Source organism: Cellulosimicrobium sp. Marseille-Q4280 (assembly GCF_943181405.1).
Lineage (GTDB): Bacteria > Actinomycetota > Actinomycetes > Actinomycetales > Cellulomonadaceae > Cellulosimicrobium.
On sequence record NZ_CALPBY010000005.1, the window covers coordinates 114,679 to 171,424 of the forward strand.

Annotated in this window: 49 protein-coding genes, 1 tRNA gene and 1 pseudogene (2 of these 51 running past the window's edge); 26 read left to right on the forward strand and 25 right to left on the reverse strand. The window is 74.0% G+C overall.

Going from position 1 to position 56,746, the window contains the following annotated elements; translation table 11 throughout:
* The 3 genes from NFS20_RS13835 to NFS20_RS13845 form a co-directional block, all read right to left on the reverse strand.
* Positions 1 to 119, reverse strand: partial view of an ABC transporter permease gene (locus tag NFS20_RS13835; RefSeq protein ID WP_502800819.1) — the beginning only. It extends 742 nt beyond the left edge of the window; 119 of the gene's 861 nt are visible here — the first part of the coding sequence; it begins with the start codon at positions 117 to 119; the stop codon falls past the left edge of the window.
* Positions 116 to 1,246 carry an ABC transporter substrate-binding protein gene (locus tag NFS20_RS13840; RefSeq protein WP_251152381.1) on the reverse strand — a complete coding sequence of 377 codons (1,131 nt, stop codon included), beginning with the start codon at positions 1,244 to 1,246 and terminating at the stop codon, positions 116 to 118. The genes NFS20_RS13835 and NFS20_RS13840 overlap by 4 nt, the downstream gene beginning before the upstream one ends.
* A gap of 307 nt (positions 1,247 to 1,553) precedes the next feature.
* On the reverse strand, positions 1,554 to 4,121 hold the full coding sequence (locus NFS20_RS13845) for an ATP-dependent Clp protease ATP-binding subunit (protein ID WP_251152382.1): 2,568 nt from the start codon (positions 4,119 to 4,121) through the stop codon (positions 1,554 to 1,556).
* Positions 4,122 to 4,424: 303 nt separating this feature from the next.
* Between NFS20_RS13845 and NFS20_RS13850 the strand changes: the two genes are divergently transcribed.
* Positions 4,425 to 5,072, forward strand: coding sequence for a hypothetical protein (locus tag NFS20_RS13850; protein ID WP_251152383.1), 648 nt, complete (start codon positions 4,425 to 4,427; stop codon positions 5,070 to 5,072).
* 27 nt (positions 5,073 to 5,099) lie between these two features.
* Positions 5,100 to 6,089, forward strand: a complete 990-nt coding sequence (locus NFS20_RS13855; protein WP_251152384.1) for a universal stress protein — start codon at positions 5,100 to 5,102, stop codon at positions 6,087 to 6,089.
* A 142-nt stretch (positions 6,090 to 6,231) separates the two neighbouring features.
* On the opposite strand, the gene NFS20_RS22285 is transcribed toward NFS20_RS13855, so the two are convergent.
* Both NFS20_RS22285 and NFS20_RS22290 read right to left on the reverse strand, forming a co-directional pair.
* Positions 6,232 to 6,861, reverse strand: a complete 630-nt coding sequence (locus tag NFS20_RS22285) for a PDDEXK nuclease domain-containing protein (RefSeq protein WP_353050467.1) — start codon at positions 6,859 to 6,861, stop codon at positions 6,232 to 6,234.
* A gap of 30 nt (positions 6,862 to 6,891) precedes the next feature.
* Positions 6,892 to 7,298 (reverse strand): annotated as a pseudogene (locus NFS20_RS22290) (DUF1016 N-terminal domain-containing protein); the annotation flags it as partial.
* A 167-nt stretch (positions 7,299 to 7,465) separates the two neighbouring features.
* Here NFS20_RS22290 and NFS20_RS13865 point away from each other — a divergent pair.
* Positions 7,466 to 8,233 (forward strand): immunity protein CdiI family protein, encoded by a 768-nt coding sequence (locus NFS20_RS13865; RefSeq protein ID WP_251152385.1) that lies wholly within the window; start codon positions 7,466 to 7,468, stop codon positions 8,231 to 8,233.
* 47 nt (positions 8,234 to 8,280) lie between these two features.
* On the opposite strand, the gene NFS20_RS13870 is transcribed toward NFS20_RS13865, so the two are convergent.
* Positions 8,281 to 8,922: a hypothetical protein gene (locus tag NFS20_RS13870; RefSeq protein WP_251152386.1), complete on the reverse strand. Its 642-nt coding sequence runs from the start codon at positions 8,920 to 8,922 to the stop codon at positions 8,281 to 8,283.
* 245 nt (positions 8,923 to 9,167) lie between these two features.
* Between NFS20_RS13870 and arr the strand changes: the two genes are divergently transcribed.
* Complete coding sequence (gene arr, locus NFS20_RS13875; protein WP_251152657.1) at positions 9,168 to 9,575, forward strand: NAD(+)--rifampin ADP-ribosyltransferase; 408 nt, start codon at positions 9,168 to 9,170, stop codon at positions 9,573 to 9,575.
* Between the two features lie 327 nt (positions 9,576 to 9,902).
* On the opposite strand, the gene NFS20_RS13880 is transcribed toward arr, so the two are convergent.
* Both NFS20_RS13880 and NFS20_RS13885 read right to left on the reverse strand, forming a co-directional pair.
* A complete protein-coding gene (locus tag NFS20_RS13880; protein WP_251152387.1) occupies positions 9,903 to 10,868 on the reverse strand; it encodes a COX15/CtaA family protein in 966 nt (321 codons plus the stop codon).
* A 298-nt stretch (positions 10,869 to 11,166) separates the two neighbouring features.
* Complete coding sequence (locus NFS20_RS13885) at positions 11,167 to 11,742, reverse strand: PadR family transcriptional regulator (protein WP_251152388.1); 576 nt, start codon at positions 11,740 to 11,742, stop codon at positions 11,167 to 11,169.
* 128 nt (positions 11,743 to 11,870) lie between these two features.
* Between NFS20_RS13885 and NFS20_RS13890 the strand changes: the two genes are divergently transcribed.
* Both NFS20_RS13890 and NFS20_RS13895 read left to right on the forward strand, forming a co-directional pair.
* Positions 11,871 to 12,548 carry an NAD(P)-dependent oxidoreductase gene (locus tag NFS20_RS13890; RefSeq protein ID WP_251152389.1) on the forward strand — a complete coding sequence of 226 codons (678 nt, stop codon included), beginning with the start codon at positions 11,871 to 11,873 and terminating at the stop codon, positions 12,546 to 12,548.
* Positions 12,545 to 12,934, forward strand: a complete 390-nt coding sequence (locus tag NFS20_RS13895) for a hypothetical protein (protein WP_251152390.1) — start codon at positions 12,545 to 12,547, stop codon at positions 12,932 to 12,934. Before NFS20_RS13890 ends, NFS20_RS13895 begins: the two co-directional genes overlap by 4 nt.
* A 165-nt stretch (positions 12,935 to 13,099) precedes the next feature.
* Here NFS20_RS13895 and NFS20_RS13900 read toward each other — a convergent pair whose 3' ends face one another.
* The gene (locus NFS20_RS13900) at positions 13,100 to 15,154 is read right to left on the reverse strand and encodes an ABC1 kinase family protein (protein ID WP_251152391.1); all 2,055 of its coding nucleotides are present in this window, start codon (positions 15,152 to 15,154) and stop codon (positions 13,100 to 13,102) included.
* Positions 15,155 to 15,237: 83 nt separating this feature from the next.
* Here NFS20_RS13900 and NFS20_RS13905 point away from each other — a divergent pair, with 83 nt between their 5' ends.
* Positions 15,238 to 15,570, forward strand: coding sequence for a cupin domain-containing protein (locus NFS20_RS13905; protein ID WP_251152392.1), 333 nt, complete (start codon positions 15,238 to 15,240; stop codon positions 15,568 to 15,570).
* An 85-nt stretch (positions 15,571 to 15,655) separates the two neighbouring features.
* On the opposite strand, the gene NFS20_RS13910 is transcribed toward NFS20_RS13905, so the two are convergent.
* Positions 15,656 to 16,138: a hypothetical protein gene (locus NFS20_RS13910; protein WP_251152393.1), complete on the reverse strand. Its 483-nt coding sequence runs from the start codon at positions 16,136 to 16,138 to the stop codon at positions 15,656 to 15,658.
* 102 nt (positions 16,139 to 16,240) lie between these two features.
* Between NFS20_RS13910 and NFS20_RS13915 the strand changes: the two genes are divergently transcribed.
* The 8 genes from NFS20_RS13915 (at position 16,241) to NFS20_RS13950 (ending at position 25,279) form a co-directional block, all read left to right on the forward strand.
* Positions 16,241 to 17,311: a LacI family DNA-binding transcriptional regulator gene (locus NFS20_RS13915; protein ID WP_251152394.1), complete on the forward strand. Its 1,071-nt coding sequence runs from the start codon at positions 16,241 to 16,243 to the stop codon at positions 17,309 to 17,311.
* Between the two features lie 137 nt (positions 17,312 to 17,448).
* Entirely contained in the window at positions 17,449 to 18,615 is a 1,167-nt protein-coding gene (locus tag NFS20_RS13920; RefSeq protein ID WP_251152395.1) for a Gfo/Idh/MocA family protein, read from the forward strand.
* A gap of 71 nt (positions 18,616 to 18,686) precedes the next feature.
* On the forward strand, positions 18,687 to 19,907 hold the full coding sequence (locus NFS20_RS13925; protein ID WP_502800825.1) for a dihydrodipicolinate synthase family protein: 1,221 nt from the start codon (positions 18,687 to 18,689) through the stop codon (positions 19,905 to 19,907).
* A complete protein-coding gene (locus NFS20_RS13930; RefSeq protein ID WP_251152396.1) occupies positions 19,904 to 20,839 on the forward strand; it encodes a sugar phosphate isomerase/epimerase family protein in 936 nt (311 codons plus the stop codon). The genes NFS20_RS13925 and NFS20_RS13930 overlap by 4 nt, the downstream gene beginning before the upstream one ends.
* 198 nt (positions 20,840 to 21,037) lie before the next feature.
* Positions 21,038 to 23,308: a heavy metal translocating P-type ATPase gene (locus NFS20_RS13935; RefSeq protein WP_502800820.1), complete on the forward strand. Its 2,271-nt coding sequence runs from the start codon at positions 21,038 to 21,040 to the stop codon at positions 23,306 to 23,308.
* Positions 23,309 to 23,523: 215 nt separating this feature from the next.
* Positions 23,524 to 24,147, forward strand: a complete 624-nt coding sequence (locus NFS20_RS13940; protein ID WP_251152397.1) for an alpha/beta hydrolase family protein — start codon at positions 23,524 to 23,526, stop codon at positions 24,145 to 24,147.
* 100 nt (positions 24,148 to 24,247) lie between these two features.
* Positions 24,248 to 25,033 (forward strand): hypothetical protein, encoded by a 786-nt coding sequence (locus tag NFS20_RS13945; protein ID WP_251152398.1) that lies wholly within the window; start codon positions 24,248 to 24,250, stop codon positions 25,031 to 25,033.
* 24 nt (positions 25,034 to 25,057) lie between these two features.
* Positions 25,058 to 25,279, forward strand: a complete 222-nt coding sequence (locus NFS20_RS13950; protein ID WP_251152399.1) for a hypothetical protein — start codon at positions 25,058 to 25,060, stop codon at positions 25,277 to 25,279.
* A gap of 42 nt (positions 25,280 to 25,321) precedes the next feature.
* On the opposite strand, the gene NFS20_RS13955 is transcribed toward NFS20_RS13950, so the two are convergent.
* From NFS20_RS13955 to NFS20_RS13965, 3 genes are all read right to left on the reverse strand, one after another.
* Positions 25,322 to 25,394: transfer RNA gene (locus NFS20_RS13955), tRNA-Thr, on the reverse strand.
* A 145-nt stretch (positions 25,395 to 25,539) separates the two neighbouring features.
* Entirely contained in the window at positions 25,540 to 27,081 is a 1,542-nt protein-coding gene (locus NFS20_RS13960; RefSeq protein WP_251152400.1) for an alpha/beta hydrolase, read from the reverse strand.
* Positions 27,082 to 27,190: 109 nt separating this feature from the next.
* A complete protein-coding gene (locus NFS20_RS13965; RefSeq protein WP_251152401.1) occupies positions 27,191 to 27,787 on the reverse strand; it encodes a hypothetical protein in 597 nt (198 codons plus the stop codon).
* A gap of 219 nt (positions 27,788 to 28,006) precedes the next feature.
* On the opposite strand from NFS20_RS13965, the gene NFS20_RS13970 reads away from it, so the two are divergent.
* Complete coding sequence (locus tag NFS20_RS13970) at positions 28,007 to 28,411, forward strand: SHOCT domain-containing protein (protein ID WP_502800821.1); 405 nt, start codon at positions 28,007 to 28,009, stop codon at positions 28,409 to 28,411.
* A gap of 81 nt (positions 28,412 to 28,492) precedes the next feature.
* Positions 28,493 to 29,482, forward strand: a complete 990-nt coding sequence (locus tag NFS20_RS13975) for a TIGR03557 family F420-dependent LLM class oxidoreductase (RefSeq protein ID WP_251152403.1) — start codon at positions 28,493 to 28,495, stop codon at positions 29,480 to 29,482.
* A 78-nt stretch (positions 29,483 to 29,560) separates the two neighbouring features.
* Here the strand turns inward: NFS20_RS13975 and NFS20_RS13980 are convergent, their stop codons facing one another.
* Together NFS20_RS13980 and tmk are read right to left on the reverse strand one after the other, a co-directional pair.
* On the reverse strand, positions 29,561 to 30,697 hold the full coding sequence (locus tag NFS20_RS13980) for a DNA polymerase III subunit delta' (RefSeq protein ID WP_251152404.1): 1,137 nt from the start codon (positions 30,695 to 30,697) through the stop codon (positions 29,561 to 29,563).
* Positions 30,694 to 31,449 carry a dTMP kinase gene (gene tmk / locus NFS20_RS13985; RefSeq protein ID WP_353050462.1) on the reverse strand — a complete coding sequence of 252 codons (756 nt, stop codon included), beginning with the start codon at positions 31,447 to 31,449 and terminating at the stop codon, positions 30,694 to 30,696. Before tmk ends, NFS20_RS13980 begins: the two co-directional genes overlap by 4 nt.
* Before the next feature lie 70 nt (positions 31,450 to 31,519).
* Between tmk and NFS20_RS13990 the strand changes: the two genes are divergently transcribed.
* Complete coding sequence (locus NFS20_RS13990; protein WP_251152405.1) at positions 31,520 to 32,209, forward strand: HAD-IA family hydrolase; 690 nt, start codon at positions 31,520 to 31,522, stop codon at positions 32,207 to 32,209.
* Between the two features lie 43 nt (positions 32,210 to 32,252).
* Here the strand turns inward: NFS20_RS13990 and NFS20_RS13995 are convergent, their stop codons facing one another.
* Complete coding sequence (locus NFS20_RS13995) at positions 32,253 to 32,738, reverse strand: MarR family winged helix-turn-helix transcriptional regulator (RefSeq protein WP_251152406.1); 486 nt, start codon at positions 32,736 to 32,738, stop codon at positions 32,253 to 32,255.
* 132 nt (positions 32,739 to 32,870) lie between these two features.
* On the opposite strand from NFS20_RS13995, the gene NFS20_RS14000 reads away from it, so the two are divergent.
* On the forward strand, positions 32,871 to 33,047 hold the full coding sequence (locus NFS20_RS14000; RefSeq protein WP_251152407.1) for a hypothetical protein: 177 nt from the start codon (positions 32,871 to 32,873) through the stop codon (positions 33,045 to 33,047).
* Positions 33,048 to 33,051: 4 nt separating this feature from the next.
* On the opposite strand, the gene NFS20_RS14005 is transcribed toward NFS20_RS14000, so the two are convergent.
* A complete protein-coding gene (locus NFS20_RS14005; protein ID WP_251152408.1) occupies positions 33,052 to 34,125 on the reverse strand; it encodes a Gfo/Idh/MocA family protein in 1,074 nt (357 codons plus the stop codon).
* 128 nt (positions 34,126 to 34,253) lie between these two features.
* On the opposite strand from NFS20_RS14005, the gene NFS20_RS14010 reads away from it, so the two are divergent.
* Together NFS20_RS14010 and NFS20_RS14015 are read left to right on the forward strand one after the other, a co-directional pair.
* Positions 34,254 to 35,141, forward strand: a complete 888-nt coding sequence (locus NFS20_RS14010; RefSeq protein ID WP_251152409.1) for an ABC transporter ATP-binding protein — start codon at positions 34,254 to 34,256, stop codon at positions 35,139 to 35,141.
* Entirely contained in the window at positions 35,141 to 37,924 is a 2,784-nt protein-coding gene (locus tag NFS20_RS14015; RefSeq protein ID WP_251152410.1) for an ABC transporter permease, read from the forward strand. Before NFS20_RS14010 ends, NFS20_RS14015 begins: the two co-directional genes overlap by 1 nt.
* Positions 37,925 to 38,062: 138 nt before the next feature.
* Here the strand turns inward: NFS20_RS14015 and topA are convergent, their stop codons facing one another.
* Positions 38,063 to 40,879, reverse strand: coding sequence for a type I DNA topoisomerase (gene topA, locus NFS20_RS14020; RefSeq protein ID WP_251152411.1), 2,817 nt, complete (start codon positions 40,877 to 40,879; stop codon positions 38,063 to 38,065).
* A gap of 136 nt (positions 40,880 to 41,015) precedes the next feature.
* The gene (locus NFS20_RS14025; protein ID WP_251152412.1) at positions 41,016 to 42,095 is read right to left on the reverse strand and encodes a phosphatase PAP2 family protein; all 1,080 of its coding nucleotides are present in this window, start codon (positions 42,093 to 42,095) and stop codon (positions 41,016 to 41,018) included.
* A gap of 138 nt (positions 42,096 to 42,233) precedes the next feature.
* On the opposite strand from NFS20_RS14025, the gene NFS20_RS14030 reads away from it, so the two are divergent.
* Positions 42,234 to 42,938, forward strand: coding sequence for a TetR/AcrR family transcriptional regulator (locus tag NFS20_RS14030; protein ID WP_251152413.1), 705 nt, complete (start codon positions 42,234 to 42,236; stop codon positions 42,936 to 42,938).
* Positions 42,939 to 43,147: 209 nt separating this feature from the next.
* On the opposite strand, the gene NFS20_RS14035 is transcribed toward NFS20_RS14030, so the two are convergent.
* The 3 genes from NFS20_RS14035 to NFS20_RS14045 are packed head-to-tail and all read right to left on the reverse strand — an operon-like array spanning position 43,148 to position 49,226.
* Entirely contained in the window at positions 43,148 to 46,816 is a 3,669-nt protein-coding gene (locus tag NFS20_RS14035; RefSeq protein WP_251152414.1) for an ATP-binding protein, read from the reverse strand.
* A complete protein-coding gene (locus tag NFS20_RS14040; RefSeq protein ID WP_251152415.1) occupies positions 46,816 to 47,562 on the reverse strand; it encodes a DUF4194 domain-containing protein in 747 nt (248 codons plus the stop codon). The genes NFS20_RS14035 and NFS20_RS14040 overlap by 1 nt, the downstream gene beginning before the upstream one ends.
* Positions 47,559 to 49,226: a DUF3375 domain-containing protein gene (locus NFS20_RS14045; RefSeq protein WP_251152416.1), complete on the reverse strand. Its 1,668-nt coding sequence runs from the start codon at positions 49,224 to 49,226 to the stop codon at positions 47,559 to 47,561. The genes NFS20_RS14040 and NFS20_RS14045 overlap by 4 nt, the downstream gene beginning before the upstream one ends.
* A gap of 323 nt (positions 49,227 to 49,549) precedes the next feature.
* Between NFS20_RS14045 and NFS20_RS14050 the strand changes: the two genes are divergently transcribed.
* Positions 49,550 to 50,299, forward strand: coding sequence for a vitamin K epoxide reductase family protein (locus NFS20_RS14050; RefSeq protein WP_251152417.1), 750 nt, complete (start codon positions 49,550 to 49,552; stop codon positions 50,297 to 50,299).
* Between the two features lie 92 nt (positions 50,300 to 50,391).
* The gene (locus NFS20_RS14055; RefSeq protein WP_251152418.1) at positions 50,392 to 51,825 is read left to right on the forward strand and encodes a serine hydrolase domain-containing protein; all 1,434 of its coding nucleotides are present in this window, start codon (positions 50,392 to 50,394) and stop codon (positions 51,823 to 51,825) included.
* Here the strand turns inward: NFS20_RS14055 and NFS20_RS14060 are convergent.
* The 3 genes from NFS20_RS14060 to NFS20_RS14070 form a co-directional block, all read right to left on the reverse strand.
* Entirely contained in the window at positions 51,822 to 53,492 is a 1,671-nt protein-coding gene (locus NFS20_RS14060) for a DUF7059 domain-containing protein (RefSeq protein ID WP_251152419.1), read from the reverse strand. The two genes, NFS20_RS14055 and NFS20_RS14060, sit on opposite strands and share 4 nt — an antisense overlap.
* Positions 53,493 to 53,644: 152 nt before the next feature.
* The gene (locus NFS20_RS14065; protein ID WP_251152420.1) at positions 53,645 to 54,175 is read right to left on the reverse strand and encodes a hypothetical protein; all 531 of its coding nucleotides are present in this window, start codon (positions 54,173 to 54,175) and stop codon (positions 53,645 to 53,647) included.
* Positions 54,176 to 54,283: 108 nt separating this feature from the next.
* Positions 54,284 to 54,934, reverse strand: coding sequence for a hypothetical protein (locus tag NFS20_RS14070; protein WP_251152421.1), 651 nt, complete (start codon positions 54,932 to 54,934; stop codon positions 54,284 to 54,286).
* Between the two features lie 117 nt (positions 54,935 to 55,051).
* Between NFS20_RS14070 and NFS20_RS14075 the strand changes: the two genes are divergently transcribed.
* Positions 55,052 to 55,684 (forward strand): TetR/AcrR family transcriptional regulator, encoded by a 633-nt coding sequence (locus NFS20_RS14075; protein WP_251152422.1) that lies wholly within the window; start codon positions 55,052 to 55,054, stop codon positions 55,682 to 55,684.
* 89 nt (positions 55,685 to 55,773) lie between these two features.
* Positions 55,774 to 56,746 carry the 5' end (the start) of an exo-beta-d-1,3/1,6-glucosidase gene (locus tag NFS20_RS14080; protein WP_251152423.1) on the forward strand. It continues 1,316 nt past the right edge of the window, so only the first 973 of its 2,289 coding nucleotides appear in the window; the start codon lies at positions 55,774 to 55,776; its stop codon lies beyond the right edge, outside the window.

Genomic DNA, 56,746 nt, shown 5'->3' on the forward strand with positions numbered 1-56,746 from the left:
AGCGGGATCGGACGGCCGAGCCCGAGGCGCGTGCCGCGCGGGCGCACGTCCGTCACGACCGGTGGTGCGTCGACCTTCGGGACCAGCAGGTCCGCCCGGTCGACGACGGTGGCGCTCACCGGTCGCCCCCGCCGTCCGCCGTCGCGGCGGCGGCGGCCTCGCCCGCGACGGGCCCGAAGCGCTCGTCGAACAGGTCGGCCGCGGGGAAGGGCTCGCGGTCGAGCTCGGTCGCGAGCAGGTCGATCGTCGCCTGCGTCCGCTCGATGCCCTCGGTGAGGTCCTCGGGGACGTCCGGCACCGGCGCGTTGTCGATGAGGTACTGCGCGTCCTCCTCGCTCAGGCCCTGGTCCTCGACGTAGTACCCCTGCTTCCACTCCTCGGGGTGCTCGAAGACCCAGACCTTCGCCGCCGCCCACGTCTCGACGTACTCGCGCAGCGCCGCGGCCTTCGCCGGGTCCTGGACGACCTCCGTCGGCCCGTAGAGGTGGGACGCGTCGTCGCGCAGGTGGTGCTTGACGGACGTCGCGCCGTCGGCCTCGTACGTCTCCAGGTAGCGGTAGAGCTGCGTCCCGCCAAGCGGGGCGATGTCCACCTCGCCCGCGGCCAGAGCCGTCGAGTACACGTCGCCCGTGCTCGGCAGCTCGACGAGCTCGACGTCGTCCTGGGTCAGACCCGCCTCCTGCAGGGCCTTGAGGACGATGGCCCCCTGCGCCTGGCCCGGGCTGAAGGCGATGCGGTGGCCGCGGAAGTCCTCGAGCGCGTCGAGCTCGACGCCGGGCGCGCCCGCGAACTCGTAGATCGGCACGTCCTCCCAGTTGTCGCGGTAGACCGAGGCGTAGATCTGCACGTCCAGCCCGGTCCACGTCGCGTGGATCGGCGGGATCTCGGCGACGGCGCCGATGTCGAGCGAGTCGGCCCGGAACGCCTCGGTCGTCGCGGGGCCTCCGGAGATGTTGGCCCACTCGACCTCGAACGAGAAGTCGCCGTCGAGCTCGTCGCCCGCGAGCTCGATCGCCTTCTGGGTGGTCGGGTCGCCGATGCGCAGGACCGTCCCCTCCGGGACCTCGGTCGGCAGCTCGGCGTCCGGGGCGAGCGCGCCGGCAGGGGCGTCGCCGGACGCCTGGGCGGCGCTGCACGCGCCGGTCGCGAGGACGGCGGCCAGCGAGAGCGCGGCGAGGGCGGCGGTGCGCGACGAGGTGCTCGGGCGGTCGGCGTGCGGCGGGACGGTGCGGTGGTGCTGGGTCATGTCAGGTCCTCTCGGGGCGGGTCTGCGGACGCGGCGGTACGCGGGTCGTGGGAGCGCTCGAGAGGGCGACAGCGGAGGGGTGCGACAGTCGGCGTGGTCGTCGTCATGGAGCACGACGCTAGAGAAAGCCGACTAGATCAGTCCAGTTTGTTCTGAGGGATGGGCCGTTGTAACGCTGCGTGAACGCGACGGGCGCGACGACGGCCCCGGCCCTCCCGCAGGAGGTCCGGGGCCGTCGTGGTCAGGCTGTGCCGGTCGAGCCGGTCGAGCCGGTCAGGCGTCGCGCGTCAGGCGCGGCGGGAGCGTGTCACTCCGCGCCGGCCTGCAGCTCGCCGGTCGGGGGCAGGTCCCGCACCGAGACGCCGGTCGGCGCGTCGAGCGCGGCGGCCGCGCCCACGCTCACCGGGCCGCGGTCGTGCTCGCCCTTGGAGACACCCTGGAAAGTGAACTCCCCGAGCAGGCCCTCGCCCTCGGCGTCGACCAGGACGATCTCGCCGGCCTTGAGCTCGCCGAACAGGATCTTCTCGGACAGGACGTCCTCGATGTCGCGCTGGATCGCGCGGCGCAGCGGACGAGCGCCCAGGACCGGGTCGTAGCCCTTCTCGGCCAGCAGACGCTTCGCGGCCGGGGTGAGCTCGATGCCCATGTCCTTGTCGCGCAGACGACCGTCGAGACGGGCGATCATCAGGTCGACGATCTGGATGATCTCGTCCTGCGAGAGCTGCGGGAACACCACCACGTCGTCGACGCGGTTGAGGAACTCGGGCCGGAAGTGCTGCTTGAGCTCGTCGTTGACCTTCGCCTTCATGCGCTCGTACGACGTCACCAGGTCGCCGCCGGCGTTGAAGCCGGTCTGGACGCCCTTGGCGATGTCCCGCGTGCCGAGGTTCGTGGTCATGATGATGACGGTGTTCTTGAAGTCCACGACCCGGCCCTGCGAGTCGGTCAGGCGACCGTCCTCGAGGATCTGCAGGAGCGAGTTGAAGATGTCCGCGTGGGCCTTCTCCACCTCGTCGAACAGGACGACCGAGAACGGCTTGCGCCGCACCTTCTCGGTGAGCTGGCCACCCTCGTCGTACCCGACGTAGCCGGGGGGCGAGCCGAACAGCCGCGAGACCGTGTGCTTCTCGGAGAACTCCGACATGTCGAGCTGGATCAGCGCGTCCTCGTCCCCGAAGAGGAACTCGGCGAGCGCCTTGGCCAGCTCGGTCTTCCCGACGCCCGTGGGGCCGGCGAAGATGAACGACCCACCGGGGCGCTTCGGGTCCTTGAGGCCGGCACGCGTACGGCGGATGGCCTGCGACAGCGCCTTGATCGCGGCCTCCTGGCCGACGACGCGCTTGTGCAGCTCGTCCTCCATGTGGAGCAGCCGGCTGGACTCCTCCTCGGTGAGCTTGAAGACCGGGATGCCCGTGGCCATGGCCAGGACCTCGGCGATCAGCTCCTCGTCGACCTCTGCGACCGTGTCGAGGTCGCCCGACTTCCAGGCCTTCTCCTTGTCGGCGCGCTTCGCGGTGAGCTGCTTCTCCGTGTCGCGCAGGCCCGCGGCCTTCTCGAAGTCCTGCGCGTCGATCGCGGACTCCTTCTCGCGCCGCGCCTCGGCGATCTCCTCGTCGAGCTCCTTGAGCTCCGGCGGGGCCGTCATGCGGCGGATGCGCAGGCGCGCGCCCGCCTCGTCGATCAGGTCGATCGCCTTGTCGGGCAGGAAGCGGTCGTTGATGTAGCGGTCGGCGAGCGTGGCCGCGGAGACGAGCGCGGAGTCCGTGATGGACACGCGGTGGTGCGCCTCGTAGCGGTCGCGCAGGCCCTTGAGGATCTCGATCGCGTGCGTGAGCGACGGCTCGGCGACCTGGATCGGCTGGAAGCGACGCTCCAGGGCCGGGTCCTTCTCGACGTGCTTGCGGTACTCGTCGAGCGTCGTCGCGCCGATGGTCTGCAGCTCTCCGCGCGCGAGCATCGGCTTGAGGATGCTCGCGGCGTCGATCGCGCCCTCGGCGGCACCGGCACCGACGAGCGTGTGGATCTCGTCGATGAACAGGATGATGTCGCCGCGCGTGCGGATCTCCTTGAGCACCTTCTTCAGGCGCTCCTCGAAGTCGCCGCGGTAGCGCGAGCCGGCCACGAGGGCGCCCAGGTCCAGCGTGTAGAGCTGCTTGTCCTTGAGCGTCTCCGGGACGTCGCCACGGACGATGTCCTGCGCGAGGCCCTCGACGACGGCGGTCTTGCCGACGCCGGGCTCGCCGATGAGGACGGGGTTGTTCTTGGTGCGGCGCGACAGCACCTGCATGACGCGCTCGATCTCCAGCGCGCGCCCGATCACCGGGTCGAGCTTGCCCTCGCGCGCAGCCTGGGTCAGGTTGCGACCGAACTGGTCGAGCACGGCGGAACCGGACGGCTGGCCCTCGGTGGGGCCGCCTGCGGCGACGGGCTCCTTGCCCTGGTAGCCCGACAGCAGCTGGATGACCTGCTGGCGCACCTTGTTGAGGTCGGCACCCATCTTGGTGAGCACCTGGGCTGCGACACCCTCGCCCTCGCGGATGAGGCCGAGCAGGATGTGCTCGGTGCCGATGTAGTTGTGGCCGAGCTGCAGCGCCTCGCGCAGCGACAGCTCCAGCACCTTCTTGGCACGCGGCGTGAACGGGATGTGCCCGCTCGGGGCCTGCTGGCCCTCGCCGATGATCTCGGTCACCTGGGTGCGGACGCCGTCCAGGGAGATCCCGAGGGACTCCAAGGCCTTGGCCGCGACGCCCTCGCCCTCGTGGATGAGGCCGAGGAGGATGTGCTCGGTGCCGATGTAGTTGTGGTTGAGCATCCGCGCCTCTTCTTGGGCGAGGACGACGACCCGACGGGCTCGGTCTGTGAATCTCTCGAACATGTGCTGCTCCTCACGAGCGGCCTACACCTGCGCACCGACGTCCCTGGCCTCCAGGAATCGCCGAGTACAGCCTGACCGCATTGACTCTATGCGGTCCGAACGAGGCACACCCCCTCCGTATGCCGTTGTTCGCCAGGGGCGTGATTGAGGGGTCACGCCGTGACCTGCGGGTGCTCGCGCCGCGGGTCCGGCGCGTCTCCTCGACGCCCGGCAGGGACGACACGCGCCCCGGGCGTTGACCCGGCCCCTCCGCGGCGGCAGGCTCGGGGTGCGGCCCCCGCACCGGCAGAAGGGTGGGCGATCATGACGCACGGACCGGACCAGCAGCCCGAGGAGCCGACCGCGCGCCGCGAGCACGGCGCCGTCGGACGTCCCGACGGGACCCCGGCGACGTGGGAGCAGGTGGTCGACCGGTTCCACGGCGTCGTCGCCGAGGTCGCCGACCCGCTCACGTGGGGCCTCGACCTCGACGAGGAGACCATCACCGGTGTCGGCGACGGCACCCACGACCTCACGGACGAGCGGTTCCTGCGCTCCTACGTCTCGTTCTCCGGGGAGACGCTCGACGTCGAGACGCTGCGCGTCGTCGCGGCCGACGACGAGCAGTCCGCGGAGATCCTGCGGACCGCGCTGAGCAGCGCGCTCGCCGCGCCGCTGCACGCCGACTCCGCGGACGACGACTTCCTCGACTCCTACCAGGAGTACCGCGCGGCCATGCGCTCTATCGTCGAGGAGGTCGACGCCGCATCGCTCTCCCGCGCGCCGTTCGTCGTGGACGGCGCCGAGGTCGCCGGGCTGCACGCGCGGGTGCGCGACAGCGCCGCGGTGTACGTGGTGGTGGAGGACCGGGCGGTCGTGATCGCCGGGCCGGGCGACCTGCTGGAGCGGGTCGACGTCGTGACCGCGCCGTTGCGCGCGATCCTCCACGGCGAGGACCACGGCGAGCTCTGACCGGTTACGGGACACGGAGGTGGCGCGGTGCGCGGGGTGATCGTCGGTGTGGACGGGTCCGAGGGGTCGGACGAGGCGCTCGACTGGGCGCTGCACGAGGCCGCGTCGCGCGGGACGCGCCTCACGGCCGTGCTCGCGTGGGACCCGGGACGTCACGCCGGCCGCGAGGACACCGGTGACGAGGACGCTCGGGGCGCCCGTCGGCGTGACGCGGTCGCCGGCTGGGTCGAGGCGGCGCGCGAGCGCACGGGGCTCGGCGCGGCGGACGTGGACGTCGTCGCGACGGAGGTCCGCGGCAACGCCGCGACGTCCCTGCTCGCGCTCGCCGAGGGCGAGGGTGCGGCCAAGGCCAAGGTCGAGGTAGAGATCGACGGCGGCAGCGACGGTGACGGTGACGGTGACAGCAGGGCCGAGGGCGGCCCCGCCGACCTGCTCGTGGTCGGTCGCTGCGGCCGCGGCCGGGTCAGCCGCATGGTGCTCGGCTCGGTGCCGTCGGCCGTCCTGCAGCACGCGACGGTGCCCGTGACGGTCGTCCGCGGCACGACCGCGAACCGGGTGGGGCCCGTCGTCGTCGGGGTCGACGGCTCCGCGACGTCGGTGCACGCGCTGCGGCACGGGGCGGACGTCGCCCGCCGCACGGGCGCGACCCTCGAGGCGCTGTTCTGCTGGCAGATCGTCACGCTCGCCCCGCTGCCCGACTCGTGGGGCTGGGCCCCGCCGATCGACGACTACGAGGCCTTCGCCGCCGCGACGCTCGACACCGCGCTCGAGACAGCGGGCGTCGACCTGCCCGACGACCGCGTGGTCCGCACGGTCCGGCACGTACAGGCCGCGAAGGGCGTCATCGAGGCGTCGTCGCATGCGTCGCGACTGGTGCTCGGCAACCGCGGCGTGGGCGGGTTCGACCGCCTCCTCCTCGGCTCGGTGAGCCGGCACGCGACGGAGTACGCGCACTGCCCCGTCACGGTCGTACGCCCGCCCGAGGCGACGCACCCCTCGGGCTCCACGGAACTCTGAACCCGGCCAGGGCTCTCGCTGCTCTCTCGCCTCGCCGAACCACCTGACGAAACTGAACGTCGGAGGGAAGGACTCCCGGGTGCCCGGGCAAGAGGTTGCTTATCGGCGCGGAGTTTTGACTGGTTAAAAGGGTTGTGAAGCCTCAGGCGCGGTGGTCGAGCTCGTCCTCGATCACGGCCTCGAGCTCGGCCGCGCTCGGCAGCGCGCCGCGGGCGTCCGCGGGGCGGCCCTGGTAGTCCGCGACGGCGATCGGCACCCGGGTACCGGCCAGCGCGTACCGCACCGTGGGGCCGGTATTGCCCGTGCACAGCAGGATCCCGATCGTCGGGGCGTGGATCTCGGGCCGGCGGAACTGGTCGTCGACGATCGCGACGTACGTGCCGAGCTGGCCGACGTGGGCGGGCTCGAACGGCCCGATCTTGAGCTCGACGACGACGTACCGCAGCTGCTCGACGTGGAAGAAGAGCAAGTCCACGTAGAACTCGTCCACCCGGTCGCTCGCGTCGTCCGGCACGGTCAGGCGCACCTGGCGCCCGACGAACGCCATGCCGCGACCGAGCTCGAGCATCGTGTCCTGCAGCCGGTCCATCAGCGCCTGCTCGACGTCGCGCTCCGCGATGCGCTCGACCAGGCCCAGGTGCTCGAACACGTACGGGTCCTTGACCAGCTGCTGCGCCAGCTCAGAATCCGGGGCCTCGAGCGCATCGGTGAAGTTCGTCGGCGCCGCCCCGACGGCGCGACGCAGGTCGGCCTTGATCTGGTGCTCGAGCACCGCGCGCGACCAGCCGTACTCGGCCGCACTCGCGGCGTACCAGTCCCGCTCCTCGCGGGTCTTCAGCCGGTCGAGCAGGACCGTGACATGGCACCACGGCAATCGTCCACCAACGTGGTGGACGAACTCCTCCTCCGTCGGCCACGCCTCCGCAGCCCGCGCATGTACAGCAGGTTCGACCGTGACCAGCCGCGCTGGTCGGGGAACTCGCGCTGCAGGTCCGCGGCCAGCGACGTGACGACCTTGCTTCCCCAGCCCGCCGCGCGCTGCCGATCGAGGATGTCGCGCCCGACCGACCAATACAGGCGTAGCACCTCGGTGTTCGCCGCGCGTGCCGCGCGGAACCGCGTCGCGCGCACCCGCGCCTTCAGCTCCGCCAGGAGCTCGGCGTACCCGGCTGGCTCCAGCTCACTCCCCGACGACACCATGCGCGACATCCTGCCGCACCGCGCCCACGGGCCGATCCGCAGTGCGCCGGTGCCTCCCCGACCCTGTGGTGCTGGCTCGATCAGCAAGATCGCGACAGATCCACGACGATCAGTGAGGCCCTGCGCCCGATCACTACTGTGCTCTCATGGGGGATCGACGGCCGACACACGCCGACGTGGAGCTGCTCGAGGCGGAGTTGCGCTTCCTGCGGGCGATCGCGCTTGCACAGACTCGATGGCGGGAGGTCACCGCGGCGATCGCGGCGGGCGAGCCGTTGCCGCTGGCTGACCTGACGCCCGAGCAGGAGAGAGCTGTCCTGAACCTGCAGCTCAGGCGGCTCTCGCCGCAGGAAGGCGAACGGGTTCGTGCCGACATCGCCGCCATGGAGGCCGCCCTGCGACGCTTACGCGCCGGGGGAACCGTGCACGGATCCGGCGTCGACCAGTCAACGCGAGCAGACACTCCGTGTGAGACCCCTGCCGCTGCCCCGCCAGACGGGCGCTGGTTCGCCGTGGCCCCTCGCACGGGCACCGTCTTCAGCCCAGGCCGCGCATCAACCGCGGCGGCGCAACACTGTGAGTCGCGGCCCGACCCGCACGCGGTCCGCCTGATGAACGACTACACCGTGAAATGGCCCCTGTGGCCGGTGTCCAACGGGGCGGCCGAGGAGATGAAAAGCCTGCTCGACGAAGGGCTCGCGACGCGACTTCGCCAGTGGGCACAGGTCTTCAACACCCACTACGACCACGTCGACGGCTGGGTCGACCCAGCTCTCGCCGCCGAGCATCGCGCCGAAGCCGACCGCCTGCTCGCCGCGCTGCGCGCGGCGCTGCCGTCACCGTGGACGGTCACCCTCGACTACTGGGAGACGAACGGCGCTGACGGTGACGACCGAGGGTCGAGGAGAGCACCACGTGGTCCGAATCGGTCAGATACGCCATAATGGTCGATATAGGCCAGAAACGGGTGCAAGGTGCGGAGCCACCCGGCTTAGCCGATGAGCGGAACCTCCGGGTAGGCCGCGAACATCGCGTCGGCTCGCGCTAGTGCACCGTCACGGGTCGGGGCGATCGCCGAGCCGAACGAGGCTGAGTCCGGGATGTTGAGGCCGCTGACGCGGTAGTTCAGCTCCACGACGCGGTTGCCATGAACGGTCGCAGCGCGGGTCACGTAGAACGCCTGCAGACCGGCGGCCTGCATCGCCTTGTTCTGGGTCTGCGCAGCGACGGCCATGTCCGAAACGTCTTGCGCAGTGAATGGCCGCGAGGACAGCGACATGATGTCGGTCCATACTCGCTCGGGCAGGTGGGCGGTCGGGTCGACGACCAGGCCTGAGCCGTCGCCGTTCGGGGAGACGTACACGCTCGCACCTGTCGCACGGGTGGCGTCGACGAGGTCGGGAGGAACCGCCGCGCCGAGTCCGGTGGGCGCGACCGGCTCTTGAGCGGGCGACTCGGTGCTCGGGAGTTCTGTGGCCCTCATTTCCGCCGTTGGCGCCGGGCTCGCGCCGGTCGCTTGCGCGCCGACGTCGGGCCCGTTCGGCCCGAGGACCAGGACCGCGCCCACGGCGACCCCCACAGCCAGAACGCCGCAGGCCACCGTGGTGACGATGCGCGTGCGACGGGGCCCCATGGACTCATCATCCCCACCTTTGTCCTCAGCAGGAAGGAGAGGCTGGCTCCGGTGGCCGTCTGGAGCAACTCGCACCTCCCGAGCACGCACCCCTACCAGGTAAGTAGTGCGAGCTGATTGGACGCATGGGCTCGCCCCTCGCGGCGAAGTCCGCGTCTGTGCAGGTCAAGGCACGGTTATGGATACGGCCGACCGCTCGCATCGTCGACGGCTGCGATGATCGTCGCGTGACGACAACGCCGCGGATCGACGACGGTCCCTTCTTCCACGGCACGCGCGCGCGGCTTCGGCCCGGTGACCGGCTCATCGCGGGCCGCGCCTCCAACTATCGGCCGGAGGTCGTCATGAACCACGTCTACTTCACCGCGCTGCGTGACGGCGCGGGCCTCGCGGCGCAGATCGCCGCGATGCTCGGACCGGACGGTGCCGAACCTCACGTCTACCTCGTCGAGCCGACCGGTGCCTTCGAAGACGACCCGAACGTGACCGACAAGAAGTTCCCCGGCAACCCCACCCGCTCCTACCGGACGAGCTCGCCGCTGGCCGTCGTCGAGGAGGTGACGGACTGGGTCCGGCAGACACCCGAGGCGCTGGCGGCCTGGCGGGAGCGAGTCACGGCCATGCGAGACAGCGGCGCCGAGATCATCAACTGACGTGCCCAGGAACTCGCCCCTGACGAACGCGCACCTCTAGCAGCCGCCTGGTGCGGGTTGCACCGGACGGGCCGCCGCGATTCGGCACGTCGGAACTGACCGATGCTGAGCCACGCCAGAATCGGTTTCCGGATGCTTGGAAACCCCTCCTTCGGTGGGTTCCCGGCCGCGCGCCCTCCCGCGCTGGCCCTGGTCGACCATCCGCTACTCCGCCGTGTCGCCGGGCATGCCGATGCGCGTCGAGAGCGCCGGGCAGGCGTGCGCGGTGGGTGCTGGTGCTGAGCCAGGTGCCTCCGTGATCGGTTGGATCGCGGAGGCACTCAGGATTCAGCCTCGGGTCCTGGATGCGGTGGGCTGTGCCCCCGAGGTCGATACTGGTCCGTGCTCGACGTCGCCGCGTGCATCGAGCAGGACCCGAACGGCGCCGATCCAGACCAACGCAGACCCGAGAAGGTGCAGCACGACGGCGAGCTCCGGCAGGCCGGACGCCACCTGGAAGACCCCGACCGCTGCCTGGGTGGCGAAGAGCACGAGGAACACCGTCGTGCGCCAGTGCACCCTGGCGGTGACGGTGTGCCGGCTGGCGAACCACAGCGCGAGAGCGACAATCCCGGCGAGGGCAGCCACCGCGCCATGCAGGACGGTGACGACGGTCCAGTCGAACGGCATGCGCGGGACGTCCGCCGAGTCGCCGGCGTGAGGCCCGGTCCCGGTCACCAGCGCCCCCAGGAACACGAGCGCAGCCGTGGCAGTCAGCAGGACGCCCGCGAGCCGCCGGACCTTCGGGCCCGAAGCCTCCGGCGGGCGAGCGTCCTCACGCGCCCGCACCTTGTGCCATGTCACGGTGGCTGCGGTCACGAGCAGCATCGCGGCGAGGAAGTGGCCGGCGACGACGTACGGGCTGAGCCGGGTCCACACGGTGATCCCCCCGACGACCGCATTCAGCACGATGACCCAGAACTGCGCCCAGGCCCATCGGGTGATGACCGAGTCCGCGTCCCGCTGCAGTCGGGCGACGACGATGAGCCATCCGACGATCACGCACAGAACGACCGCCAAGAGCCGGTTGCCGAACTCGATCAGGCCGTGCACGCCCATCTCGGCGGTGGGCGCCAGTGTTTCGGCGGTGCAGTTCGGCCAGGTGTCGCAGCCGAGACCAGACCCGGTGACGCGGACGATCGAGCCGGTGACGACGATCATCACGCTGGCCACCAGGGCCGTGCCGGCCGCGATCGTCAGGTTGGCGGGCCCGACCTGGACCCGTTCAGCGAGCCAGCTCAGGGGCGTCTTCATCAGTCAGGCTCCGTCGGGGTGATAAGCAGCCAGGTTCGCGGGTGCCCGGCGATGTCGGCCCCACGATATTCGGAGAGCACGAGATCGACGGCGTCTGCCTCGCCCGCCGGGATACCTCGAGGGTGGTGCAGGTCAGGATCGCGCTGAGCCCGGGGCCGCCACGCTCGCGCGCACGGATACCGATGCGGAGGGCGTTCCGGGCCCACACGGGTGCCCACGATCCCGTCCGCGGAGGTGCGCAGCTCGGCTGACCTACCGGGCGACCCGGCGGGGCAGCGAGCCGTGCATCGGATCGTGGTCACGTGTCCGTCGGCGCGCTTCCCTCGCCGGCCATCTCGTACGCGCCCCCTTCGAGCCGCTCGATGAGGCCCTGGGTCCACTGGATCGCGGCGTCGGCGGTGTGCGCCCACAGGCGTACGGCCTCGACGTGGTGCTGCCAGTCGCCGTCGGGTTCCTGCTCGTACACGCTGACCACCCGGGCGCGACGCCGCTCGAACGCCTCCACCCGCATCCGCAGGAGCTCGACCGCTCGGGGCCTCGACAGCTCGGTGATGAAGCCGATACCGGCGATCGTCTCGGCGATCGGGCCCTCGTCGGAGGAGAGCGCATCCTCGAGCAGCTCGCGGAATGCGGCGTGCCCGGCGTCGGTGACGACGTAGTCGGTGCGAGCCGGGCCGCCCACGGACGGCGACGCCTCCACCTCGACGAGGAGACCGTCGTCCCGTAGCCGCCGCAAGCCGTGGTAGATCGATCCCGGCTGGATGCTGGCCCACAGGTGCACCCCCCACGACTCGAGATCGCGCCGCACCTGGTACCCGTGCGCCCTCCCCCGCTCGCGCACCGCCCCCAGGATGAGCAGCCGTGTCGTCGTCATGCGTCCTCCGTTCGGCGCGCCGGCGAAGTTCGTCAAGTTTGACCAGTAACCCCACCACGGCGATGATTAGACAAATTGTACTAGCGGCCCGGCTCCGGCCGGGCACCCCTCGCGGACCGGGAGGTCGGATGCATCTCGTCGTGGCAGGCGCGTCAGGAGCAACAGGCACGCTGCTGATCCGGCAGGCGGTCGACGTCGGGCACAGGGTGACCGCCCTGGTTCGCGACGCATCCCGGTACCAGCGCCCGCACGGGGTCCATGTGCAAGAGGCCGAGGTCGTGACAGGCCGAGGCCTCGCGCTGCCCGACGACGTCGACGTCGTGGTGTCCGTCCTGGGCAAGCGGTCCTACCAGGACTCCACGCCCGTCTGCGCGGACGGCGTCACCAACCTCCTCGCGGCGATGGGCCGCCATCGGGTGCGCAGGATGGTGGCGGTGTCCGCCTCACCTGTGCTCCGCTCCGGCGCCGGCGAGCCATGGTGGTTCCGCAAGACCGTTCGGCCGTACGTGCGCCGGTCCGGACCGCTCGTCTACGCCGACCTCGAGGCGATGGAGGACGTGCTGCGCGGGACCGGTGACGAGATCGACTGGACGATCCTGCGGCCGGGCTACCTCGTCGACGAGCCGCCTGCCGGCTACCGGCTGGTTCCCGAACGGAACGCCATGGGCACCGTCCGTCGCGCAGACCTCGCGGCCGCACTGCTCGCCGTCGCGACGAACCCGGAGACCAGCAGGACCGCCTACGGCCTCGCGAGCCTGCCGAGCCGCAGACGCCGGGCCGGCCGACAGCCGGACGGACGAGCATGAACCGCGCGGCCGCGGACCGCCGACTGCGCCTGGGATTCGGCGCCGACGGGACCTTCAAGGTCATCACCGCAGTCGGCATCGTGGTCCTTCTCCCGCGCCTCACCGACGGTCTCGACGTCGCCCCATGGCTGGTGCTGGTCACCGCCGCAGCCCTCGTCGTGTGCGGAGCACGCGAAGTCGCGTTCTCGTCGAGGAGCCCCGACCTGCGACCACACATCAAGTACCTCGTCGCGTACGACGCCGGCTGGCTCATCGTGACGGCCTTGGCGGTCGGTCTCGGGCGGGGCGGTGCCGGCGAACTGTGGTTGGCCTACCAGGCACTCGGATCCGCGGCCCTCGCCGTGGTGTTCGCACGTGCGGGCACGTCAGCGACGCCACGCCGATGACGACGCGTCACGACCCGCGGGACCACGACCGGTAGCTCGAGCGCTGTCGGAGAGCCATCGTCTGGTCGGTCTGCCGGCGGCCCGGCCGCGTACACCCGGACGGCCACCCGCACCTCTCCAGCACGCACCGCTACCAGCCCGGCTGGATCACCGGAGCCGCGGGGTTCAGGGCCGGTGCCCGGTTCTGCCAGGCAGACCGCGGAACGCGAACACGAGGACCCGCACACCGAGCACCGTCCCGGCGAAGCCGAGCGCTGCACCGAGCACGGGGAAGAGCGCGACGCCGCCGCCGAGCTGCGGGCCGGCGTCGGCCACCAGCAGGACGACGGCCGCCACGACCGCGGCCGCCGCGATCACGGTCGACACGACCTGCTGCACGAGCCCGGCGAGGAACGCGCGGTCCTCGGCGTGCGCGAAGGTCCGCACCGAGACCGTGAGCCGCCCGTTCTCGACGTCGCTCGTGATCTTCGCGAGGCGTCGCGGGAGCCGTTCGAGCTCGGGCGCGAGACCGAGGAAGAGGCTCGTCGCGCGGTTGCGCAGGCCCTCCGTCGTCACGACCCGCCGCACGAGCGGCTGCGCCGTCTCCCGCGCCGAGGCGACGAGGTCGAACCCCGGGTCGAGGAGGCGCAGCGTGCCCTCGAGCGACGTGAACGTGCGGAACGCGGCGGCGACCTGCGGCGGGACGGCGAGCCCGGCGTCGGTGACGAGACGGAAGAGCGCGGTGAACATCGCCCCGCTCGCACCGGCGGCGCGGAACCGCACGATCACCTGCCCGACGGCGCGCTCGAGGCGCCGCACGTCGAGGTCGGGGGGCGCGTCGAGCAGCTCGAGGAGGGCGTCGGTCGCGGCGACGGCGTCGTCGGCGTCGACGGCGAGCAGGACGGCGGCGAGCGCGAGCCGCTCGGGCTCGCCGAGCCGCCCGACGGAGCCCATGTCGAGCAGGCCGAGTCCACCGCCGGGCATCACGAGGACGTTCCCGGGGTGCAGGTCGGCATGGAACGTCCCGGCGACCAGCACCTGCTCGAGCGTCGCGGCGAGGAGCCGGGTCGCGAGCGCGGACCGCGTCGCGTCGTCCGTCCCGGCGAGCAGGCCGCCCGCGCGACCGACCGGCGTGCCGTCGAGGTGCTCGAGCACGAGGAGCGTCGGGCCCGAGAGCTCGAGCACGACGTCGGGCACGGTGACGACCGGGCCCGTCGACGTGCCGTCGTCCGGGTCCGTGCGGACCCGCAGGGCAGCGCGCAGCGCGAGCGTGTTCTCCGCCTCGGTCGTGTAGTCGAGCTCCTCGCGCAGGGACGCCGCGAAGCCCTCCGCGAGCGTCACGACCCCGAGCGAGCGCCCCCAGGCGGTGTCGCGCTCGATGCGTCGCGCGAGGCGGCCGAGGATCGCGAGGTCGACCTCGACCTGCTCGCGCGCGCCCGGGCGCTGGACCTTCACGACGACGGCCCTGCCGTCAGGGAGCCGCGCCGCGTGCACCTGACCCACCGACGCCGAGGCGAGCGGCTCGGCCGAGAACGCGGCGAAGACCTCGTCGACCGGGCGGCCGAGCGAGTCGACGAGCGCGGCCTCGACGTCCGCCCAGGGAGCCGGTGGGACGTCGCTCTGCAGGGTCGCGAGCGTGTCGGCGATCGTGGGCGTGAGCAGGTCGCGGCGTGTCGAGAGCACCTGGCCGAACTTCACGAACGTCACGCCGGCGTCGCTCAGGGCGTCGCGCAGCCCGGTCGCGAGCCGCTGCTCGTCGGTGCGGGACAGCCGCGACCCGTCGGGCTGCCGGGCGCCGCGGCTCAGCGCACCCCCGAGGCCGTGCCGCACCCCGATCGCGAGGATCTGGGCGTAGCGCCGGGTCTCGCGCCGGCCCTGGCGCAGCCCGCGCACGGCACGCCACGGCGTCGGGACCGTGCCGGTGGGCACGAGGAGCTCGAGCACGAGCAGCACGCACAGGCCGAGCACGAACGCCCAGGCGAACGTGAGGGCGACGGCCGCGAGCGCCACGAGCGGCTGGACGGTGAGGCGACCGTCCGGCGTCGCCCAGCCGGCGGTGCGCATGCCGTAGGTCAGCGCGGACGACGCCCCGGTCAGCGAGAGGAGGGACACCACCCCGGCCCGCACCCACCCGACGGGGGCGCCCATGACGCGCCGCGACGTCGCGGCGAGCAGCGCGAGCATGACACCGGTCGCGAGGAGACCGAAGAGCGCGGTGAGGAATCCCGAGACCACCTGCATGACGCCCACTCTTCCCGACGGCCGCCCGCGCGGCGTCGCGCGCCACGCGGCAGGATGAGAAACCCCGACCCTCGGAGCCCCCCATGACGAACGTCGACCTCCTCACCGACGCCCACCTCACCGGCGCCCGATCCGCGGAGAACGGCCGCAGCGCCGAGGTCGTGCTGCACGACGGCCCGCTGCGGCAGACGATCATCGCCCTGGTCGCGGGCGTCGAGCTGGGCGAGCACAACTCGCCGCCCGCCGCGTCGATCCAGGTGCTGCGCGGGAAGGTCCGCGTCACCGCGCTGGGCGAGGGCGACACCGAGCTGGGCGCGGGCGAGCTGCGCGTCCTCACGCACGAGCGGCACGCCGTGTCGGCGCTCGAGGACAGCGCGTTCCTGCTCACGACCGTGACCGGCGTCCCGACGCCGTAGCGTCCCGACGCCGTAACGTCCCGACGCCGCCGTGCGGCGCCGACATGACGCGGGGCGGACGCGTCGGCGGCCCCGTCGCCCAAAGTCAGCGGCGCACGGCCCACGCGGCGAGCACGACGGCGACGACGTCCTCGGCCACGGCACCCGGCCAGTCCGGGCGCTTCCCGACGGCGAGCCGTCGCCACGCCGCACCGCCCCACGTCCCCGCGGCCCCACCGAGGGCGCCCGCGACGGCCGAGGCCACGACGGCCGGGGCTCCGGCGCCGCGGACCCGCGCGAGCCGTACACCTCCGAGCGCGCCGCTCGCCATCCGGAGCACGGGACCCGGCGGGTCGAGGCGGCTCGGTGCGCTCGGCAGCTTGTCGCCGACGACCTCGCCCGCCACGGCGAGCACGGCCGCAGCCCGGGCGACCGGACCGCTGCCCGGCGCGCCGTCGGGCCGCGCGGCGAGCACCGGCCCCGCGACCCCGAGCGAAGAGCGCGACCCCGCGGCGACCCCCAGCGCGAGCGACCGGACGACGAGCGACGGTCCCGACGGTCCCGACGACCCGGGGTGCGTGCGTGCCATGCTCGTCCTCCTCGTTCGGTGGTGTCCGCCCGACCGTAGCCGGGACGAACCTCACCCGCGCCCCGGCGGCCGCCGACGTCGCGGCCCCGGTAGCCTGTGCGCGTGGCCGGACCGACCCTCAGCGAGGTAGCGCGCGCCGCGGGCGTCTCGCTCGCGACCGCCTCGCGCGCGATCAACGGGAGCGCGAACCGCACGGTGGGCGCGGACCTGCGCGAGCGCGTGCTCGCGACGGCCGCCCGGATGGGCTACACGCCCGACCCGAGCGCCCAGGCGATGGCGCGCGGACGCACGACGACCGTCGGGCTGGTGGTCCACGACATCGCCGACCCGTACTTCTCGTCCCTCGCCGCGGGCGTCAGCGACGCCGCCGACCGCGAGGGCCTCCTGGTCACGCTCACGAGCACGCAGCACAGCCCCGCGCGCGAGCTCGCGTTCGTCGAGCTCATGGACCGGCAGCGCGCGCGTGCCCTGGTCCTGGGCGGCGGGCGCCTCTCGACCTCGGGCGACGGCGGCACGCCACCCGACGCGCTGCGCGACGCGCTCGTGCGGTACCGCGACGGCGGCGGGCGCGTCGCGCTCGTCGGGCAGGCGCTGGGCGACCTCCCGGCCGTCGAGATCGCGAACCGCCAGGGCGCGGCCGACCTCGCGACCGCGCTCCACGGCCTGGGCTATCGGTCGTTCGGCGTGCTCGCCGGGCCGACGGGGCACCGCACTGCGGTCGACCGCGCGGCAGGGTTCGCCGAGGCGCTGGCCGCGCTCGGCTCGCCCGTCGACGACACGGCGGTGGTGCCGTGCGAGTTCACGCGCGACGGCGGCTTCGCGGGCATGCAGGAGCTGCTCGCCCGCACGGGTCCCGGCGGGCCCCCGCGGGCCGTGCTCGCGGTGAACGACGTCATGGCCGTCGGGGCGATGGCCGCCGCACGCGACGCCGGCCTGGCCGTCCCGCGCGACGTGGCGGTCGCCGGCTTCGACGACATCGTCACGCTGCGCGACGTCGTCCCCGGCCTCACGACCGTGCGCATCCCCCTGGTCGAGGTCGGGCAGGTCGCCCTGCGCCTCGCTCTCGGGCTGCCCGTCGGGCTCGACCTGCCCGGCGTCGTGCACGAGGTGTCCCCGGGCCGCGTCGAGGTGCGGGGCACCGTGGTCCTGCGCGAGTCCACGCCCTCTCTCTGACCACCTCCTCCCCTCCTGCCGCAGCGCGTGGCGCGACCTTCGTGGTTGACGTCGGAAAGCGCATTCCCTATGCTGGGTCGCACCAGCTTCTCTCGCCGACCTCGCCGTCGCGCGACTGACAGGACGGAGTCGTCCCGATGACCACCACCCGCACCCTGCGCATCGCCATGAACGGCGTGACCGGCCGCATGGGCTACCGCCAGCACCTCGTGCGCTCGATCCTGCCGATCCGCGAGCAGGGCGGCGTCGAGCTCCCCGACGGCACGCGGCTGCAGGTCGAGCCGATCCTCGTCGGCCGCAACGAGTCGAAGATCCGCGAGCTCGCCGCGCAGCACGACGTCGAGCACTGGACCACCGACCTCGACGGCGCGATCACCGACCCGACGGTCGACGTCGTGTTCGACGCCTCGATGACCGCGCTGCGCGCGAAGACGCTGACGAAGGCGATGCAGGCGGGCAAGCACGTCTACACCGAGAAGCCGACGGCGGAGACCCTCGCCGAGGCGGTCGAGCTCGCGCGGCTGCGCGAGGAGACCGGAGTGACCGCGGGCGTCGTGCACGACAAGCTCTACCTGCCGGGCCTCGTCAAGCTGCGCCGCCTCGTCGACGAGGGCTTCTTCGGGCGCATCCTGTCGCTGCGCGGCGAGTTCGGCTACTGGGTGTTCGAGGGCGACCACCAGGCCGCGCAGCGCCCGTCGTGGAACTACCGCAAGGAGGACGGCGGTGGCATGACCACCGACATGTTCTGCCACTGGAACTACGTGCTCGAGGGCATCCTCGGCTCGGTGCGCACGGTCAACGCCCAGACCACGACGCACATCCCGACCCGCTGGGACGAGCAGGGCAAGGAGTACGCGGCGACGGCCGACGACGCGGCCTACGGCATCTTCGAGATCGAGACCCCGGGCGGCGACCCCGTCGTCGCCCAGATCAACTCGTCGTGGGCCGTGCGCGTGTACCGCGACGAGCTCGTCGAGTTCCAGGTCGACGGCACGCACGGCTCCGCGGTGGCGGGCCTGCGCCGGTGCGTCGCGCAGCAGCGTGCCCACACGCCCAAGCCCGTGTGGAACCCGGACCTGCCCGTCACCGAGCCGTTCCGCGAGCAGTGGCTCGAGGTCCCCGCGAACGCCGACCTCGACAACGGGTTCAAGCTGCAGTGGGAGGAGTTCCTCCTCGACGTCCACGCCGGCCGCCCGCACCGCTTCGACCTCCTCTCCGCGGCCCGCGGCGTGCAGCTCGCCGAGCTCGGACTGCGCTCGTCCGCCGAGGGCCGCCGCCTCGACGTCCCCGAGATCACCCTGTGAGCGCCGCCACCCTCGCGGTCCCCGGCTCGCGCGAGCTGCGCGACCGGGACGGGTCGGGCGCCGTCGTGCACCTGCCCCGGTTCGCCGACGACGGCCGGGTCGCGGGCACCGAGGTGCGCGAGCTCCTCGTGCCGGGCCCGTGGTCCCGGCCGACCGCCCCGATCACGTCGCGCGTCGCCTTCGCCGCGGCGCACGTCGTGCCGCAGGTCGGCGCCGAGAACGTGCCGGGCCACCCGGCTCTCGTCGACTGGGACGCCACGCTCGGCTTCCGGCACCGCATCTGGGAGCACGGTCTCGGCGTCGCCGACGCGATGGACACCGCCCAGCGCGGCATGGGCCTCGACTGGGCCGCGACACAGGAGCTCGTGCGCCGCTCGGCTGCCGAGGCGCGCTCCGTCGGCGCCCGGATCGCGTGCGGCGCGGGGACCGACCAGCTCGACCCCGCGGTCGTCGCCGGCTGGACGCCGGGCGACCCGGCGGCGCTCGACGCCGTCGTCGACGCGTACCGCGAGCAGGTCCGCGTCGTCCAGGACGCCGGCGCGCAGGTCGTCGTCATGGCGTCGCGCGCGCTCGCGCACGTCGCGCGGTCGCCCGAGGACTACGCGCGCGTCTACGACGCCGTGATCGCCGAGGCGGACAGGCCCGTGATCCTCCACTGGCTCGGGACGATGTTCGACCCGGAGCTCGAGGGCTACTGGGGCACGACCCGGACCGACGACGCGACCGACGTGTTCGTCGACCTGGTCCGCGCCCACCAGGGAGGGATCGACGGGGTCAAGGTGTCGCTGCTCGACGCCGACCACGAGAAGGGCCTCCGCGCACGCCTGGCGAGCCTCGACCCGGGCACCGGGCCGGACGCGCCCGGGCCCGTGCGCCTGTACACGGGCGACGACTTCAACTACCCGGACCTCGTCGTGGGCGACGGGAAGCGGCACTCGGACGCGCTGCTCGGCGTCTTCGCGGCGATCTACCCGGCCGCGTCGACGGCGCTCCAGGCGCTCGACGCCGGTCACCCCGACCGCGCGCACGCCGTCCTCGCGGCGACGGAGGCGCTCGGGCGGCACCTGTTCACCGCGCCGACCTACCACTACAAGACCGGCATCGCGTTCCTCGCGTGGCTCAACGGCGCGCAGCCGGGCTTCCAGATGGTCGGCGGCCTCCACTCCGGCCGGTCGGTCGCCCACCTCGTCGCCCTCCTCCGCCTCGCGGACCGGGCCGGGCTCCTGCTCGACCCGGACCTCGCCGCGCGGCGCGCTCGCGTCTTCCTCGAGGCGAACGGGGTGACCCGATGACCGGCCCTGCACCGACGAGCGCACCCGGACGCGCGTCGTCGGGCACCGGCTCCGCCGACCTGTCGCGCTGCTCGCTCAACACCGCGACCGTCAAGCGCGCGACGCTCGAGAAGGCCGTGGCCCTCGCCGCCGAGGCGGGGTACGGCGCCGTCGGGCTGTGGCGCGACCGCGTCCAGGAGATCGGCGCGGACCGCGCAGCCCGCGTCGTCGCGGACGCCGGCCTGCGCGTGTCGTCGCTGTGCCGGGGCGGGTTCCTCACCGCCCCGGACGACGCCGGGATCGCCGCCGCGCTCGACGACAACCGGCGCGCCATCGAGGAGGCCGCGACGATCGGGACGAGCGAGCTCGTGTTCGTCGTCGGCGGCCTGCCCGCCAGCGGCACGCCCGGTCAGGGACCGCGTCCCGACGCCGGACCCGGGGACCGCGACGTCGTCGCCGCGCGCGCCCGCGTCGCGGACCGGATCGGCGACCTCGTCCCGTTCGCGACCGAGCACGGCGTGCGGATCGTCCTCGAGGCGCTGCACCCGATCTTCGCCGCCGACCGCGCCGTGATCTCCACGCTCGGCCAGGCGCTCGACCTCGCGGCGCCGTTCGACGCCGCGGCCGTGGGCGTCGTCGTGGACACCTACCACGTGTGGTGGGACCCGGCCCTGCGCGAGAGCATCGCACGCGCCGGTGCCGAAGGACGTGTGGCGGGCTACCAGGTCTGCGACTGGATCCTGCCGCTCGCGAGCGACCCCCTGCTGTCGCGCGGGTACGTCGGCGACGGGTACGTCGACTTCCCGACGATCACGCGGTGGGTCGCCGAGACCGGCTACGCGGGCGACGTCGAGACCGAGATCTTCCACCAGGAGATCTGGGACGCCGACCCGCGCGACGTCGTGGCGACCGTCGCGGAGCGCTACGCGCGTCACGTGCTGCCGCACCTGTAGCCCTCCTCTCGCCGCACCGCGGCACCTCGAGACCGGCAGTCCGGCCCGAGATCGGCACCCCTCCCTGCCGATCTCGGACCGGGCTGCCGGTCTCGTGCCGTCCCGGCTCGTCGCGGCCGCCTCTTGACGAACGTCGTGCGGAGGCGCATGATCGGACGTAGATACCCCCTGGGGGTATAAATGAGCTCAGGAGGAACGATGGGACAGCAGAACGAGCCCGGTCACCGGCACGAGGGCCACAGCGCCGCGGGCGTCGCTCCCGCGAACGGTCGCGGAGCCGGCGGCACCGTCGCGCACGACGCGTCCGGCGACGGGACGTCGGGGCACCAGATGGCGCAGCACGACATGACGGAGCACGGTGGGCACGACATGACGGAGCACGGCGGGCACGGCGGGCACGGTGGGCACGGCGACCATGTGGCGCAGTTCCGGCGGCTGTTCTGGGTCATGCTCGCGCTCGCGATCCCGACGGTCGCGCTGAGCCCCATGTTCGCGATGCTGCTGGGGTACGAGCTGCCCGACGCCGCGTGGGTGCCCTGGGTCTCCCCCGTGCTCGGCTCGGTGATCTTCCTGTGGGGCGGTCGCCCGTTCCTCTCCGGCGCCGTGAGCGAGCTGCGCGACCGCGCGCCCGGGATGATGACGCTCATCTCGCTCGCGATCACGGTCGCCTTCGTGTCGTCGCTCGGAGCGTCGCTCGGGCTGCTCGCGCACGAGCTCGACGTGTGGTGGGAGCTCGCGCTGCTCGTCGTCATCATGCTGCTCGGGCACTGGATCGAGATGCGCTCGCTCGCGCAGACGGCCTCCGCGCTCGACTCGCTCGCGGCGCTCCTGCCCGACGAGGCGGAGCGCGTCGCCGACGACGGGACCGTCACGACGGTCGCCCCGACCGACCTCGGCGTGGGCGACCTCGTGATCGTCCGCCCCGGCGGGCGGGTCCCCGCCGACGGCGAGGTGGCCGACGGCAGCGCCGACGTCGACGAGTCGATGATCACGGGCGAGTCGCGCCCGGTGCGCCGGTCGGTCGGCGACCCGGTCGTCGCCGGCACCGTCGCGACCGACGACGCGCTGCGCGTGCGCATCACCGCCGTCGGGGACGACACCGCGCTCGCCGGCATCCAGCGTCTGGTCGCCGACGCGCAGTCCTCCTCCACGAGGACGCAGCGCCTCGCCGACCGCGCCGCCGGGTGGCTGTTCTGGTACGCGCTCGGCGCCGCGGCGCTCACCGTGGCCCTCTGGCTCGTCTTCGGAACCCCCGAGCAGGCGCTGATCCGCGCGATCACGGTGCTGGTCATCGCGTGCCCCCACGCGCTGGGACTCGCGATCCCGCTCGTCGTGTCGATCTCGACCGAGCGGGCCGCGAAGGCCGGGGTCCTCGTGAAGGACCGCCTCGCGCTCGAGCGGATGCGCACGGTCGACACCCTGCTCTTCGACAAGACCGGCACGCTCACCGCGGGCGAGCCCGTCGTCACCCACCTCGCCGTGGCCGGCGACCGCACCGAGGACGAGCTGCTCGCGCTCGCCGCCTCCGCGGAGGCCGACAGCCAGCACCCCCTCGCGCGGGCGATCGTCGCCGCGGCAGAGGGACGCGGCGTCGACACCCCCCACGCTTCCGGCTTCCGGTCGCTCACGGCGGTCGGGGTCGAGGCGACGGTTCCCGGGCCGGAGGGCGGTCGACGGGTCGCCGTCGGCGGTCCCGCGCTGCTGCGCGAGCGTGGTCTCGAGCCGCTGCCCGACGCCGCGGCGTGGGAGCGCGACGGCGCGACCGTCCTGCACGTGGTCGTCTCGGACACGGCTGACCTCGCCGAGGGAGACCCTCGGACGACCGAGGGAGCACCCCGGTCGGCCGAGGGAGCACCCCGGTCGGGCCGGGTCGTGGGTGCGCTCGCGCTGGCGGACGCGGTCCGGCCGGAGTCGCGCGAGGCCGTCGACGCGCTGCACCGGCGTGGCGTCCGCGTCGTCATGATCACGGGCGACGCCGAGCCGGTCGCCCGGGCGGTCGCCCGCGAGCTCGGCATCGACCAGGTCTTCGCGGGCGTGCGCCCCGAGGACAAGGACGCGAAGGTCGCCGAGCTGCAGCACGAGGGCCGCGTCGTCGCGATGGTCGGTGACGGCGTGAACGACGCCCCGGCCCTCGCCCAGGCGGACGTCGGCATCGCGATCGGCGCGGGGACCGACGTCGCCATCGCGTCCGCGGGCGTGATCCTCGCGAGCTCCGACCCGCGGGCCGTGCTCTCGATCATCGAGCTGTCCCACGCGTCCTACCGCAAGATGCAGCAGAACCTGTGGTGGGCGGCGGGCTACAACATCGCGGCCGTCCCCCTCGCGGCCGGCGTGCTCGCACCGGTCGGGTTCGTCCTGCCCATGGCCGTCGGCGCGATCCTCATGTCCGTCTCGACCGTCGTGGTCGCCGCCAACGCGCAGCTCCTGCGCCGCGTCGACCTCGACCCGGCCCGCCTCGCGTCCCGCTGACCCTTCGCCCTCGACCTGCGGGGGTCGGCGCACTGACCAGCCGCGCCGGTCCGTGCCGAACACGACATGAAGGTCGTCTCGGGCCGTTTTTCGACCTTCATGCCGGGTTCGACGGCGCGCGACGTCGTGGTCGGCGTCCCGCCGCGACGCGGGACAGGGCGCGGACCGGGGCAGCCGCGAGAGCCGGCGAGGCGGACCGCTGCGAGACTGGGGCCGTGAACACCCCGACTGCTCCGACCGCGCCCGTGGCCGGCGTGCTGCTCACGCCGGGCGCGGGAGCGAGCCGCGACCACCACTCCCTCGTCGCGGTCGAGGAGGCCCTCGCCGCGCTGCCCACGCCGGTCCCCGTGCGACGCGTGGACTTCCCCTACCGCCTCGCCGGCCGGCGGATGCCCGACCGGCCGCCGGTCGCCGTCGGGCACGTGCGCGCGGAGGCCGAGGCGTTCGCGCAGGAGCTGGGCACCACGACCGACCGGATCGTCCTCGGCGGCAGGTCCTACGGGGGCCGCATGTGCTCGATGGCCGTGGCCGAGGGGCTGCCTGCCGCCGGGCTCGTGCTCGTGAGCTACCCCCTGCACCCGCCGGGCAAGCCGGAGCGGCTGCGCACCGAGCACCTTCCCGACCTGCACGTCCCGACGCTGGTCGTCTCGGGTCGGACCGACCCCTTCGCGACCCCGGACGAGCTCACGGAGCACCTCGCGTCGATCCCCGGCCCGGTGACGCGCGTGGAGCTGCCGGGCGCGCACGACCTGCGGAACCAGGACGGCGCGGTGTGCGAGGCGATCGTCGCGTGGCTGGGCGGTCTGGACGGCCCGAGGAGCGGTGCGCCGAGCAGGTGACCACCGCGGGGTGGCGTCCGCCTGCGCACCCGCCGTCCAGGATGGTCGCCGGGGCTGCGTACGATGTGGCGCGACCGTCCTGCTCGACCCGGAGGTACTCATGCGCGCCGCAGCCCGAGCTGCCGCGACCGTCCCGCTGACGGCCCTCGTGCTCGCCGGCGCCGCGGGGCTCGCGGCGCCCGCCCTGGCCGCGGACGGTGACAGCGGCGGTGAGCTCAGCGTCACGACCGACGGCGTCGCGTTCGACGCCTCGCGTCTGGGCGACGAGCGCGGCTGGCTCAGCTACGCCGTGACCGCGCCGGACGGGTCCCGCCTGCGGCTGCTCGGCAACGCGTACTCGCCGGAGGAGACCGCGGACGGCCACCTCGCGCTCGACGTCCCCGCACGTGGCGCGTACCGCGACGGGTGGTGCGTGACCTGGGTGCACCTCACCGGTATCCGGGACCAGTTTGCCGACTGGTCCGGCGACTCCCCGGTGTGCACGACGTCGCCCACCGCGACCCCGGCGCCGACGGCCACCCCCACGACCCAGCCCACCGCGGAGCCGACGCCGCCACCCGTGGTCGACGTCGCGCCGTCGGCGCCCGACGCCGCACCCGCGGCGCCCGTCGAGCCGGTCGCCGCCGAGCCGGAGCCCGCGGCCCCCACGCCCACCGAGACGCCGACCGAGGCCCCGGTCGAGTCGCCGACGCAGACCCCGTCCCCGAGCGCCGAGACCACGACCGACCGGCCCGAGCCCTCGCGGACGCCGCTCGTCACCGCGGGCGAGCGCAGCGCGCCCCCCGCCCCCGGGAGCACCTTCCCGACCCTCGTCGTCGCGGGTGTCGGCGGCCTCGTCGCAGCCGCCGCGGGCGGGGCGATCCTCCTGCTGCGTCGGGCGGGCTGAACGGCGCCGTGGCAGGGTGGCGCCATGACGTGGACTGCACGCTTCGTGGGCGGCGACCTCGACGGTCAGGTGTCGACGCTCGACGACGACGCCCTCGACTGGTCCGGCCACTACGTCCACGACCCGGCCGAGGGCACGACGACGCACATGCTGACCCAGTCCGACCCGCCGCGGCACGTCCAGCGGTACGAGCGCCGTCCGGCGCCGGACGGGGAGACCGACTACCTGCTCGCGCTCGTCCCCTGACGACGAAGGCCCGGAACCGTGAGGTTCCGGGCCTTCTGCCTGAGCCGCCTATCAGAATCGAACTGATGACCTATTCATTACGAGTGAATCGCTCTACCGACTGAGCTAAGGCGGCGTGCTGCAGTGAGGCTCGCTCGCGCGAACCGCCGCAACGATCGCCTACTGTACCCGGCGATCGGCCCAGACTCCAAAGCGGCGCGAGAGCACCGGCCGGACCGGCCTCGCGGCGCCCTGGGAGAGGTCCGCGCCGCGTCCCGACGTCAGCAGGTCAGCCCGTCCTCGGGGACCGTCCCGTCGACGAGGTAGGCGTCGACGGCGTCCCCGACGCACGCGTTGGAACGGCCGTAGGCGGTGTGCCCCTCGCCCTCCCACGTGACGAGGACGGCGGAGTCGAGCGCCTTCGCGAGGCCCTCGGCCCAGACGTACGGCGTCGCGGGGTCGTTGGTGGTGCCGATGACGACGATCGGCGCGGCGCCGGCCGCGTGCACGTCGAACTCCTGCTCGACGACGGGGTACGGCCAGTCGGCGCACGTGAGCGCCCCGTAGGCGAAGAACGAGCCCATGGTCGGCGCCTCGGCCTCGAGGCGCTCGCGCTGCTCCTCCATCGTCGCGGGGTCGGGGTCCTGCCGGCCGTCGAGGCACCCGACGGCGCGGAACGCCTCGGTGGAGTTCGTCGCGAACGACCCGTCGGGGTTGCGGTCGTTGTAGAAGTCCGCGAGGTACAGGAGCGCCGTGCCGGTCCCCTCGTCAAGGGCCTCGGTGAGGGCCTGGGTGAGCACGGGCCAGCTCTGGTCGTTGTAGAGCGTCACGGCGATGCCGTAGAACGCGAGCGTGGACGTGAGCCGCCGGTCGGAGCTCGTGGGCAGCGGGTTCGCCTTCGCGGCGTCGAGCAGGGCGCGGACCTGGCGCATCCCCTCGTCGACGTCGCCGCCGAGCGGGCACGACGCGCCCGCCTGGCAGTCCTCGACGTACGCACGCAGGGCGTTCTCGAACCCGACGGCCTGCTGCTCGCTGGTCTCCGCGGAGGACAGCGTGACGTCGATCGCGCCGTCGAGCACGAGCCGGCCGACCTTGTCCGGGAACAGGCCCGCGTACGTCGCGCCGAGCTGCGTCCCGTAGGAGTAGCCCAGGTACGCGAGCGTCTCGTCCCCGAGCACGGCACGCAGCATGTCCATGTCGCGCGCCGCGCTCTGCGTGTCGACCTGACCCAGCAGGTCGCCGGTGTTCTCCGCGCACGCCTCGGCCCACTCGCGGTAGCCGGCCCGGCGCTCCTCGAGCCCGGCCTCGCCGTCGGGCACGTCGTACTCGGTGGACAGCGCCTCGTCCTTGCCCGCGTCGTCGAGGCACGCGACGGGGTCCGACTGCCCGACGCCACGCGGGTCGAACCCGACGAGGTCGTACGCCGCCTTGACCGGCTCCCCGATCATCTGCGCGGCGTCCCCGACGAAGTCCACGCCGGACGCACCGGGGCCGCCCGGGTTGGTGAGCAGCGAGCCGATCCGTTCGCCGCTCGCCGGCAGACGCTTGAGCGCGAGCTCGATCTCCCCCGCCTCGGGGTCCGCCCAGGACAGGGGCGCACGCGCCGTCGTGCACTCCCACCCGCCCTCGCAGTCCTCCCAGGCGAGGCCCTGACCGTAGAAGTCCTCGAACCCCTCGGGGGCGGCCTCGCCGGTCCCCTCCGACGTGCCGGAGGTCGCGACGTCGTCAGCCGGGGTCTGCACCTTGGGCGGCACGGAGCAGGCCCCGACGACGAGGGCGAGCGCGAGCGACGAGGCGGCCAGGACGGCGCGGCGGGACTTCACCCGGACACGGTAGCCGCTCCGGTCACGGCCCCGGGCGGGGGTGTCGCCCGAGGGCCGTCCTTCCACAGGCTCTCCACCGCGCGCGCCGGGCGGGAAGGCTGCGGCAGGACTACTGCGCCTCCACCCAGGCGACCTCTCCCGTCGCCCCGTCGACCGCGGGCGGCACGACGACGCTCCCCTGGTCACCGAGGACGGCGGTCACCTCGGCGGACGCGTCGACGTCGTCGGGCACGGCGACGACCGACGTCGCCGGGACGAGGTCCATCGTGCAGACGGAGTCGTCGGGGATCTCGACGAACGTCACCACGACCTCCGTCCCCTGGACCGTGGCGTCAGGCTCCGCGACGAGGGGGCAGGTGCTCGACCCGTAGGTGATCACGTACAGCAGTCCCTGCTCGGCGCTCCACGCCGCCCCGGTGCCGCCCTCGGTCGGGCCGTCGACGCCCGACGGCAGGCCCTTGCCGGTGGCGCCCGCCTCGATGGTCATGGTCGCGGCGTCGGGCGCCATCGACGGCGCGTCCGCCGTGGGCTCGGACGTCGTCTCGCCGCCCGTGCCGTCGTCCGACGGCGACTCCGACGCCGTCTCGTCGCCGCCGCCGTCGGTGGACGACGCGCACGCGGCGAGCGTCGACCCGGCGAGCGCCAGCCCGACGAGCATCGACAGGCGGACCGCGGGGTGCGGCGCGCGGCGGGTGGTGGTGGCCATGGTGTCTCCTTCGTCGGGACGGTCCGGCTGACGCGCCCATCCTGGCGCAGGCCGCCCGGTACGGCACGTGCGAGGCGGCCCGCGGGCCGGGCCCGGCCGGGCGCCCTGAAGGGCCGGATCCGTCGAGTCCGGGCGATTTCTCCCGCTCGCCGCGCGCGATCCGGTCGGTGTCGCTAGGTTCGGCGCTGCAAGCCCTCGCGCGGCGACCGTTCGCGCAGGATGCGGCACTCGTCGAGAAAGGGCGGAACCGTGGACTTCTGGGACTTTTTCTGGTTGCTCGTCTGGAGCTTCTTCTTCATCGCGTATCTGATCGTCCTCTTCCAGATCGTCGCGGACCTGTTCCGCGACCGGGACCTCTCCGGCTGGTGGAAGGCGGTGTGGATCATCTTCCTCATCTTCCTGCCGGTGCTGACCGCGCTCGTCTACCTCATCGCGCGCGGACGCGGCATGGCGGAGCGCCAGGTCGAGGCCGTGACGCAGGCCAAGCAGGACACCGACTCGTACATCCGCAAGGTCGCCGGCTCCTCGCCGACGGACGAGATCGCGAACGCGAAGGCTCTGCTCGACTCCGGCGCGATCACGCCGGAGGAGTTCGCGCACCTCAAGGCGAAGGCGCTCGCCTGAGTCTCGCGTGATCCTCGACGGACCGACGACGGCCCGGGCGCCCCGCGTGCGGGTGTGCCCGGGCCGTCCCACGATCGGGGTATGACCCGATTCGGATACACCCTCATGACCGAGCAGTCCGGCCCCAAGGAGCTCGTGGGATACGCCGTCGACGCCGAACGGCTCGGCTTCGACTTCGAGGTCTCGAGCGACCACTACTTCCCGTGGCTCGACACGCAGGGCCACTCCGGCTACGCGTGGTCGATGCTCGGCGCTGTCGCTCAGGCGACCGAGCGCGTCGACCTCATGACGTACGTGACGTGCCCCACCGTGCGCTACCACCCCGCCCTGGTGGCCCAGAAGGCGGCGACGCTCGGGATCCTGTCCGACGGCCGGTTCACGCTCGGCCTCGGCGCCGGGGAGAACCTCAACGAGCACGTGGTCGGCAAGCGCTGGCCCGCCGTCGACGAGCGGCACGAGATGCTCGCCGAGGCGGTCGACATCATCACCGAGCTCTCGACCGGCGACTTCCTCACCTACGTCGGCCACCACTTCCGCGTCGACTCGGCGCGCGTCTGGGACGTCCCCGACGAGCCCGTGAAGATCGGCGTGGCCGTCTCGGGCGAGCAGTCCGTCGGGCAGTTCGCGACGGTGGCCGACCACCTCATCGCGACGGAGCCGAAGGCGGACCTCGTGCAGCAGTGGGACGCGCTGCGCGCCGACGCGTCGCTCGAGCCATCGCGCAAGATCGGCCAGATCCCCATCTCGTGGGACCCCGACACCGATGCCGCCGTGCAGCGCGCGCACGAGCAGTTCCGCTGGTTCGGCCTGGGCTGGCCCGTGAACGCGAACCTTCCCACGACCGAAGCGTTCACCAGGGCGTCGTCGTTCGTGCGCCCCGAGGACGTCGCGGGGTCGATCCCCTGCGGACCCGACCTCGACGCCGTCGTGGAGGCCGTGTCCGCCTACTGGGAGGCAGGCTTCACCGACATCGCGATCGTCCAGATCGGTGACGAGAAGCAGCAGCAGTTCCTCGACGAGGCCGCCGGCCCGCTCCTGGAGAAGCTGCGTGACGCGGCGCCCTCGTCGTAACCCAGGGCGGGGAGGATCGGCCCGTGAGCGGACGAGCCGCGCGCCGCGGGCAGCGCCCCACGCTCGTCCGGTCGACGGTCAGCCCTGCGGGCGCAGCGCGACGGTCATGGCCTCGACCGCGAGCAGCGGTGCGACGTTGCCCTCGAGCCGCTCGCGCGCGACACCGATGGCGTCCATGCGCCGCACCGTCTGCTCGGGCGTCGAGTCCTCGGCGAGCGCCTGCACCGTCTCGGCGAGCCCGGTGTTGACGAGCTCGACCTCGGCACCGAGCTGGACCACGAGGACGTCGCGGTAGAGCGAGAGCAGGTCGACCATCGCGCGGTCGAGCACGTCGCGCTGGTGCCGGGTCGCGCGGCGCTTCTGGTCCGCCTCGAGGTCGCGCAGCTGGGACCGGAGCCGCGGCGGGAGCGTCTCGCCGTCGGCGACGCCGAGCGCTCGCAGCAGCTCCGCCTTCTCGCCCGCGTCACGCTCCTCGGTAGCGGCCTTCGCCTCGGCCTGCGCGAGCTCCACGAGCTCCCCGGCGGCGAGGACCGCGTCACCCACGCCTCGGATCCGGCGGGCGAGGGACAGCACCGAGCTCCGGCGGTCGCGCGCACCGGCGTCGCGCGCGAGCCGGCGCGCCAGACCGATGTGGCTCTGCGCCGCACGCGCCGACGCCTCGGCGACGGCCGGGTCGACCCCGTCCCGCGCGACGAGCAGCCGCGCCACGGCCTCGACGGGCGGGACCCGGAGCACGACGCCGCGGCAGCGCGACCGGATGGTGACGAGGACGTCCTGCGGGCTCGGGGCGCACAGGACCCAGACGGTGTGCGGGGCCGGCTCCTCGATCGCCTTGAGCAGCACGTTCGTGGTGCGCTCCGCCATGCGGTCCGCGTCCTCGATGACGATCACGCGCCGTCGGCCCTGCGACGGGCTGCGGCTCGCGACACCGACGAGGTCGCGGACCTCGTCGATCTTGATCGTCACGAGCTCCGTCGCGACGAGCGTGACGTCGGGGTGCGTGCCCGCGAGGACCGTGCGGCACGCCTGGCACCGGCCGCACCCGCCCTGCTCGCACTGGAGCGCCGCGGCGAACGCCCGCGCGGCGTTCGAGCGGCCGGAGCCGGGCGGCCCGGTGAGCAGCCAGGCATGGGTCATCGCGGCCGGGTCCGCCACCGCGGCGCTCAGCGTCGCGACGGCCTGCTCCTGCCCGACGACGTCGTCCCAGACGCTCACGCGCCCGCACCCCGCGTAGGGGCGGCGGGCCCGAACCCTGCGCCGGGCTCGTAGCCGAGCGCGCTGTCCGAGTCGTCGAACCCGTCGTCCGGACGCGCCTCGACGGTGTCCTCGGCCTCCTCGACGACGGGTGTCAGCTCGAGCCGCGCGGCGACGTCGACGCGGATCTGCGCCTGGAGGTCGTCGACCGGCGCCGCGGCGTCGAGCACGACCCAGCGCTCCGGTGCGGCGGCCGCGCGGGCGAGGAACGCCTCGCGCGTGCGCCGGTGGAACTCCGCGCCGGCCCGCTCGAGGCGGTCGTGCGTGCGGCGGATCCGCGCCGAGGCGACGGTCGGGTCGAGGTCGAGCAGGATCGTCACGTCGGGCATGAGGTCCTGCACCGCCCAGCGCGAGATGAGCTCGACCTCGTCGGCACCGAGCTCTCGCCCGCCCGCCTGGTAGGCGACCGAGGAGTCGAGGTACCGGTCCGTGACGACGATCGCGCCGCGCTCGAGGGCCGGGCGCACGAGGCTCGCGACGTGGTGCGCGCGGTCGGCGGCGTAGATCAGCGCCTCGGTACGCGGGTCCATGTCCTCGCCGTGCAGGACCGCGGCGCGCAGCTCCTTGCCGAGCGTCGTGCCGCCCGGCTCGCGCGTGAGCACGACCTCGCGCCCCGTCAGCTCGCCGAGCCACTGCCCGAGCAGGCGTGACTGCGTGGACTTGCCGACGCCGTCGCCGCCCTCGAACGAGACGAAGTACCCGGGTGCGCTCACGGCGTCCACCCTAGCCGCGGGCACCGACCTCGACGCCGCCAGCCTCGCCCCGCGGGTTAGCCTCGGGGGCATGCCCGTGATCCCCACGCCCGGTGCCGCGTTCGCGGACCGCACGTTCGACGCCGTCCTGTTCGACATGGACGGCACGCTCATCGACTCGGTCCCGGCGGTCGACCGGAGCTGGAGGCGCTGGGCGGCGGAGCAGGGTCTCCCCGACCCCGAGGACTTCCAGATCCAGCACGGGACGCCGGCGCGGACGCTCATCGGGACCCTCCTCCCCGCGGACCGCGTCGAGGCCGCCTACGAGCGGATCCACGAGCTCGAGCTCGTCGACAACGAGGGCGTGACGGTCCTCGCGGGCACGCGTGAGGCGCTCACGACGCTCCCGCCGGAGCGGCAGGCGATCGTCACGTCGTGCACGACGCCGCTCGCGGCCGCCCGCATGGCGGCGTCCGGCCTCGTGGCCCCGTCCGTCGTCGTCACCGCCGACGACGTCGAGCGCGGCAAGCCCGACCCGGACCCGTTCCTGCTCGGCGCCGAGCGGCTCGGCGTGGACCCGGCGCGGTGCCTCGTCGTCGAGGACGCCCCGGCGGGCATCGCCGCGGCCCGCGCGGCCGGCTGCGCGGTCCTCGCCGTGACGGGGACGCACTCCGCCGACGAGCTCGCGGCCGCCGACCCCGCCCCTGACGCCGTCGCGCCGGGCCTGCGCGCCGTGCGGTTCGCCGTCGTGCCGGACGGGGTGCGCGTCACCGACGCGTGACCCGCCTCGCGCCGGGAACGCAGCAGGCGCTCGGTGCGCCGCGTCAGTACACGCCCGCGCGCAGAGCGGCCGCGACGACCTTCGACGCCGCGGCGTGCACCTCGGCGAGCTCGTCGAGCTCCAGGCCGGTCGCCGCCACGATCGCGGGCGGGATCCGCTCGGCCTCACGACGGCGCTCGCGCCCCTCGGTGGTGAGCGTCACGCGCACCTGGCGGCCGTCGTCGGGCGAACGCTCGCGCCGCACGTAGCCGAGCGTCTCGAGCCGCTTGAGCAGCGGCGAGAGCGTCCCGGCGTCGAGGTGCAGTCGCGTCGCGAGGTCCCCGACGGTCGAGGTCGTGCCGGCGGCGTCGTCCTGCCACAGCGCGAGCAGCACGAGGTACTGCGGGTGGGTGATGCCGAGCGGCTCGAGGAGCGGCCGGTAGAGCGCGACCATCCCGCGCGCCCCTGCCGACAGCGCGAAGCAGACCTGCGCCTCGAGCGCGAGAGGGTCGGCGAAGGTGTCGCTGCCGGGGTGCGCGGTGTCCGTCACGTCGCCAGGGTAGCCCGGATCGCGCTATCGTGTGGTGCACCAATGATTGGCGCACCAAGCAATGACGGGCGGGCGAGGATGACGAGACGGTCGGCGAGAAGCACGGGGAAGCGGGACGGACGCACGGTCGGCATGCGGATCACCGAGCGCTTCCTGCCGATCTTCGGCCCGGCACAGCTCGGCCGCCACGACGCGGACGGGCGCGGGGTGTCCGACGCCGAGCGCGAGCGCGACCGCGAGCTCCGCACCCGTTTCGAGCGGGTCACGGGCCCCGACGGCCGCACCTACGTCGTCGAGCACACCGACTGACGCGTCACTCCCCCGGGTAGACGACCCCCACCTGGCGGCGCACCTCGTCGAGCGTGCGCATGACCTCGAGCGTGCCGTCCCACGACATGCGCGGGCTCTGCGTCTCCCCCGCCGTGACGCGCCGCGCGACCTCGGCGGCCTGGTACTGCTTGCCCTCCCCCGAGAACCCGTCGTAGAACCACGACGACCCGTCGTTCAGGACCACCCGGAACGACGTCGGCGCGTAGAACGCCCCGTCGACCTCGATCCGCCCGGCCGTCCCGGAGATCACCGCGCCCGTGGCGGTGCGCGACCACAGCGTCGTCGAGAGCGTCGCCTGCGCACCGCCCTCGTAGCCCAGCACGATGCTCACCTGGCCGTCCACACCCGTCTCGGTGAGCGCGCCCACGGCCGTGACGCTCGACGGCGCGCCGAGCAGGTCGTGCGCGAACGACACCGGGTACACGCCGAGGTCGAGCAGCGCCCCGCCCGCGAGCTCCGCCGCGTACAGCCGGTGCGCCGGGTCGAACGCGAAGAGCTGGCCGTGGTCGGCGCTGACGTTGACGACGTCGCCGATCTCGCCGCGCGCGATCACGCCCCGCAGCGCGGCGACGTGCGGCAGGAAGCGCGTCCACATCGCCTCCATCACGAAGACGCCCGCCTCGCGCGCGGCGTCGAGCACCTCGCGCGCCTCCGCCTCGTTGCGCGTGAACGCCTTCTCGACGAGCACGTGCTTGCCCGCGCGGATCGCGAGCAGGGCGTGCTCGTGGTGGTGCGAGTGCGGCGTCGCGACGTACACGACGTCGACCTGCGGGTCCTCCACGAGCGCCTCGTAGCCCTCGTGCGTCGTCGGGATGCCGTGCGACGTCGCGAAGCGCTCGGCGCGCACGCGGTCGCGGGACCCGACGGACGCGACGCGGCTCTGCGTGTGCCGGCGCACCGCCTCCGCGAACGACGACGCGATCCCGCCCGCGCCGAGGATGCCCCAGCGCACGGTCGGCGCCGACCGAGGGTCGGGCACGAGACCGGACAGCTCGCCCAGGACGTCGGCCGGCAGGTCGCGGGCGGTCAGGGCACGGGGGACGGCGGTGTCGCTCATGGCCACACCGTATCCCGGTGGGAGCGGTCCCCCACCGCGCCGACCGAGGACCGGTAGCGGGAGCAGCGGACGGGCGGCATCACCCGCCGGGGTGATGCGCGCCGGCCGTCGTCACGTCACGATGAGGCATGCCGCGCCACCCTGACCAGGCCCCCGGCCCGACGCCCGCGCCCGACGTCGCCCCACCGGCGACCCCCGAGCCGCGCGCGAGCGCACGCGGGCTCGTCAAGGTGTACGGCACGGGTGACACGTCGGTCCGCGCGCTGGACGGCGTCGACGTCGACTTCGCGCGCGGCCGGCTCACGGCGATCATGGGGCCGTCCGGGTCCGGCAAGTCCACCCTCATGCACTGCCTCGCCGGCCTCGACTCGCCGACGTCCGGCAGCGTCGTGGTCGACGGGCAGGAGATCAGCCGCATGTCGCAGCGCCGGCTCACCGCGCTGCGCCGCACGCGCGTGGGCTTCGTCTTCCAGTCGTACAACCTCGTGCCGACGCTCACCGCCGCCGAGAACATCACGCTCCCCCTCGACATCGCGCGGGCGCCGGTGGACCGGGCGTGGTTCGACGAGGTGGTCGACGCCGTGGGCCTGGGCGACCGCCTGCACCACCGGCCGTCCGAGCTGTCCGGCGGCCAGCAGCAGCGCGTCGCGTGCGCGCGGGCGCTCGTGTCCCGGCCGTCGATCGTGTTCGCCGACGAGCCCACGGGCAACCTCGACTCGCGCTCCGCCGGGGAGGTGCTCGCGTTCCTGCGCCGGTCCGTCGACGAGCTCGACCAGACGGTCGTCATGGTCACGCACGACCCGCGCGCCGCGTCGTACGCGCACCGGGTGGTCTTCCTCGCCGACGGGAGGATCTCGGGCGAGCTCCACGACCCGAAGCAGCAGGACATCCTCGACGCCCTCGCCGCGTCCGCGGGCGAGGTGGACGACGGCGCGGCCCGTCCGTCCCCGGTGCCCGAGGGCGCCCGCGCGACCGGGGTGCACGGGCGCCACCTCGCGCCGTCGGACGGGCAGTGATGCTCCGCGTCGCGCTGCGCGGGGTCCGCGCGCACCTCGTGCGCTTCGTGCTGTCGGTGCTCGCCGTGACGCTGGGCGTCGCGTTCGTCGTCGGGACGTTCGCGTTCCGGGGCATGCTGTCCTCGACGTTCGACGACATCATCGCGACGACGCTCGTGGCCGACGTCTACGTGCGCGGCTCCCAGGAGGTCACGGGTGCCGCCCCGCAGGAGGGCGGGGGCGGCGGCGGTGCGACCGGCGGCGGGTTCGCCGCGGAGCGCACGCTCGTCCCGGACGACCTCGTGACCAGCATCGAGGAGGTCGACGGCGTGGACCGGGCCGTCGCCGACGTCTCGGGTCCCGCGGTCCTCGTCGCCGCGGACGGCACGGCCGTCGTGACGAACGGCCCGCCGAGCGTGGCGCTCGCCGTCGACGAGGAGGACCCGAGCCTCACGCTGCTCGAGGGTGCCTGGCCGGGGCCGGGCGAGATCGTGCTCGAGGAGAGCGCCGCGGAGGCCGCCGGGCTGAGCACCGGGGACGAGACGACGATCGTGCTCGGCGACGAGCCGAGGCCGGTCACCGTCTCGGGCGTGTTCGGGATCGAGGCGGCCGCCGCCGGGGCAGTCCTGATCGGTCTCGACGACGCGACGGCGCGCGAGGTCTACGCGCCCGACGGCCAGGTCGCGCAGATCGCGGTCTGGGCCTCGGGGAGCGACGCAGGCGGCGGGTCGGACGACGGCGGCACCGGCGGCACGGATGGCACGGCAGCGGCCGACGAGGAGGCGCTCGCCGAGCGCGTGGAGGCCGTGCTGCCCGACGGCGCGCAGGCGGTGTCCGGGACGCAGGCGCGCGAGGAGGCGAGCGAGGCGGTCGAGGAGGTCCTCGGGTTCGTCGAGACGTTCCTCCTCGTCTTCGCCGCGATCGCGCTGTTCGTGGGGGCGTTCATCATCGCCAACACGTTCCAGATGTCGGTGCGCGAGCGGCTGCGCGAGCTCGCCCTGCTGCGCGCGCTCGGCGCGTCGCCGGGCCAGGTGTTCTCGTCGGTGCTGGCCCAGGCGCTCGTGGTGGGGCTCGTCGGCGGGGCGCTCGGCGTCGCGGGCGGAGCGGCGCTCGTGCGGGTCATCCGCTGGGGCCTGGCCGCCGCCGGGATGGAGTTCTCGGGCCGTGTCCCGCTCGGCGGCACGCAGCTCGCGGCGGCGGTCGGGCTCGGCGCCGCGGTGAGCGTCCTCGCGGCCGTGCTCCCCGCGCGCCGGGCTGCGGCGATCCCGCCCGTCCAGGCGATGCGCGATGACGTCGCCCCCGAGCGCGGCACCCTCGCCCGGGCGGTCGGCGGGACCGCGCTCGTCGCGGTGGGCGCCGGGACCCTGTGGCTCGCCGCGCACCTCGGGTCGTCGGTCGCCGACGACCCGACCGGGTGGACGTGGGTCGACGACCTCAGCCCGCGCGTGCTGCTCGGCGTGGGCGCCGGGCTCGTCCTCGTCGGCGTGCTCGTGGGCTCCCCCGCGGTCGCGCGCGGCGTGCTCACGGTGCTCGCCTGGCCCCTCGTGGCCGCTCTCCGGCCGCTCGGGCGGCTCGCGCGCGGCAACGTCACCCGCAACCCGCGGCGGACCGCGAGCACCGCGGGCGCGCTCCTCATCGGCATGGCGCTGGTCTCCGTCACGGGGGTCATCGCCGCCTCCACGCAGGCGTCGGTGCGGAGCATCGTCGAGACCGAGGTGCGCGCGGACCTCGTCGTGGACTCGGCGACCCAGACGATCCCCGGAGGTGCGGTCGACGCGGTGCGCGCGGTACCGGGGGCCGAGACGGTCGACACGGTCCGGCTCGGGCTCGCGCCGGTCGCGACCGTCGATGCGCCGGAGGACGGGGCCGGCGGGACCGGAGGATCCGACGGGACCGGAGGTTCGGGCGGCTCCGGCGAGGAGGCGCGCGGGACCGACGTCGCGGGCGTCCCGGCGACGTTCTTCGAGACGGCGCTCGACCCCGTGACGCTCCAGGGAAACCCGACGTCGACGCTCGAGGACGGGGACGTCGTCGTGCACCGGCGGACCGCGCGCGAGCGCGGCTGGGAGGTGGGCGACACGGTGCTGCTCGGTGGCGAGGGCGGCACCGGGAACGGCACCGGGGGCAGCGAGACCACCGGTGCGCCGGTCGAGGCGACCGTGGGCGCGGTCATCGACAGCCAGCTCGTCGGCACAGGGATCCTCGTGCGCGACGACGTGTTCGACGCCGTCGTCCCGCCCGCCCAGGCGAGCGTGCGGATCGTCTACGTGAGCGCCGCGGACGACGCGAGCCCCGCGCAGCTCGACGAGCTCCGGGAGGGCCTGACCGACGCCGTCGCGCCGTACCTCGTGCTGACGGTCCTGGACCGCGAGGAGACGGCGTCGGCGTTCGCGGACCAGGTGGACCAGGTGCTCGTGATCCTCTACGCGCTCCTCGCGCTGTCGATCGTCATCGCGCTGCTCGGCATCGTCAACACGCTCGCGCTCTCGGTCATCGAGCGCACGCGCGAGATCGGGCTCCTGCGCGCCGTCGGGCTCGGACGCCTCCAGCTCGCCGGGATCATCGCGATCGAGTCCGTGCTCACGGCCGTGTACGGGACGGTGCTGGGTGTCGCGACGGGCATCGGCATCGGCGCGGCGCTGCCCGGCGTGCTCGCGGACGAGGGCCTGAGCACGCTCGCGATCCCCTGGGGCCAGGTGCTCGCGATCCTCGGCACGGCGGTGGTCATCGGGCTGGTCGCGAGCGTCTGGCCCGCGATCCGCGCCGCCCGACTGCCGGTCCTCGACGCGGTGACCGTCGACTGACCGCTCGCGCGTCGGGGGCCGACGTCCCCGACGTCGCACCGCGGTACTACCTCGCGAGGTAGTACCGCGGTCGATGTGGAAGGACCTCGGTACTGCTTCGCGAGGTAGTACCGCGGTCGATGTCGAGGGACCTCGGTACTACTTCGCCGACCTGGCAGCAGGCTTCTTCGCGGGAGCCTTCTTCGCGGCGGGCTTCTTGGCCGGCGTGCGCTTCTTCGCCGGGCCCTGCGCGCGCTTCTCCGCGAGGAGCTCGATCGCGCGCTCGGGCGTGATCGACTCCGGGGTGACGTCGCGCGGCAGGGTGCGGTTGGTCTCGCCGTCGGTCACGTAGGCCCCGAAGCGGCCGTCCTTGACGACGATCGGCGTGCCCGTGGTCGGGTCGTCGCCGAGCTCGCGCAACGGCGGGGTCGCGGCGCCGCGCCCGCGCCCGCGCTTCGGCTGCTTGTAGAGCTCGAGCGCCTCGTCGAGCGTGACGGTGAACATCGCCTCCTCGCTCGGGAGGGTGCGCGAGTCCGTGCCCTTCTTGAGGTAGGGACCGTAGCGGCCGTTCTGCGCCGTGATCTCCTCGCCCGACTCGGGGTCCGTCCCGACCACCCGGGGCAGCGACAGGAGCTGCAGGGCGTCCTCGAGCGTGACCGACTCGAGCGTCTGCGTCTTGAGCAGCGACCCGGTGCGGGGCTTGGGCTGCGCGGCCTTCGCGCGCTTCTGGGCCGCGGCCGACAGGCTCGTGTCGATCGGCGGGAGGTCGAGCACCTCGGTGACGTACGGGCCGTAGCGCCCGGCCTTCGCGATGATCTCGTTCCCCGAGACCGGGTCGGTCCCGAGCACCCTGCCGTCGTCCGCCCCGGCGGCGAGCAGCTCGCGCGCCTTGGCGACGGTCAGCTCGTCGGGGGCGACGTCGTCGGGCACGGAGGCGCGCGGCGGGTTCTCGCCCTCCTTCACCTCGGCGGCGAGGTCCTCGACGTAGGGGCCGTAGCGCCCGACGCGCAGCTGCAGACCCTCGCCGATCGGCACGGAGTTGATCCCCCGTGCGTCGATGTCGCCGAGGTTCTCCACGAGCTCACGCAGGCCCTCGCCCGCCTCGCCCTTCGCGGCGTCCCCGAAGTAGAAGTGCGTGAGCCACTCGACGCGGTCGCGGCGGCCGGCCGCGATCTCGTCGAGGTCCGCCTCCATCGCCGCCGTGAACCGGTAGTCCACGAGCCGGTCGAAGTGCTCCTCGAGGAGGCGCACGACGGCGAACGCGAGCCAGCTCGGCACCATCGCCTGGCCGCGCGTGAGCACGTAGCCGCGGTCCTGGATGGTCGAGATCGTCGACGCGTACGTGGACGGACGGCCGATGCCGAGCTCCTCGAGCGCCTTGACGAGGCTCGCCTCGGTGTAGCGCGGCGGGGCCGACGTCGAGTGGCCGGCCGCCTCGAGGTCCTCGCCGCGCAGCGCGTCGCCCTGCGCCATCTGCGGCAGGCGCGCCTCGCCGTCCGTGTCGCCGCCCTTGCCTGTGGCGCCGAGCGAGTCCTCGGCGTACCGGTCGACGTCCGAGCTCTCCTCGTACGCCGCGAGGAAGCCGCGGAACGTGATGACCGTGCCCGACGCCGCGAACACCGCGTCGCGGCCGGCGACCCCGGCCTCCTCGGTCCCCTGCACGGTGGCGAGCGGCGCGCCCAGGCGCACCGACGCGGTCGAGCCCTTGGCGTCCGCCATCTGTGACGCGACCGTGCGCTTCCACACGAGCTCGTAGAGCTTGAACTGGTCGCCGCTCAGCTCCTTCGCGACCTGCGCGGGCGTGCGGAACGAGTCCCCCGCGGGGCGGATGGCCTCGTGCGCCTCCTGCGCGCCCGCGTTCTTCGACGCGTACACGCGCGGCTTCTCCGGCACGAAGTCCGCGCCGTAGAGCTCGGCGGCCTGACGCCGCGCGGCGCTCGTCGCCTCGCTCGACAGCGACGGCGAGTCGGTGCGCATATAGGTGATGTAGCCGTTCTCGTACAGCGACTGCGCGGTGCGCATCGTCTGGCGCGACGACATGCGCAGCTTGCGGCTGGCCTCCTGCTGGAGCGTCGACGTCGTGAACGGCGCGGCCGGACGACGCGTGTACGGCTTGGTCTCGAGCGAGCGCACGACGAAGTCCGCGTCCGCCAGACCGGCGACGACCGCCCCGGCCGTCGCCTCGTCGAGCTGCCGCACGCCGTCGCGCTGCGCCGCCGGCTTGAGCTGGCCACGGTCGTCGAAGTCGCGCCCGGACGCGACCCGCGCGTCGCCGAGCTGCACGAGACGGGCGCCGAACGCCTTGCCGGCGTCGTCGGGGGCGGCGGCCGCGGCCGCGCCCGCAAGGCCGAACGTCCCGGAGACGTCCCAGTACTCGGCCGCGACGAACGCCATGCGCTCGCGCTCACGCTCGACGACGAGGCGCGTCGCGACGGACTGCACGCGGCCCGCCGACAGGCCCTGACGGACCTTGCGCCACAGCACCGGGGAGACCTCGTAGCCGTAGAGACGGTCGAGGATGCGGCGAGTCTCCTGCGCGTCGACGAGGCTCGTGTCCAGGTCGCGCGTGTTCTGCAGCGCCCGCTGGATCGCCTCGCGCGTGATCTCGTGGAACACCATGCGCTTGACCGGGACCTTGGGCTTGAGCGCCTCGAGCAGGTGCCACGCGATGGCCTCGCCCTCGCGGTCCTCGTCCGTCGCGAGGTAGAGCTCGTCGGCGTCCTTGAGGGCGCGCTTGAGCTCGGCGACCTTCTTCTTCTTGTCCGCGTAGACCTCGTAGTACGGGTCGAAGCCGTTGTCGACGTCGACCGCGAACTTCCCGTACGGGCCCTTCTTCATGTCCGCGGGCAGCTCCGACGGCTGCGGCAGGTCCCGGATGTGCCCGACGCTCGCCTCGACCTCGTAGTCGTCGCCGAGGTAGCCCTGGATCTTGCGAGCCTTGGCGGGCGACTCGACGATCACGAGCTTGCGTGGCATCCCATCCTGCTTTCGTCGGTACGAAGTCTGTTCCGTGCGCCGGTCTCTCGCGGGTTCCCGTCGGCGCCCTGCGGCGCACGACCCCGGCCGCGGACCGGGCAGCCTACGACGTTACGCCATCCGCGCCAGCGGCACCCTACTCCTGAACCCCGACGGCGTCCGGACGAGCCGTGGACTGGCGGACGAGCAGGAGCAGCGCGAAGGCACCGGCCGTCACCCCGGCCACGCCGGCGACGCCGCCGAGGTACGCGGTCGCCTCCTGCGCGGTCGTCGTGTCCCACGTGGCCGGCGTCGCGCGCATCGTCCACAGGGCGACGACGCCCGACGCCGCCGCCCCCAGGAGCAGGAGCACCGCCGTCACGACGGATCCCGGCGAGGCGCCGGCGCGCGGGTCGAGCGACGAGCGCGGCGTGAACGCGCACACGAGCGCGCCCCACGCGAGCACCACGAGGACTGCAGCGACGACGTCGCTCGGCCGGTGCCACTGCCCGACGAGCGTCGAGACACCGATCGCGGCCGTGTACGCGCCGCCGAGGACGGCCACGAGGGGCCGCGCCGCCCGGGGCACCACGAGGAGCAGCGCCGCCGCGACCGACGCCGCGACGGTCGTGTGCCCGCTCGGCAGCGAGTTCTCCGCCGTCCAGCCACCGATGAGGTTCTCGCGCCCGAGCAGGACGTGCTTGACCGCCTGGGTCGTCACGTTGGCCCCCACGACGACGAACCCGACCTGGACCGCGAGCCCCCAGCGCCGCCGCACGACGGCGATCGCCATCGCTGCGGCGAGACCGACGACGACGAACGTCACCGACACCGTGTCCAGCACGGGCTCGCCCAGCGTCCACAGCGGGCCCTGCCCGTTCACCGCGCCGTCGAACGCCGCGCGCTCGAGCATCTGGCCCGCGTACGTGTCGACGAAGAACCGCCACACGGCCCAGGCGAGGGCGGCCGCGGCGACCGCGACCAGCCCGGCGACGACACGCGGGGCGACCCGCGCCGTCGGGCCGGGCTGCGCCGTCGGGCCTGGCCGCTCGGACGGGCCGGACGTGCCGGACGTGCCGACCGGGCGCTGCGGGCCTGCGGACGGACGAGCCGACGGTGCGGCGGGAGTCCCGGAGTGCGGTCCGACGGTCGGCCCTGCCGGCGCCGCGACCGGCAGCGGGCGCGTCCCGGTCCCGCCACCGGTCGGCAGCGGTCGGGTCGGCGCGTGGTCGGACATCCTCCCACCGTAAGCGACGTCTGTGGGAGTTCGGGAAAGACGTCGAGCAGAAGTGGTCCCGCAGGACGGCGGACCCGACCGGTCCGCGGCGGCGGGCAGAGCCGGGCCGACGGCGCGGGCAGCAGTAAGGTGGCACGCATGACCGACGTCTCCTCGCGGCCGCTCCCCGCGGACGGCGACGCGCGCGTCCGCCGGGCGCGCCGCCCCCGCCCCGAGACGCTCGCGCGGCGCGAGGAGATCCTCCGTGCCGCCATGAACGTGTTCGGCTCCCGGGGGTACCACCAGGGGTCGCTGGCCGAGGTCGCGGAGCAGGTCGGCATCACGCACGCGGGCGTGCTGCACCACTTCGGGTCGAAGGACCGGCTGCTCACCGCCGTCCTCGAGTTCCGCGACCGGGAGGACGTCGCGCACCTCGAGGGACGGCACATCCCCGGTGGACTCGACCTGTTCCGGCACCTCGTGCTGACCGCCGCCATGAACGCCGAGCGCCCGGGCATCGTCCAGGCGTACACCGTCATCGCGGGCGAGGCCGTGACCGACGGCCACCCCGCGAGCGCGTGGGTCACCGCGCGGTTCGCCGGGCTCCGCGCCGACATCGCCGGTGCGCTGCGCGAGGTCGTCGAGGAGCGCCGCGCCGCGGGGGCGGACGTCGTCGACCTCGAGCTCGACGACGCGGCGCTCGACCGTGCGGCGTCGTCGATCATCGGCGTCATGGACGGCCTGCAGACGCAGTGGCTCCTCGACCCGGACGCCGTCGACCTCGCCGAGGCGACGGCCTTCGCGATCGAGGCGATCCTGGCGGCCACCCTTGCGGGCGCACAGCGACCGCGCCCGCTGGCCTGACCGCCGAGGTAGTACCCCGGTCCGTTGAAGTAGGACCTGGGGTCACCCGCTCCCGGACCCGACGCCGAACGGGGGAAGGCCCCCACGCGTCGTCGGGCAGGGGCCGACCGCCGTCCTACCTCGCGCTACTGAGGTACTACCTCGCGCTGCTGCCGTACTACCTCGCGCTACTGAGGTACTACCTCGCGCTGCTGCCGTACTACCTCGCGCTACTGAGGTACTACCTCGGCCAGGGCGACGTCGCGCGTGCCACCGGAGTCCGCGCGGTCGCGCCCGTCACGGCCGTCCCGGTCGTCGCGGCGGTCCCGGTCGTCGCGGCCGTCGCGGTAGGCGTCGATCGTCAGTGTCCGCAGGCGCGACGAGCGCCCGCTCGGGTTGTCCACGAACCCGACGGCGGAGATGTACGGCTCGATGACGTGGATCTTCTGCAGCGGCGTGACGATGAGCAGCTGGAGGCCGAGGCGCCGGAACAGCTCGAGCGCGAACCGCGTCGACTCGTCCGATCCGCGCCCGAACGCCTCGTCGATGACGACGAACCGGAACGCCGTCGAGCGCACCGCGCCCCAGTCGAGCTTGAACTGGTAGGCGAGCGACGCCGCGAGGATCGTGTAGGCGAGCTTCTCCTTCTGCCCGCCGGACTTCCCGCCGGAGTCGGAGTAGTGCTCGTGCTCGGAGTCGTCGGCGCGCGACCGCTCCGAGGCCGACAGCACGAACCAGTTGCGCACGTCCGTCACGCGCCGGCGCCACGCGTCGTCGAGGTCGGACATCCCCTCGCGCCCGCGGAACCGCTCGACGAGCGCCTTGACGCGCAGGAAGCGGTCCTCCGAGTACGACAGCGCGCCGTCGACCGCCGAACCGTCCCCCTCGGCCAGCGCGCGGTCGTCCTCGGCGAGGATCCCGTCGCCGTCGGTGCACGCGCGCAGGTCCTGCTGGAACTCGCGCACCTCGACGTTCGGCGTGCGCGACACCTCGAGGCGGATGTAGCGACCCGGGTTGTAGTCGATCGCGCGCAGCGAGTCGTTGATCGTGTCGATGCGGTCCCGGATGAGGTCGGCCTGCTTGGCCAGCTCCGCGGCGAACCCGGCGATGTCGCGGATCGCGTTGGTGTTGAGGTACGCCTTGAAGTCGGCCTCGAAGCGCGGCAGGTCGTCGCGCACGAGCCGGTCGTGGATCTCGCGGTAGCCGCCGGCGGAGCGCACGTCGGCGTCGAGCTCCGCGGTCTCCACGGGGTAGGCGGACCGGAACGCCGCCATCTGGCCAGCGATGCGCGTGCCGAGGTCCGCGCGCTCGCGCTGTGCCTGCTCGGCCTCGGCCGTGAGCCGCGAGCGCACCGCGTTCTCGACGGCGTCCAGGTCGGCCGCACGGGTCGGCCCACCCGGCGGCACTCCCGGCGGCTCAGCCGCCACGCCCCCCGCTCGCGCAGCACCTGTCGTCGGCCCGGCCGACGCGAGCTCGCGGTCGAACTCCTCGGCGAGCGCCGCCGTCGTCTCCTCGTCGAGCGCCTCGCCGGCGGTGTCGAGCACCGCGCGGGCCCGGTCGCGCGCGGTCCGCGCCTCGTCGAGCGCGTGCCGGTCGGCGCCGAGCGTCGCGACGACGCGGTCGCGCTCGGCCTCGAGCCCGGCCTGGCGGCGCGCGATGCCCGCGAGCGCGCCGGCGATGCGGCCGAGCTCGTCGCTCGCCTCCTCGAGGCGGCGCTTCTCGGCGTCGAGCTCGGCGATGCGCGCGACCTCCGCGCGCCAGTCGAGCTCGTCCCAGTCGCGGTACACGTCGGCCCTGCCGAGGGCCGCCGACCGCTCCTGGAGGTCCGCGCGCCGTGCGGCCGCCGCGTCCCGACGCCGGGCCAGCGCGTCCCGGCGCGCGGTCACCTCGGCCGCCTGCTCCAGCAGCGCGTCGACCTTCGCCTGCGTCGACCAGCCGAGCACGTACCCGCGGCGGTCGTCGACGGCGCGCACGTCGTTCTTCTCGTGGTGGTCCGGCGAGTGCTTGACCTGACCGGAGCGGGTGACGGCCCGCGGCAGCCGGCGGAACGCGGCGAGGTCGTCGGCGCACGCGTGGTCGGCGCGACGCTCGATCTCGGCCTCGACCCACGCCGTGAGCGCGGGCGCGTCGTGGAGCGTGCGGACGTCCAGCAGGTCGGCGAGCAGGAGCGCGCCGTCGGGCCGGTCGGCACGCCGGGGTGCGCCGACCCGCTCGGGCACCCGGTGGTAGACGAGGCGCAGGCCCAGGTGCTCGCGGTCCACCCACGCGGCGACGGCCTCGTAGTGCGCCGCCGGGACGAGCAGCGACAGCGCGAAGCCGCGCAGCACGCGCTCGGCCGCGCCCTCCCACGCCTCGTGCTCGGGGCGGACGGCGAGCAGCTCGCCCACGAACGGCAGGTCGTCGGGCGTCAGACCCACGCCCGCGCACAGGCGGTCGCGGACGTCGAGGTGGGTGCGCGGCAGGTTGGAGCGGCGGTCGGCGAGGCTCGCGAGCTCGGCCTTGACGTCCGAGGTCTCCTGCTCGACGACGCGCAGCTCGGCCGCGACCCCGGCCGCGTCCTCCTCGGCCCGGGCGAGGTCCTCGCGCACGCCCGACGCCGCGGCGTCGGCCTCGCGGCGGAGCGCCGCGAACGCCTCGGCGTCGACGAGCGCGTCCGCGAGCGCCCGGACGGCGTCGCCGTGACCTGCAACCCGGGGTTCGGCACCCGAGGTGAGCGTGAGCCCTGCACGGACCGCGTAGCCCGCGAGCTGCGTCGCGCGTCGTTCGCGGGCCGCGCGCTCGACCTCGCGCCGCGCGATCTCGCCCTCGATCGCGGCGAGCCGGTCACCGCCGTGCCCTGCGCGCTCGAGCTCGAGCCGCTGCCGCTCCGCGCCGAGGATCCCGAGCTCTTCCCCGGCCCGCGCCCGACGCGACTCGCCGTCCGCGACCCGCTCGTCGAGCGCGGCGATGAGCCCGTCGAGGTCCGCCACGCGTCGCGACGCGGTGAACGCGCGCAACGCGTCGCGACGCGCCGTCACGGCGTCGGCACGCCGCCCGAGCGCGTCGTGGGCGTCGACGTCCGCGAGCAGCGGTGCGAGGCGGTCGATCTGCGCCGTCGCGCGGACGACCGCGTCGTGCGCGGACGTCAGGTCGTCGAAGTGCGCGACGAGCCGGTCGGTCCAGCGGTCGGCGTCGAAGGGCTCGAGCATGTGCTCGCGCACGAACTCCCCGAGGTCCCCGACGGACTTCATCGACACCGTCTGGTGGAACAGGTCCATCGCCTGGTCCGACGGGATGCCCAGGAGCCGGCGGAAGTCCCGCCCGTACTCGGGGAAGTGGTCGCGCACCTGCGCGCCCGACTCCCGCAGCCGACGGCGCAGCGCCGCGACGTCGCCCCCGAACCCGGCGAAGTCCTCGGTGATGGTCAGCGGCCGGTCGGTCGTGACGAAGAACCGGTCGGGCTGCCCCGACTGCCCTTGCGCGAGCCAGAACACCTGCGCGAGCGTCACCTGCTGGTCGAAGCCGCGGTTCGCGAACCGACCGAGCACGACCGAGTAGGTGCCCCGCTCGCGCAGCCCGACGTGCCGCGTGGTGCCCGTCGCCTCGTCGCGCTCCGACTTGAAGTGGCCCGCGACGTACGAGCGCAGCGACCGCTCGCGCGCCCCCGCTCCCGCGGCCTTGTTGTAGGAGATGCGGTGCGACGGCACGAGGAGCGTCGTCACGGCGTCGACGATCGTCGACTTGCCCGACCCGATGTCGCCCGTGAGCAGCGCGTTGCGCCCGTCGAGGTCGAACGCCCACACGCGCTGGTCGAACGTGCCCCAGTTGAGGACCTCGAGGCGCTCGAGCCGGAAGCCGGCGCGGGCGTCGAGGTCGGTCGCCGGGTCGTGCAGCTCGACCGGGCTGAACAGGCCCTCCATCAGTCCACCGTCACCTTCGTCGAAGCGGTCGTGCCCTGCCGGCCGGCGTCGCCCCGCCCGGCGGCCACCTCCAGGTACTGCGCGAGCCGTGCGTCGAGGTCCGCGAGCCACTGCGCGTCCACGAACGCCTTGAGGATGCGACGGACCTCGAACCGCCGGACGTCGCCCTCGCCCTCCCCGGCCGGACCGGCCGTACCGTCCGGGTCGGCGGTCCCGGGTCCGGGCGCGTCGTCGGGCAGCGTCTGACGGCCCGCGGGACGCAGGAACCCCAGCTCGACGACGCGCCGCACGAGGCCGTCGACCCGGTCGACGAGGCGCGCCTCGTTCGCCACCGCACCGGCGTCCTGCACGAGGAAGACGCGCAGCAGCTCGACGATCTCGGCGCGCGTGAGCACGAGCCGCGTGTCCCCGCCCTCGGAGTCGGACTGCGCGAGCCGCTTGCGCAGCAGCGCGAGGAGCAGGCTCACGTCGAACGGCAGCTCGCGCCGCGGGATCAGGCGCGGCACGCGCTCGTCGCGCTCGTGCTCCGGCTGGGACCGCAGGTACGCGTACCCGTCGCCCGCGTCGACGACCAGCTGGAGCCCGAGCAGCGCGACGGCGTCGCGCACCTGCGCGTCCAGCGCGAGCAGGTCGCGCCAGGTCTCCTCGCCCGACTCGCGGTACACGACACCTTTGAGCAGGGACGTGACGACGACGGACAGCTCCGGGCTGCGCGCGGGACGGGTCGTGCTCGTCGGTGTGCTCACTGCTCCTCCTCGGGGCGGTTCGTGACGGGCGCGCCCGTCGCGGTGGCGGGCGCGCGCCGTGCGAAGGTCACGCGCGGCAGGCGCGCGACGCGCACCACCGGGTCGGGTGCGGGCGCGTCCTCGGGCAGGGCGTCCGCGTGCCCGACGGCAGGCGGCGGCTCCCCGAGCCAGCTCACCTCGTCGGTCGCCTCGTCGTCGTGCACGACGGCGAAGCGCGGGTCGTCGAGCGACAGGTAGGACACGAGCTCCGCGAGCCCGTGCTCGAGCGGGACGTCGCGGACCAGCTGGCCGAGCGAGACGTGGCCGCGACCGCCACGGCCGTCGGGACCCGACAGCGCGTCACGCACCGTCCGGGCGAGACGCTCGGGGTCGACGTGCACCTGCTCGTAGAGCGCGGCGACCTCGAAGTCCTCGTCGCCCTCCTCGACGTGGTCGGAGTCGAGCCGGGCACCGGGCCGCGGCGTGAACAGCGGTCGCTCGGTCGGGAGCACGACCTCGGGCGCGACCGCGTCGATCACCGTCCCGGGCGGGCCGCCGGCGCCGGTGCGTGCGTCGTGCCGCGCGACGTCGCGGGCCGCGAGCGCCTTCGCCTCGATCCCACGCAGGATGTCCATGACCCGGCGGTTCTCGAGCCACACCTGGTCGTCGAGGAAGCGGCGCAGCTGCTCGGACAGCGTGCGGACCGTGGCCTGCGTGCGCTCTCCGGCGTCGAGCCAGTCGTAGTGGATGCGCCGGAGCCGTCGGTGCTCTGCACCGTGAGCGGCACCGTCCGCGGCCGCGTCCGCGGCGTCCCGCCCGACGAGCGGCACCGCGTCGACGGCGATCGCCTCGAGCGACTGCACCTGGTCGACGAGGGCGGCGAACTCCTCCTGCCGCCGACGGTCGAGGAGGAAGTCGTAGAACGCGTGGAACGAGCGACCCTGGTCCGACTCGGCGATCGCCGTGCGCGAGCGCACGACCTCCTCGAGCAGCTCGCCCTTGGCACCGTCCCAGCCGGTGATCCGCTCGCGCAGCGCGCGGTCGAGGGACCGGAAGTTGGCCTCGACCTCGCGGAAGTCGGACAGCAGGTCGGCCGCGGTCTGCGTGAGCTGCTGGTAGCGGTCGCGCTGTGCGGCGGCGTCGAGCACGGCGACGCGGCCCGCGCGGACCTGCGCGATCTCGTCGTCGATCCGGTCGCGACGCTCCTCGAGCTCGCGCAGGCGCTCCGCCGGGTCGGTCTGGGCGCCGACCGTGAGCTGGCGCAGCAGCTCGAACACGGTGTTGAGCCGCGACTCCGTGCCGACGAACGCGCGTCCGCGCAGTGACGCGACCCAGCGCACGGCCTGCTCGACGGCGGGCGTCGCGTCGTAGTGCGGCTCCGTCGAACCCGGCGGGTACCACGCCCGCAGCCAGCCCTGGTCGGGGTGCGCCCAGTGGTCGACGTAGGCCTGAGGGGTGCGCGGGTAGCGCGGTTCGGGACCGCCCGCCCCGACGTCGGCCGGGCGGCGCAGCGCCCAGAGGTGGTCGTCGAGACGCGCGACGAGCTCGGTCTCGGGGATGGCCCGCACGTTCTCCTCGACGAACACCGTGCCGAGGAAGGACAGCACGAGCGGCGCCGTGTCCGCGCGGAGCAGCCGCCAGGCCGCGTTCGACCGTCGCAGGGTGTCGACGTCGTCGTGCAGCACGCAGGTCCTCTCGGTCGTCGGGTCGTTCTCGGCGGGGCCGCGTCGGCGGGTTCGGGAGCGGCCGCACGCCGGGGCGCCCCGTGATCCTAGGTCGCCGGACCGCCCGCGTGCGGCAGCGGCACGAGAGGTCCGGCGGTCGAGCGATGCCCGCGTCGAGGACGGGACCATGGTCCCTGTCGCCGGACGACACCCGCTCCCTACGCTGGAGCCCGGCGCCTGGCCGGCAGCGCGCCCACCCTGCCGGCCGGTCGCCGCTCTCGCGCACCGGAGGACCGGTGCGCGCCGTCATCCCGCGGCACGGGCCGCGACGCGGAGGACCGCCCATGAGCGACCCGACCACCGCCCTCGCCGACGACCGGCGCCTCGGCTCCGGGAGCGCGAGCGGCCGGTCGCCGTCGGGCACGCGGCCCGGACCGGGTGATGCGTCGGCGTCGGTCGAGCGAGGCGTGGCGGGGTTCGACCCGTTCGAGCGCCCCACCGGGTGGTCGCACTCCCGTCGGGTGCTGTTCGGCGAGATGCTCGTCTTCGCGCTCCTCAGCCTCGTCGCTGCCTTCGTGCTGTCCTACGACGCCGTCCTGCTCGCCGCGAACCCGACCGCCACGCTGTCGTGCGACGTCAACACCGTCCTGTCCTGCGGGACGGTCGCGCAGTCGTGGCAGGCCCAGGTGTTCGGCTTCCCCAACGCGTTCCTCGGGATGATCGCCGAGCCGGTCGTCATCACGACGGCGGTCGCGGCGCTCGGCGGGACACGGTTCCCCCGCTGGTTCCTCTTCTCGGCGCAGTGCGTCTACCTCCTCGGCGTCGTGTTCGCCTACTGGCTCTTCTACCAGTCGATGGTCGTCATCGGTGCGCTGTGCCCGTGGTGCCTGCTCATCACCGTCTCGACGACGCTCGTCTTCGCGTCCCTCCTGCACTGGAACGTGCTCGAGGACAACCTCTACCTCCCGCGTCGCGCGCAGGCGCGGCTGCTCGGCTTCGTGCGGTCGGGCGCGTACGGCTACCTCGTCGCGGCGTGGCTCGTGGGCCTCGCGATCCTCGTCGTGCTGAAGTACGGGCCCGCGCTCTTCGCGTAGCCGCCTCGGGGAGTCGGCGGGACGCCGGACCGCCCCTGCGGGAGGACGATATCCGTGCCCGGTCGACGGGACGGACTCGCTAGGGTGCCGGGATGCCTGCTCGACACGACCTGCTGCCACGGTCGACGCCTGCCGCCTCGACGGTGTCCTCCCGGGCGGTCGCGGCGCTGCTGGACCGGCTCGAGGCGGACCGCGTCGAGTGCCACTCGATCATGGTCGTGCGCCACGGTCACGTCGTCGCCGAGGGGTGGTGGTCGCCCTACTCGGCCGGGCGCCCGCACCTGCTCTACTCGCTGACGAAGTCGTTCACGTCGGTCGCCGTGGGCCTCGCGGTCGCCGACGGGCTGCTCTCGCTCGACGACCGGGTGGTCGACGTGCTGCCCGACCACGTCCCGGCCGACATCTGCGACCAGGCGCGCCGCCTCACCGTCCACCACCTGCTGTCGATGACGACCGGGCACGACGGGGACAGCCTCGGCGAGGCGTGGCGGCTGGAGCCGGGCGACCTGACCAAGGGCTTCCTCCGCGTGCCGTTCCCCGAGGTGGAGGGCACCCGGCACGCGTACGACAACGCGACCACCTACGTGCTCGCCCGGATGGTCGAGCGCGTCACGGGACGCGGCCTGCCCGAGCTGCTCGACGAGCGTCTCTTCACCCCGATGGGTGTCGACCACGCCGAGTGGGACCGGGTGGCGAGCGGTGCCTCCTTCGGGTTCCACGGGCTGCACCTCACGACCGAGGCCGTCGCCGCGTTCGGCGAGCTGCTGCTGCGCGGCGGCCGGTGGGGCGACGCGCAGCTCGTCCCCCGCGAGTGGGTGGAGCTCGCGACCAGCCGCCACGTCGAGACGCAGCAGGTCGAGGGATGGTCGGACAACCCCGACACGCGATGCGGCTACGGCTACCAGTTCTGGATGTCGCGCCACGGGTACCGCGGGGAGGGCTCCTTCGGCCAGACGTGCGTGGTCGTCCCGGCGCACGACCTCGTGGTCGTCATGACCAGCGCCGTCAGCGAGGGCGGCGAGACGCTGCTCGGCCCCGTCTGGGAGTGCCTGCTGCCCGGCCTGGACCGCGCCGACGCCCCGGCGGACGACGCAGCTCTCGCCGAGCGCCTGCGGCACCTGGAGCTCGCGCCGCCGACGGGCACCGCCGACCCGGGGCGCGCCGTCACGGCGCGGGTCGACGCCTCCGCGGAGGCCTCTCCGCTGCCTGAGGGATCCCCGGTGGTCGTCGAACCTGCGAGCGGCGGATGGGTCGTCCGTCTCGGCGGGTCGCTCGACGTCGAGGTAGGGCACGGCGAGTGGCGGGAGAGCGCACCGCTCGGCCGTCCCGTCGTCGCTGCCGGCGCCTGGCAGGGCGGCACGTTCGTCGCCGACCTGTACGTCGTCACCACCCCGCACCGGGTCCGGCTGGTGGTCGACGCCCGCGCCGGCACCGCGGTCGCGGTGTGGAACGTCGTGCCGCTGACCGGCCCCGGGCTGGAGCGCCACGTGCGCTCACCGCTGATGACGCGCCCGGACGTCTCCTAGCCGCCCGGGCGGAGGAAGCCGTCACGGACCAGGCCGCGCACCCCCGGGAGGAGCTCGGCGGCCAGGTCCGCGGCCGGGACCTCGAACAGCGCCGCGATCGCGCCCACGAGCTGCCCGACGCTCAGCTCGCCGTCGCTCGCGCCGACGAGCGCGGCGAGGCCCGTCGAGGCGTGGACCGCGCGGCCGAGCCCGCCGCCCTGGCGCAGGAGCACGACGCTCGGGTCTGCGGCGCCCGGGGTGTGGAACCGCTCCTCGGTGACGTCCTGCGCGACGGTCAGCCGCTCGCTCGCGAGGGCCGCGTCGTCGTGCGCCTCGAGCCAGTCGTGCGCCGCGAGCGACGCCGCGAGGTGGCTGCCGAGCGGCTGGTGGACGGAGCCCGTGTGCTCCTCGAGCCGGCGCAGGGTGGGCACACCGGCGACCGGGCGCCGCAGCGTGACGATCCCGAACCCGACCGCCTCGACGTCGCGCGACGCGAAGTCGTCGAGCCACGCGTCGTAGGCGGAGGACCAGGCCCGTGGCTCGCGGTCCGACGTGGTGCCGCCGTCGCGGATCCACGTCTCGGCGTACTCGGCGGGGTCCAGGACCTCGCGCTGGATCACCCAGCCGTCCAGCCCCGCGGCGTCGAGCCACGCACCGACACGCTCGGTCCACGGCTCGCCGCGACGGTGCTCCCAGTTGCCGAGGAGCTGCGCGACGCCGCCCGGGGCGAGCACGGCGCCGACCCCGGTGACGAGGTCGCGCACGACGTCGTCCCCGGCGCGACCGCCGTCCCGGTACTCGTACTCGGTGACGCCCGCGCCGCCCGCGGTCGCCCGCGGCGTGATGACGAACGGCGGGTTGGACACGACGAGGTCGAACGTCTCCCCCACGACCGGCTCGAGCATCGATCCGGACCGCAGGTGGATCGTGCCCGCCCCCGTGCCGGGCTCCCCGGGCGTCAGGTCGAGCGCGGCGTTGAACGCGGTGAACCCGAGCGCGCGCGCCGAGATGTCCGTCGCGACGACGTGGCGCGCGTGCCGGGCCGCGTGCAGCGCCTGGATGCCGCACCCGGTGCCGAGGTCGAGCACCCGGCCGACGGGCGTGCGCGTCGTGACCTGGGCGAGCGTCAGCGACGCTCCGCCGGCACCGAGGACGTGGTCGGCGGCGAGGCGCCGGTCGGTCGCGAGCTCGCCGAGGTCGGACGAGAGCCACCACGAGACCGGTCCGGCGGCGTCCGACGACGCGTAGGGCCGCAGGTCGACGAGCGCGCGCACCGCGTCGTCGGACGCTCCCCCGGCCGCCTCCACGAGGCCGAGGCGCACCGCGCCGTCCGCCCCGGTCCGCGCGAGCGCCGCGTCGAGAGCGCGGCGAGGGACGTCGTCGCCGAGGAGGAACAGCGACGTGAGCGTCGCCACGGCGTCGTCCGTGCCCGACGCCGCGTCCCGCCCGCGCTCGTCGCTGCCCACGGTCCTGGGGCCGGCACCTCGCAGCACGCGCCGCGCGGGGACCGCCTGCTCGCGGTGGAGCGCCGCGGCGGCGACCGGGCCGAGCCGCCGCTCGACACCGTCGACGGTGAAGTCGGCCGCGCCGAGGTCGGCGCGCAGGTCGTCGGCAGCGCGCTGGAGCACGTCCGGGGCGAGGCCCGTCCCGGGCGGAGGCGGGCTCGACGGGGCGTGGGGTGCAGGCATGGGTCCATCCTGCGGGATCCGGGCGGAGACGCTCGCACGCGGTCCGCCGCGAACGACGGACCCGGGAGCGACGGACCCCGGGCACGACGGACCCCGGGCCGCGCGGGACGACGTGGAGTCGTGCCCGGCGACCCGGGGTCGGGTCGGTCAGGTCAGCAGTTCTGCGTCGCGTAGGTGGCGACGTTCTGCGTCGACGTCTGGAACGACTCGTCGCCCAGGATGCTCGTCATCGCCGACATGTCGGCGCTGGCAGGGTCCTCGACCGCGGCCGTGAGCGTGTCGGTGATCGTGCGGAAGGCGCCGGCGACGTTGTCCCAGTCGGCGCTGATCTCCGCGGGCGCCTCGGCGGCCTCGAGCGTCGAGGTGAGGTCCTCGAAGGCCGTCACGGCGGCGCTCGGGTCGCTCGGGTCGACGGAGGAGAGCTCGCTCTGGGCGGACATCAGCGTGTCGTACGCGCCGCAGAAGTCGCCCGACGCGGCCTCGGTGTCCTCCGCCGGCTCCTCCTCCGTGGTCTCCTCGGTCGTCTCCTCCTCCGTGGGGGCCGACTCCTCGGACGTCGCGGTCTCCTCGGTGGTCGTCTCCTCGTCGCTGCCGGAGCCGCCGCACGCGGCGAGGCCGAGGACGAGGAGGGCGCTCGTCGCGAGCGCGGTCGTGGTCTTGGTGATCGTCAGTCGGGTGCGCATGGGCACCATGCTGTCGCACCCGGAGCGGGAGGGCGTGCCGGAACTGCCGTACCGGGGAGTCCTCCCCATGTGGCGAACGCCATGGGGTGAATAGTCCGGAACGGGTTGTCAGGCGGCGGTGCAACCTGCCTGGAAGAACTCGGTGACGCGCTGCGACGACCGGGTCAGCGCGCTCGTGTCGATCCTGCGTCCGACGCGGTCGATCGACCGGGCGAGCTCGCCCGGGTCGTCGGCCCCGGCGGCCTCCACCGCGTCGGCGATCATCGTGAGGTAGGTCGTCACGACGTTCCAGTCCTGCGCGATCGCACTCGGCGGCTCGGCCGCCGCGAGGGTGTCGCGGGCGCTCGTGAAGCCGGCGACGAGCGTCGCGGGGTGCTCGACGCTGAGGTTCACCTGAGCCTTCGCAGCGTCGCCCCACGCGACCTCGGCGTCACGGCACGCCGGGTCGGTGGTGGTCGCCGGGGCGTCGCCGGCTGCCTGGTCACCGCCGTCGGACCCCTCGGGCGGCGCCCCCTCCTCGGCCGCGGCACCGCCGTCGGCGTCGGCGTCGGCGTCGGCGTCCGGGGCGGCGTCGGTGCCTGCACCACCGACCGGGCCCACGTCGTCGGCCCCGCCTGCGGCGGCAGGCGGCACGGCGGCCGGCGCGGCTCCCGGCAACGAGACGACGTCGAAGGAGCCGCTCGCGACCGTCACGAAGCACAGCGCCGCCACGGCGACGAGCACGGCGCCGTGGGCCACGGTGCGCACCGGAGATCGCATGGCCACCATGATGACGCCTCCGATGCCGTGGACGAACCCCCCTGACGGTACATCTGGGACATCCACGGCCGAGGCGTCCCCATACGCCCGTATCGGTCGGAGCCCTAGGATGTGCGCGTGGAGACCCCCGACCAGCCCGACGAGCCGCTGGCGCGAGCGCTCACGGGCGCGCGGACCACCGTCCAGGGCCGCAGCACCGAGCGGCAGCGCGCGATGGTCGACGCCGCAGCCCGGCTCCTCGTCGAGCAGGGGTTCGGCGCGGTGACGCACCGGCAGGTGGCCCGCGCGGCCGGGCTGCCCCCGGGCTCGGCGTCGTACTACTTCCCGACGAGCGCGTCGCTCGTCGCCGCGGCGGTGGAGGCGGCCGAGGACCTGCGCGCGACGGCCGCGCAGGCGCACGCCGACGGGCTGCCACGTCGCGCCCGCTCGTCCGCAGCGACGGCCCGCGAGCTCATCGAGACCCTCTACGCGCCGCACGTGGACGACACCGTCGTCGACGTGCGCCTCGACCCCATGATCACCGCGATGCGCGACCCGGCGCTGCGCCCGATCATGCGCGCGTCGCGGCCCCGGCTGCTCGCCGCGCTGCGGACGGTGCTCGACGCCTCGGGGTACGAGGACGTCGAGGAGGTCGACCTGCTCGGGCACGTCATCGACGCCGCGCTCGTCGCCGCGGCGGCGGAGGACGACGGGAAGGTGCTCGACCACGGCGCCGCGACCGTCGCCCGGCTGCTCGACCGCTGGCGCTGACACGCGGCTCGCGACCGCCGTGGGGTGCCACAGCGAGGCGTCGAAACGTTTTACTTACTGACCTGTCAGTCCTGCAGTACGATGTGCGCGTGAGCACAGCCGCCTACCTCGACCCGTCCCTGCCCGTCCCCGAGCGCGTCGAGGACCTGCTCGGTCGCATGACGCTGCCCGAGAAGGTGGGGCAGATGCTCCAGCTCGACGCGCGCGACGGCGTCGGGCCGCTGATCGAGGACAAGCACGTCGGCTCGATCCTGCACGCCTCCCCCGAGAACGTCCGCGAGGCGCACGCGCTCACCGAGACCACGCGGCTGCGCATCCCCCTGCTCGTCGCCGAGGACGCGATCCACGGCCACTCGTTCTGGGTCGGCGCCACGATCTTCCCGACCCAGCTCGGCATGGCGGCGACGTGGGACCCGGAGCTCGTCGAGCGCGTCGCGCGCGCGACCGCGGTCGAGGTCGCCGCCACGGGCATCCACTGGACCTTCTCCCCCGTCCTGTGCATCGCGCGCGACCTGCGCTGGGGCCGCGTCGACGAGACGTTCGGCGAGGACCCGTACCTCATCGGCGAGCTCGCCTCCGCGATGGTCCGCGGCTACCAGGGCGACGGCGCGAGCGACCCGACCGGGGTCCTCGCGACCGCCAAGCACTTCGCGGGCTACTCCGAGACCCAGGGCGGTCGCGACGCGAGCGAGGCCGACATCTCGCGGCGCAAGCTCCGGTCGTGGTTCCTCCCACCGTTCGAGCGCGTCGCGCGCGAGGGCTGCGCGTCGTTCATGCTCGGCTACCAGTCGATGGACGGCGTCCCGGTGACGGTGAACGGCTGGCTCCTCGACGAGGTGCTGCGCGGGGAGTGGGGCTACACGGGCACGCTCGTCACCGACTGGGACAACGTCGGGCGCATGGTCTGGGAGCAGAAGATCCAGCCCGACCACGTGCACGCCGCCGCCGCGGCGGTCCGCGCCGGCAACGACGTGATCATGACGACGCCGCAGTTCTTCGAGGGCGCGCTGGAGGCGGTCTCACGGGGTCTCGTCACCGAGCCCGCGATCGACGACGCCGTGC

Bases quoted from the DNA above. Each gene is read 5' to 3' on its own strand.
- NFS20_RS13840 (WP_251152381.1), bottom strand. From the start codon at position 1,246: ATGACCCAGCACCACCGCACCGTCCCGCCGCACGCCGACCGCCCGAGC.
- NFS20_RS13845 (WP_251152382.1), bottom strand. From the start codon at position 4,121: ATGTTCGAGAGATTCACAGACCGAGCCCGTCGGGTCGTCGTCCTCGCC.
- NFS20_RS13850 (WP_251152383.1), top strand. From the start codon at position 4,425: ATGACGCACGGACCGGACCAGCAGCCCGAGGAGCCGACCGCGCGCCGC.
- NFS20_RS13870 (WP_251152386.1), bottom strand. From the start codon at position 8,922: ATGGGGCCCCGTCGCACGCGCATCGTCACCACGGTGGCCTGCGGCGTT.
- NFS20_RS13880 (WP_251152387.1), bottom strand. From the start codon at position 10,868: ATGAAGACGCCCCTGAGCTGGCTCGCTGAACGGGTCCAGGTCGGGCCC.
- NFS20_RS13885 (WP_251152388.1), bottom strand. From the start codon at position 11,742: ATGACGACGACACGGCTGCTCATCCTGGGGGCGGTGCGCGAGCGGGGG.
- NFS20_RS13890 (WP_251152389.1), top strand. From the start codon at position 11,871: ATGCATCTCGTCGTGGCAGGCGCGTCAGGAGCAACAGGCACGCTGCTG.
- NFS20_RS13895 (WP_251152390.1), top strand. From the start codon at position 12,545: ATGAACCGCGCGGCCGCGGACCGCCGACTGCGCCTGGGATTCGGCGCC.
- NFS20_RS13900 (WP_251152391.1), bottom strand. From the start codon at position 15,154: ATGCAGGTGGTCTCGGGATTCCTCACCGCGCTCTTCGGTCTCCTCGCG.
- NFS20_RS13905 (WP_251152392.1), top strand. From the start codon at position 15,238: ATGACGAACGTCGACCTCCTCACCGACGCCCACCTCACCGGCGCCCGA.
- NFS20_RS13910 (WP_251152393.1), bottom strand. From the start codon at position 16,138: ATGGCACGCACGCACCCCGGGTCGTCGGGACCGTCGGGACCGTCGCTC.
- NFS20_RS13920 (WP_251152395.1), top strand. From the start codon at position 17,449: ATGACCACCACCCGCACCCTGCGCATCGCCATGAACGGCGTGACCGGC.
- NFS20_RS13930 (WP_251152396.1), top strand. From the start codon at position 19,904: ATGACCGGCCCTGCACCGACGAGCGCACCCGGACGCGCGTCGTCGGGC.
- NFS20_RS13935 (WP_502800820.1), top strand. From the start codon at position 21,038: ATGGGACAGCAGAACGAGCCCGGTCACCGGCACGAGGGCCACAGCGCC.
- NFS20_RS13945 (WP_251152398.1), top strand. From the start codon at position 24,248: ATGCGCGCCGCAGCCCGAGCTGCCGCGACCGTCCCGCTGACGGCCCTC.
- NFS20_RS13950 (WP_251152399.1), top strand. From the start codon at position 25,058: ATGACGTGGACTGCACGCTTCGTGGGCGGCGACCTCGACGGTCAGGTG.
- NFS20_RS13965 (WP_251152401.1), bottom strand. From the start codon at position 27,787: ATGGCCACCACCACCCGCCGCGCGCCGCACCCCGCGGTCCGCCTGTCG.
- NFS20_RS13970 (WP_502800821.1), top strand. From the start codon at position 28,007: ATGCGGCACTCGTCGAGAAAGGGCGGAACCGTGGACTTCTGGGACTTT.
- NFS20_RS13975 (WP_251152403.1), top strand. From the start codon at position 28,493: ATGACCCGATTCGGATACACCCTCATGACCGAGCAGTCCGGCCCCAAG.
- NFS20_RS13990 (WP_251152405.1), top strand. From the start codon at position 31,520: ATGCCCGTGATCCCCACGCCCGGTGCCGCGTTCGCGGACCGCACGTTC.
- NFS20_RS14000 (WP_251152407.1), top strand. From the start codon at position 32,871: ATGCGGATCACCGAGCGCTTCCTGCCGATCTTCGGCCCGGCACAGCTC.
- NFS20_RS14005 (WP_251152408.1), bottom strand. From the start codon at position 34,125: ATGAGCGACACCGCCGTCCCCCGTGCCCTGACCGCCCGCGACCTGCCG.
- NFS20_RS14010 (WP_251152409.1), top strand. From the start codon at position 34,254: ATGCCGCGCCACCCTGACCAGGCCCCCGGCCCGACGCCCGCGCCCGAC.
- NFS20_RS14015 (WP_251152410.1), top strand. From the start codon at position 35,141: ATGCTCCGCGTCGCGCTGCGCGGGGTCCGCGCGCACCTCGTGCGCTTC.
- topA (WP_251152411.1), bottom strand. From the start codon at position 40,879: ATGCCACGCAAGCTCGTGATCGTCGAGTCGCCCGCCAAGGCTCGCAAG.
- NFS20_RS14025 (WP_251152412.1), bottom strand. From the start codon at position 42,095: ATGTCCGACCACGCGCCGACCCGACCGCTGCCGACCGGTGGCGGGACC.
- NFS20_RS14030 (WP_251152413.1), top strand. From the start codon at position 42,234: ATGACCGACGTCTCCTCGCGGCCGCTCCCCGCGGACGGCGACGCGCGC.
- NFS20_RS14035 (WP_251152414.1), bottom strand. From the start codon at position 46,816: ATGGAGGGCCTGTTCAGCCCGGTCGAGCTGCACGACCCGGCGACCGAC.
- NFS20_RS14050 (WP_251152417.1), top strand. From the start codon at position 49,550: ATGAGCGACCCGACCACCGCCCTCGCCGACGACCGGCGCCTCGGCTCC.
- NFS20_RS14055 (WP_251152418.1), top strand. From the start codon at position 50,392: ATGCCTGCTCGACACGACCTGCTGCCACGGTCGACGCCTGCCGCCTCG.
- NFS20_RS14060 (WP_251152419.1), bottom strand. From the start codon at position 53,492: ATGCCTGCACCCCACGCCCCGTCGAGCCCGCCTCCGCCCGGGACGGGC.
- NFS20_RS14065 (WP_251152420.1), bottom strand. From the start codon at position 54,175: ATGCGCACCCGACTGACGATCACCAAGACCACGACCGCGCTCGCGACG.
- NFS20_RS14070 (WP_251152421.1), bottom strand. From the start codon at position 54,934: ATGCGATCTCCGGTGCGCACCGTGGCCCACGGCGCCGTGCTCGTCGCC.